This is a genomic window from Actinophytocola sp. (assembly GCF_035712165.1).
Classification (GTDB): Bacteria; Actinomycetota; Actinomycetes; order Mycobacteriales; family Pseudonocardiaceae; genus DASYTH01.
Map to the genome: position 1 here is coordinate 1 of NZ_DASTBH010000122.1, position 56,503 is coordinate 56,503.

The 56,503-nt window shown below is 71.9% G+C and carries 52 protein-coding genes (1 of these 52 cut by a window edge); 22 read left to right on the top strand and 30 right to left on the bottom strand.

The genetic code is table 11. From position 1 onward, the window contains the following. On the bottom strand, positions 1–1,493 hold a 1,493-nt coding region (locus VFO68_RS06345; protein ID WP_414635467.1), incomplete at its 3' end, for an AMP-binding protein. 90 nt (positions 1,494–1,583) lie between these two features. Here VFO68_RS06345 and VFO68_RS06350 point away from each other — a divergent pair. From VFO68_RS06350 to VFO68_RS06360, 3 genes are all read left to right on the top strand, one after another. Then, positions 1,584–4,499: a type I polyketide synthase gene (locus VFO68_RS06350; protein ID WP_325157218.1), complete on the top strand. Its 2,916-nt coding sequence runs from the start codon at positions 1,584–1,586 to the stop codon at positions 4,497–4,499. Positions 4,500–4,574: 75 nt separating this feature from the next. Beyond that, positions 4,575–6,476, top strand: coding sequence for a non-ribosomal peptide synthetase (locus tag VFO68_RS06355; protein WP_325157219.1), 1,902 nt, complete (start codon positions 4,575–4,577; stop codon positions 6,474–6,476). Next, positions 6,476–7,204, top strand: a complete 729-nt coding sequence (locus VFO68_RS06360) for a thioesterase II family protein (RefSeq protein WP_325157220.1) — start codon at positions 6,476–6,478, stop codon at positions 7,202–7,204. The genes VFO68_RS06355 and VFO68_RS06360 overlap by 1 nt, the downstream gene beginning before the upstream one ends. A gap of 5 nt (positions 7,205–7,209) precedes the next feature. Here the strand turns inward: VFO68_RS06360 and VFO68_RS06365 are convergent, their stop codons facing one another. Beyond that, entirely contained in the window at positions 7,210–7,599 is a 390-nt protein-coding gene (locus tag VFO68_RS06365) for a RidA family protein (RefSeq protein ID WP_325157221.1), read from the bottom strand. A gap of 21 nt (positions 7,600–7,620) precedes the next feature. Beyond that, complete coding sequence (locus tag VFO68_RS06370; RefSeq protein ID WP_325157222.1) at positions 7,621–8,109, bottom strand: GNAT family N-acetyltransferase; 489 nt, start codon at positions 8,107–8,109, stop codon at positions 7,621–7,623. Positions 8,110–8,156: 47 nt separating this feature from the next. On the opposite strand from VFO68_RS06370, the gene VFO68_RS06375 reads away from it, so the two are divergent. After that, positions 8,157–9,152: an alpha/beta hydrolase gene (locus VFO68_RS06375; protein WP_325157223.1), complete on the top strand. Its 996-nt coding sequence runs from the start codon at positions 8,157–8,159 to the stop codon at positions 9,150–9,152. Here the strand turns inward: VFO68_RS06375 and VFO68_RS06380 are convergent. From VFO68_RS06380 to VFO68_RS06410, 7 genes are read right to left on the bottom strand one after another with little or no spacing between them, the layout of a single operon-like run. Beyond that, the gene (locus VFO68_RS06380) at positions 9,096–11,036 is read right to left on the bottom strand and encodes a prolyl oligopeptidase family serine peptidase (protein ID WP_325157224.1); all 1,941 of its coding nucleotides are present in this window, start codon (positions 11,034–11,036) and stop codon (positions 9,096–9,098) included. The genes VFO68_RS06375 and VFO68_RS06380 overlap by 57 nt on opposite strands. A gap of 11 nt (positions 11,037–11,047) precedes the next feature. Next, a complete protein-coding gene (locus tag VFO68_RS06385) occupies positions 11,048–12,019 on the bottom strand; it encodes an enolase C-terminal domain-like protein (protein WP_325157225.1) in 972 nt (323 codons plus the stop codon). Positions 12,020–12,028: 9 nt separating this feature from the next. Beyond that, positions 12,029–13,267, bottom strand: a complete 1,239-nt coding sequence (locus tag VFO68_RS06390) for an ATP-grasp domain-containing protein (protein WP_325157226.1) — start codon at positions 13,265–13,267, stop codon at positions 12,029–12,031. A 52-nt stretch (positions 13,268–13,319) separates the two neighbouring features. Further along, positions 13,320–14,438, bottom strand: a complete 1,119-nt coding sequence (locus VFO68_RS06395; RefSeq protein WP_325157227.1) for an aminotransferase class V-fold PLP-dependent enzyme — start codon at positions 14,436–14,438, stop codon at positions 13,320–13,322. After that, positions 14,438–15,694, bottom strand: coding sequence for an ATP-grasp domain-containing protein (locus VFO68_RS06400; RefSeq protein ID WP_325157228.1), 1,257 nt, complete (start codon positions 15,692–15,694; stop codon positions 14,438–14,440). The genes VFO68_RS06395 and VFO68_RS06400 overlap by 1 nt, the downstream gene beginning before the upstream one ends. 11 nt (positions 15,695–15,705) lie before the next feature. Continuing rightward, positions 15,706–16,680, bottom strand: a complete 975-nt coding sequence (locus VFO68_RS06405) for a proline dehydrogenase family protein (protein ID WP_325157229.1) — start codon at positions 16,678–16,680, stop codon at positions 15,706–15,708. A gap of 10 nt (positions 16,681–16,690) precedes the next feature. Continuing rightward, positions 16,691–17,797, bottom strand: a complete 1,107-nt coding sequence (locus VFO68_RS06410; RefSeq protein WP_325157230.1) for a fatty acid desaturase family protein — start codon at positions 17,795–17,797, stop codon at positions 16,691–16,693. A 360-nt stretch (positions 17,798–18,157) separates the two neighbouring features. Between VFO68_RS06410 and VFO68_RS06415 the strand changes: the two genes are divergently transcribed. After that, positions 18,158–19,363: a helix-turn-helix transcriptional regulator gene (locus VFO68_RS06415; protein ID WP_325157231.1), complete on the top strand. Its 1,206-nt coding sequence runs from the start codon at positions 18,158–18,160 to the stop codon at positions 19,361–19,363. 45 nt (positions 19,364–19,408) lie between these two features. After that, positions 19,409–20,665, top strand: a complete 1,257-nt coding sequence (locus VFO68_RS06420; protein ID WP_325157232.1) for an ATP-grasp domain-containing protein — start codon at positions 19,409–19,411, stop codon at positions 20,663–20,665. Here VFO68_RS06420 and VFO68_RS06425 read toward each other — a convergent pair. Continuing rightward, positions 20,653–21,723, bottom strand: coding sequence for a peptidoglycan-binding domain-containing protein (locus VFO68_RS06425; RefSeq protein WP_325157233.1), 1,071 nt, complete (start codon positions 21,721–21,723; stop codon positions 20,653–20,655). The two genes, VFO68_RS06420 and VFO68_RS06425, sit on opposite strands and share 13 nt — an antisense overlap. A gap of 144 nt (positions 21,724–21,867) precedes the next feature. On the opposite strand from VFO68_RS06425, the gene VFO68_RS06430 reads away from it, so the two are divergent. Next, positions 21,868–22,305, top strand: a complete 438-nt coding sequence (locus VFO68_RS06430; RefSeq protein ID WP_325157234.1) for a VOC family protein — start codon at positions 21,868–21,870, stop codon at positions 22,303–22,305. Between the two features lie 31 nt (positions 22,306–22,336). Then, positions 22,337–23,041 (top strand): SDR family oxidoreductase, encoded by a 705-nt coding sequence (locus VFO68_RS06435; protein ID WP_325157235.1) that lies wholly within the window; start codon positions 22,337–22,339, stop codon positions 23,039–23,041. Here VFO68_RS06435 and VFO68_RS06440 read toward each other — a convergent pair. Both VFO68_RS06440 and VFO68_RS06445 read right to left on the bottom strand, forming a co-directional pair. Beyond that, a complete protein-coding gene (locus VFO68_RS06440; protein ID WP_325157236.1) occupies positions 23,038–23,856 on the bottom strand; it encodes an SDR family oxidoreductase in 819 nt (272 codons plus the stop codon). The two genes, VFO68_RS06435 and VFO68_RS06440, sit on opposite strands and share 4 nt — an antisense overlap. A 32-nt stretch (positions 23,857–23,888) precedes the next feature. Continuing rightward, positions 23,889–24,386 carry a MarR family transcriptional regulator gene (locus tag VFO68_RS06445; RefSeq protein WP_325157237.1) on the bottom strand — a complete coding sequence of 166 codons (498 nt, stop codon included), beginning with the start codon at positions 24,384–24,386 and terminating at the stop codon, positions 23,889–23,891. 45 nt (positions 24,387–24,431) lie between these two features. Here VFO68_RS06445 and VFO68_RS06450 point away from each other — a divergent pair, with 45 nt between their 5' ends. After that, the gene (locus VFO68_RS06450; RefSeq protein WP_325157238.1) at positions 24,432–25,337 is read left to right on the top strand and encodes an EamA family transporter; all 906 of its coding nucleotides are present in this window, start codon (positions 24,432–24,434) and stop codon (positions 25,335–25,337) included. Between the two features lie 40 nt (positions 25,338–25,377). On the opposite strand, the gene VFO68_RS06455 is transcribed toward VFO68_RS06450, so the two are convergent. The 4 genes from VFO68_RS06455 to VFO68_RS06470 form a co-directional block, all read right to left on the bottom strand. Then, complete coding sequence (locus tag VFO68_RS06455) at positions 25,378–28,392, bottom strand: AfsR/SARP family transcriptional regulator (protein ID WP_325157239.1); 3,015 nt, start codon at positions 28,390–28,392, stop codon at positions 25,378–25,380. Between the two features lie 146 nt (positions 28,393–28,538). Then, positions 28,539–29,027, bottom strand: coding sequence for a DUF1269 domain-containing protein (locus VFO68_RS06460; RefSeq protein WP_325157240.1), 489 nt, complete (start codon positions 29,025–29,027; stop codon positions 28,539–28,541). A gap of 164 nt (positions 29,028–29,191) precedes the next feature. After that, positions 29,192–29,605 carry a DUF7144 family membrane protein gene (locus tag VFO68_RS06465; RefSeq protein WP_422652901.1) on the bottom strand — a complete coding sequence of 138 codons (414 nt, stop codon included), beginning with the start codon at positions 29,603–29,605 and terminating at the stop codon, positions 29,192–29,194. Between the two features lie 120 nt (positions 29,606–29,725). Next, a complete protein-coding gene (locus VFO68_RS06470) occupies positions 29,726–31,045 on the bottom strand; it encodes a hypothetical protein (RefSeq protein ID WP_325157242.1) in 1,320 nt (439 codons plus the stop codon). Between the two features lie 269 nt (positions 31,046–31,314). On the opposite strand from VFO68_RS06470, the gene VFO68_RS06475 reads away from it, so the two are divergent. The 5 genes from VFO68_RS06475 to VFO68_RS06495 all read left to right on the top strand — a co-directional run bounded on the left by VFO68_RS06475 (position 31,315) and on the right by VFO68_RS06495 (position 34,332). After that, positions 31,315–31,743 (top strand): DUF6325 family protein, encoded by a 429-nt coding sequence (locus VFO68_RS06475; protein WP_325157243.1) that lies wholly within the window; start codon positions 31,315–31,317, stop codon positions 31,741–31,743. A gap of 12 nt (positions 31,744–31,755) precedes the next feature. Then, complete coding sequence (locus tag VFO68_RS06480) at positions 31,756–32,085, top strand: SHOCT domain-containing protein (protein ID WP_325157244.1); 330 nt, start codon at positions 31,756–31,758, stop codon at positions 32,083–32,085. A 124-nt stretch (positions 32,086–32,209) separates the two neighbouring features. After that, entirely contained in the window at positions 32,210–32,731 is a 522-nt protein-coding gene (locus VFO68_RS06485) for a DUF6069 family protein (RefSeq protein ID WP_325157245.1), read from the top strand. Positions 32,732–32,785: 54 nt separating this feature from the next. Beyond that, positions 32,786–33,943 (top strand): AI-2E family transporter, encoded by a 1,158-nt coding sequence (locus VFO68_RS06490; protein WP_325157246.1) that lies wholly within the window; start codon positions 32,786–32,788, stop codon positions 33,941–33,943. A gap of 14 nt (positions 33,944–33,957) precedes the next feature. Further along, entirely contained in the window at positions 33,958–34,332 is a 375-nt protein-coding gene (locus tag VFO68_RS06495; protein ID WP_325157247.1) for a phage holin family protein, read from the top strand. Positions 34,333–34,353: 21 nt separating this feature from the next. Here the strand turns inward: VFO68_RS06495 and VFO68_RS06500 are convergent, their stop codons facing one another. After that, on the bottom strand, positions 34,354–34,575 hold the full coding sequence (locus VFO68_RS06500; protein ID WP_325157248.1) for a hypothetical protein: 222 nt from the start codon (positions 34,573–34,575) through the stop codon (positions 34,354–34,356). 370 nt (positions 34,576–34,945) lie between these two features. Between VFO68_RS06500 and VFO68_RS06505 the strand changes: the two genes are divergently transcribed. Beyond that, positions 34,946–35,563, top strand: coding sequence for an HdeD family acid-resistance protein (locus tag VFO68_RS06505; protein ID WP_325157249.1), 618 nt, complete (start codon positions 34,946–34,948; stop codon positions 35,561–35,563). Positions 35,564–35,579: 16 nt separating this feature from the next. Then, positions 35,580–36,200 carry a hypothetical protein gene (locus VFO68_RS06510; RefSeq protein ID WP_325157250.1) on the top strand — a complete coding sequence of 207 codons (621 nt, stop codon included), beginning with the start codon at positions 35,580–35,582 and terminating at the stop codon, positions 36,198–36,200. On the opposite strand, the gene VFO68_RS06515 is transcribed toward VFO68_RS06510, so the two are convergent. From VFO68_RS06515 to VFO68_RS06535, 5 genes are all read right to left on the bottom strand, one after another. After that, positions 36,197–36,727: a DUF3455 domain-containing protein gene (locus VFO68_RS06515; protein ID WP_325157251.1), complete on the bottom strand. Its 531-nt coding sequence runs from the start codon at positions 36,725–36,727 to the stop codon at positions 36,197–36,199. The genes VFO68_RS06510 and VFO68_RS06515 overlap by 4 nt on opposite strands. A 97-nt stretch (positions 36,728–36,824) precedes the next feature. Then, on the bottom strand, positions 36,825–37,058 hold the full coding sequence (locus VFO68_RS06520) for a hypothetical protein (protein ID WP_325157252.1): 234 nt from the start codon (positions 37,056–37,058) through the stop codon (positions 36,825–36,827). A 12-nt stretch (positions 37,059–37,070) separates the two neighbouring features. Continuing rightward, complete coding sequence (locus VFO68_RS06525) at positions 37,071–37,397, bottom strand: putative quinol monooxygenase (protein WP_325157253.1); 327 nt, start codon at positions 37,395–37,397, stop codon at positions 37,071–37,073. 16 nt (positions 37,398–37,413) lie between these two features. Continuing rightward, entirely contained in the window at positions 37,414–37,890 is a 477-nt protein-coding gene (locus tag VFO68_RS06530) for a flavin reductase family protein (protein WP_325157254.1), read from the bottom strand. Between the two features lie 18 nt (positions 37,891–37,908). Further along, positions 37,909–39,165: a cyclase family protein gene (locus VFO68_RS06535; RefSeq protein WP_325157255.1), complete on the bottom strand. Its 1,257-nt coding sequence runs from the start codon at positions 39,163–39,165 to the stop codon at positions 37,909–37,911. A 97-nt stretch (positions 39,166–39,262) separates the two neighbouring features. Between VFO68_RS06535 and VFO68_RS06540 the strand changes: the two genes are divergently transcribed. From VFO68_RS06540 to VFO68_RS06550, 3 genes are all read left to right on the top strand, one after another. Then, a complete protein-coding gene (locus tag VFO68_RS06540) occupies positions 39,263–40,711 on the top strand; it encodes a phospholipase D family protein (protein ID WP_325157256.1) in 1,449 nt (482 codons plus the stop codon). A gap of 77 nt (positions 40,712–40,788) precedes the next feature. Continuing rightward, entirely contained in the window at positions 40,789–40,986 is a 198-nt protein-coding gene (locus VFO68_RS06545; protein WP_325157257.1) for a hypothetical protein, read from the top strand. A 32-nt stretch (positions 40,987–41,018) separates the two neighbouring features. After that, positions 41,019–42,830: an HEXXH motif domain-containing protein gene (locus tag VFO68_RS06550; protein ID WP_325157258.1), complete on the top strand. Its 1,812-nt coding sequence runs from the start codon at positions 41,019–41,021 to the stop codon at positions 42,828–42,830. Positions 42,831–42,856: 26 nt separating this feature from the next. Here VFO68_RS06550 and fxsT read toward each other — a convergent pair whose 3' ends face one another. From fxsT to VFO68_RS06585, 7 genes are all read right to left on the bottom strand, one after another. Further along, complete coding sequence (gene fxsT / locus VFO68_RS06555) at positions 42,857–47,185, bottom strand: FxSxx-COOH system tetratricopeptide repeat protein (protein WP_414635468.1); 4,329 nt, start codon at positions 47,183–47,185, stop codon at positions 42,857–42,859. Position 47,186: 1 nt separating this feature from the next. Then, positions 47,187–48,287 carry a MoxR family ATPase gene (locus tag VFO68_RS06560; RefSeq protein ID WP_325157259.1) on the bottom strand — a complete coding sequence of 367 codons (1,101 nt, stop codon included), beginning with the start codon at positions 48,285–48,287 and terminating at the stop codon, positions 47,187–47,189. Positions 48,288–48,309: 22 nt separating this feature from the next. After that, complete coding sequence (locus VFO68_RS06565; RefSeq protein WP_325157260.1) at positions 48,310–50,049, bottom strand: hypothetical protein; 1,740 nt, start codon at positions 50,047–50,049, stop codon at positions 48,310–48,312. 220 nt (positions 50,050–50,269) lie between these two features. Then, the gene (locus tag VFO68_RS06570; RefSeq protein WP_325157261.1) at positions 50,270–51,607 is read right to left on the bottom strand and encodes an alpha/beta hydrolase; all 1,338 of its coding nucleotides are present in this window, start codon (positions 51,605–51,607) and stop codon (positions 50,270–50,272) included. Beyond that, a complete protein-coding gene (locus VFO68_RS06575; protein WP_325157262.1) occupies positions 51,607–52,398 on the bottom strand; it encodes a hypothetical protein in 792 nt (263 codons plus the stop codon). Before VFO68_RS06575 ends, VFO68_RS06570 begins: the two co-directional genes overlap by 1 nt. Next, positions 52,395–52,919 (bottom strand): hypothetical protein, encoded by a 525-nt coding sequence (locus VFO68_RS06580; RefSeq protein WP_325157263.1) that lies wholly within the window; start codon positions 52,917–52,919, stop codon positions 52,395–52,397. The genes VFO68_RS06575 and VFO68_RS06580 overlap by 4 nt, the downstream gene beginning before the upstream one ends. 86 nt (positions 52,920–53,005) lie before the next feature. Then, a complete protein-coding gene (locus tag VFO68_RS06585) occupies positions 53,006–53,953 on the bottom strand; it encodes a LysR family transcriptional regulator (protein ID WP_325157264.1) in 948 nt (315 codons plus the stop codon). A gap of 173 nt (positions 53,954–54,126) precedes the next feature. On the opposite strand from VFO68_RS06585, the gene VFO68_RS06590 reads away from it, so the two are divergent. The 3 genes in view from VFO68_RS06590 to VFO68_RS06600 are tightly spaced (at most 1 nt apart) and all read left to right on the top strand, a layout consistent with a single transcriptional unit that may run on beyond the window. Beyond that, a complete protein-coding gene (locus VFO68_RS06590) occupies positions 54,127–54,999 on the top strand; it encodes a xanthine dehydrogenase family protein subunit M (RefSeq protein ID WP_325157265.1) in 873 nt (290 codons plus the stop codon). Position 55,000: 1 nt separating this feature from the next. Beyond that, entirely contained in the window at positions 55,001–55,507 is a 507-nt protein-coding gene (locus tag VFO68_RS06595) for a (2Fe-2S)-binding protein (protein ID WP_325157266.1), read from the top strand. Then, positions 55,504–56,503, top strand: the start of a protein-coding gene (locus tag VFO68_RS06600; protein ID WP_325157267.1) for an aerobic carbon-monoxide dehydrogenase large subunit. Its footprint extends 1,373 nt past the window's final position; only the first 1,000 of its 2,373 coding nucleotides appear in the window; it begins with the start codon at positions 55,504–55,506; its stop codon lies off the right edge, out of view. The genes VFO68_RS06595 and VFO68_RS06600 overlap by 4 nt, the downstream gene beginning before the upstream one ends.

Below are 56,503 nucleotides of genomic sequence, written 5' to 3' on the forward strand. Positions count from 1 at the left end.
GGTGGGGTTGGGTGGGCCAGGGCGAGGAGGGCCGGCTCGTTGAGTTTGCCGCGGTCGGTGACCGGGAAGGCCGGGATGCCGACGACGGCGGCCGGGCGGTGGTGTGGGAGCAGCGACTTGGCCAGGCGGTCGGGCGCGCCGGCGGGGGCGGCTGGCACGCAGAATGCGACCAGCTCGTCGGTGAGCCCGGCGGGGTCGCGTCGGGACAGCACTCGGCAGTCGGCCACCTCCGGCAGCAGCCGGCGAATCTGTGCCTCCACCTCGGCCGGTTCCACCCGGTGGCCGCGAACCTTGACCTGCCGGTCGGCCCGGCCCCGGAACCGGAGCAACCCGTCGGCGCCCCAGACTCCGATGTCGCCGGTCCGGTAGACCCGCACGGGGGCCCCGTCCAACAACACCGTGCCGAAGCGTTCGGCGGTGCGCTCCGGGTCGCCGAGGTAGCCGATGGCCAGGCCGGAGCCGGCCAGGCAGATCTCGCCCGGCTCGCCCACCGCGCACATCCGGTCGCCGGCCAGCACCAGCACCCGCGTCCCGGGCACCGGCCGGCCGAGCGGGATGCCGTCCGGCCGGGCGCAGTCGGCCGCGGTGATCCGGTGGGTGGTGGCGAACACCGTGCTCTCCACCGGCCCGTAGCCGTTGAGCAGCACGATCGTGGGATGCCGGCGCAGGAACCGGGCGACGTGGTCCGGACAGAGGCGCTCGCCGCCGATCATGACCTGGCGCAGCCCGGTGAACGCGTCCGGATCCTCGTCCACGGCCAGGTTGAACAGGCTGCTGGTGAGCCACGCGGTGTCCACGCCGTGCCGGGCCACCCCGTCGCGAAGGGCGTGCGCCGACAGGTACGGCTCGGTCACCAGCACCGACGTCCCACCGCCGAGCAGCACCGACCACAGCTCCAGGGCGAAGGCGTCCCACGGCCCGGGTGCGGCCAGCGGCATCACGCTGGTGGCGGTGAACCGGGCGAAGCCGTGTGGCCCGAACAGCCGCGCGATCGCCCGGTGCGGGGTCAGCACGGCCTTGGGCGTGCCGGTGGTGCCGGAGGTGAGGAAGACGCAGCACGGGTCGGCCGCGCGCACGGTCGCCGGGGTGAACCCGCGGGACGGCGGGAACGGACCCACGGGCCGGTCCACCACGACCGGCGGGGCCAGGACCGAGAGCAGGTCGTCGATCCGCTCCGCCGGCCAGTCCGGGTCGAGCAGCGCGTACGCCGCGCCGGTCTTGAGCACCGCGAGCAGCGCGGTGACCAGTTCGGTGCACCTGGGCAGCAGGATCGGCACCACCCGGCCGGGACCAGCGCCTGCGGCGGTGAGCCGGGCGGCCCAGGCGTCGGCGGCGCGGTCCAGTTCGGCGTAGGTCACGGTGCGCGAGCCGGAGACGAGCGCCGCAGCGCCGGGCCGGCGCCGGGCCAGCCGGGCGAGCGTCTCGTGCAGGCCTTCGTCGGGGCCGCAGTCCGGGCCCCCGACCGTCCAGCTCCGATCTGGCTGCACCCTCATCAGCTCCTTCGCATGAATGGAGGTAGACCCGAATTGCCAATCGAAGACAACGTATTGCCTCGAACTTGACTATTGGGGCACTGTGGGTTCATGGCCCGCGACCGATCACTCGACATCGCCGTGACCGGGATCTCCGCCCGGTTGCCCGGACCCGCGCAGCCCGACAAGTGGTGGACGGCGCTGACCGAAGGCCGGGTGCTGACCACCCGGTACGAGCGAGCGGACCTGCTCGCCGCCGGCGCGCCCGCCGCCCTGGTCGACGACCCCGACTACGTCCCGGTCCGGGGTCACCTGCCGGACGCCGACCGGTTCGACAACACGCTGTTCCGGGTCAGCCCGCGCGAGGCGGAGATGATGGACCCGCAGCACCGGCTGATGCTGGAGACCGCGTGGGCGGCGCTGGAGGACGCCGGCACCGGCCCGTTCGACCGGGCGCCGACCACCGCGGTGTACGCCTCGGCCAGCGGCAGCGGCTACCTGCGCGCCATGGTCGCGGGCGGCCGGCTCGACCCGCTGACCCTGGAGGACGCGCTGCACGGCACCGAGCCGGACTTCATGGCCAGCCTGATCTCCTACAAGCTCGGCCTGACCGGGCCGGCCGTCGCCGTGCAGACCGCCTGCTCCTCCTCGCTGGTCGCGGTGCACATGGCCATCCAGGCGCTGCTGTCCGGCGACTGCGACCAGGCCCTGGTGGTGGCCGCCGGGATCGGCTTCCCGCAGGCCGGACACCTGCACGTGCGCGGCGGCATCCTGTCCGCGACCGGGGTGTGCCGGCCGTTCGACGAGAGCGCCGACGGCGTGGTGGTCGGCTCCGGCGTGGCCGCCGTGGTGCTGCGCCGGTTACCCGACGCGCTGACCGGGGGCCCGCAGCCGTACGGCGTCATCCTGGGCACCGCGATCAACAACGACGGCAGCGCCAAGGCCGGCTACTACGCCCCGTCGGTCGGCGGTCAGGAGGCGGTGATCCGGGCGGCGCTGCGGGCGGCCGACGTGGACGCCCGGTCCGTCGGCTACCTCGAGGCGCACGCCACCGGCACCCGGCTGGGCGACCCGATCGAATGGGCCGCGGCCACCGCCGCGTACGGCGGGATGGGCGCCCGCGCCGGGCAGATCGCGGTCGGCGCGGTCAAGGCCAACATCGGCCACCTGGACAACGCCGCGGGCCTCGCCGGGCTGATCAAGGCGCTGCGCGTGGTCTGCGCGGGCGTGCTGCCCCCGGTCGCCGGGTTCAGCCGGATCAACCCGATGCTCGACACCGAGGGCTCCCCGCTCTACATCCCGACAACGGCCGGGCCGTGGACCGGACCGGGGCCGAGGCGGGCCGCGATCAGCTCGTTCGGCATCGGCGGCACCAACGCGCACGTGCTCGTCGAGCAGGCGCCGCGGCGCGAGCCGGTCCGCCGGACCGGCCGGCGCAGCCGGCTGGTGCTGCTGTCGGCCGCCGGGGCGGAGGCGGTGCGCAGGCGCGGGCACGACCTGGCCGGGCATCTGGCCGAGCACCGGCCCGACCTCGCCGACGTGAGCTTCACGCTGTGCGCCGGGCGGGCGCCGCTGCCCGAGCGGCTGGCCGTCGCCGGCCGGGACGCCGACGAGGTGGCCCACCGGCTGGCCGCCGGTGCCGGTGTGGTGCGCGGCCGCTGCCCGGCGCAGCGTCCCGCGCCGGTCGTGTTCCTGTTCCCCGGCCAGGGCGCCCAGTACCCGGGCATGGCCGCGCCGTTCGCCGAGGCGCTGCCGGGGTTCGCGGCCGCGCTGGACCGCTGCCTGGCGGCGTTCGACCCGGAGTTGGCGGCGCGGCTGCGCACCGCGCTGTACGACCCGGCCGCCGGCCTGGACACCACCGAGTTGGCCCAGCCGGCCCTGTTCGCCGTCGAGTACGCGGCGCAGCAGGCGCTGGCCGAGCTGGGCATCGCGCCGGTCGCCGTGCTCGGGCACAGCCTGGGGGAGATCACCGCGGCGTGCGTGGCCGGGGTCTTCGACCTGCCGGACGCGGCGCGGTTCGTGGCCGCCCGGGGCCGGGCCATGCAGGCCTGCCCGGACGGGGCGATGCTCGCGGTCGGCGCAGGCGCGGACCGGGTGGCCGAGCTGATCGCCGGTCAGCCGCTGGAGCTGGCCGCGATCAACGGGCCGGACAGCTGCGTGGTGGCGGGGCCGGTGCCGGCGGTGACCGCGTTCGCCGAGCGGCTCGGGGAGGCGACGTTCACCCGCCGGCTGCGCACGACCCGGGCGTTCCACTCGGCGCTGATCGAGCCGGCGGTCCCGGTGCTGGCCGCCGAGCTGGCCGGGATGGGCCTGCACCGCCCGGTGCTGCCGTTCGCGTCGAACCTGACCGGTCGCCTCGTGCCGCCGGAAGCCGCGCTGGAGCCGAACCTGTTCGTCGACTCGGCCCGCCGGCCGGTGCGCTTCGCCGATGCGCTGGGCGCCGTGGCGCGGCGGTTCCCCGGGGCGCTGATGCTGGAGGTGGGTCCCGGGCGGGCGCTGTCGGCGCTGGCCGAGGCGGTGCTGCTGCCCGCGGTCGCGCTGTGCCCGGCGCGGTTCGGGTCGGGCCCGGACGAGGTGCTCACGGCGCTCGGCGCGCTCTGGACCCAGGGCCAGCCGGTCGACGTGGCGGCCCTGTGCGCCGAGGGCGAGCGGATCCACCTGCCGACCTACCCGTTCGCCGGGCCCAGGTGGATCGCGCCGGAGGCGCTGTCCCGGCAGTTGAGCGTGGCGGCGCCGGCGCCGTGCGTGCCGGCGGCCGAGCCGGAACCGAACCCGGACCCGGCGGCGCTGCTGGCCGGACTGTGGGCGGAACTGCTCGGGCACGCCGAGCTGACCGGCGACTCCGACTTCTTCGAGCTGGGCGGGGACTCGCTGCTGATCACCCGGCTGGCCCGCCGGGTCAACCAGGAGCTGGGCATTCAGGTCCCGCTGCGGGCCATGCTCGCCGGGCGCACGCTCGGCCGGCAGACCGCGATCATTTCCGATCTCGTCGAGCGCGCCGCGGCTCCGTTCCGCGCCGCCGGCTGAAGGCAAACTCCATTGCCAATATTGCCAGCCTATTTAGGCTCGGGAAAACCTTCGAAGATCAGCGGAGGAGCCTTGATGACTGCTCAGGAACGCGACCAGCTCGACGAGGTGTTGGCCTTCGGCCGTGGCGGGCCGCTGCCGGATCTCGGGCAGCCGCCGGTGCACGACCTGGTGGCCGGGTTCGCCCGGGTGATCCCGGGGCACACGGCGGTGCACAGCGGCGAGCGCGCGATCGGTTACGGCGCGCTGGACGAGTGGGCCGGGCGGATCGCGGCGCGGCTGGCCGCGGCCGGCGTCGGTCGCGGCGACCGGGTGGGCCTGCTGGCCGAACCGTCGATCGCCATGGTCGCCTCGGCCCTGGGCATCCTGCGCTCCGGCGCCGCCTACGTCCCGATCGACCCGGCCGCGCCCGCGGCCCGGGTCGCCGACGTGCTGTCCGACGCCCAGGTGGTGGCCGCCGTGGTCACCGGCGCGGGCGGCGCCCGGCTGGCCGGGTTCGGGCTGCCGCTGGTCTGGGCGGAGGACTCGGCGGGCGGGTCCGGCCGGATCCTGCCGCCGGTCCCGATCACCGCCGAGGACGCCGCCTACCTGATCTACACCTCGGGCAGCACGGGCGAGCCGAAGGGCGTGGTGGTCGAGCACGGTCAACTGGCCGCGTCCACCCTGGCCCGGCGCATCGTCTACCCGGGCGCGCCGGTGTTCCTGCTGGTCTCCCCGCTGGCCTTCGACTCCTCGGTGGCCGGGCTGTGGGGCACGCTGACCGCGGGCGGCCGGCTGGTCGTGGCGACCGCCGAGGAGGTGCGCGACCCCGAGCGGCTGGTGGAGCTGATCGAGCGGCACCGGGTGACCCAGTTGCTCTGCGTGCCGTCGCTCTACCGGGTGCTGCTCGACGCCGCGGAACGTGTTGGGGTGCAACGGTTACGCTCGCTGGACATCGTGATCGTGGCCGGCGAGCCGTTGCCCCGGCAGGTGGTCGACCGGCACTTCGCGGTGCATCCCGAACCGGTCTGCCTGGTCAACGAGTACGGCCCGACCGAGACGACGGTCTGGGCCAGCTACCACCGGTTCGACCGGCCCGGCCCGGTGTCCATCGGTGTCCCGCCGCCGGGCACGCGACTCTACGTGCTGGACGAGAACCTGCGCCCGGTGCCGCCCGGCGTCCAGGGCGAGCTCTTCGTCGGCGGCGCCTGGGTGTCCCGCGGGTACTTCGGCCGGCCGGAGGCCACCGCGCGGGTGTTCCTGGACGACCCGTTCGCGGGCTCGGCCGGCGCGCGCATGTACCGCACCGGCGACCTGGTGCGCTGGAACCCCGATGGCACGCTCGACTTCCTGGGCCGGCGGGACCATCAGGTCAAGATCCGGGGGCACCGGATCGAGTTGGAGGCGGTCGAGGCGGCGCTGCGCGAGGTGCCGGGAGTCCGGGACGCGGTGGTGGTCGCGGACACCGCGCGGACCCGGCTGACCGGCTTCGTGCTCGCCGAGCCGGGCACCGACGCGGCGGCCGCCCGCGCCGCGCTGGCCGAGCGGTTGCCCGCCCCGGCGCTGCCGGCGATCCGGATCCTGGACGGCTTTCCCCTCACGGCCAACGGAAAGGTGGACCGTGGTGCGCTGCGGGCGGCCGCCGAGCAGCAGCCGGAGCCCGTCGCGCCGGAACCGGTCGCGGAGACCCCGGACAGCACCACGGCCCGGGTCGCCGCCGCGTGGGCGGACGTGCTCAAGCTGAACGACGTTCCCATCGACGCCAACTTCTTCGACCTCGGCGGCCACTCGCTGACCATGTTCCGGTTGCAGGACGCCCTGGAACGCCACACCGGAACCCGGCCGCCGGTGATCGCGTTGTTCCGGCACACCACGGTTTCCGCGCAGGCGGTGCTGATCCGCGAGGGCGTGCCGGCCGACACCGGCGCCGAGGCGCGCACGGCGGCCGCGGCCCGGCGCGCCGAGGCGGCGGCGCTGCGCAGGCGGCGGGTGGCGTGATGGACCCGGTCTGGTTGTCCTGTCCCGTTCCGCAGACCCGGCCGCGGCGCCGGCTGGTGTGCTTCCCGCACGCCGGCGGCTCGGCGGCGTTCTTTCGCGCCTGGGGCGCCGAACTCGCCGACATCGAGGTGCACGCGGTGCGCTATCCCGGACGGGGCGAGCGGATCGACGAGCCGCCGGCCACCGACCTGTGCCGGCTCGGCGCCGCGATCGCCGACGCGCTGCTGCCGCTTTCCGATGTGCCGCTGGCATTGTTCGGGCACAGCATGGGTGCGGTGGTGGCGCTGGAGACCGCCCGGTCGCTGCGGGCGCGCGGGGTGGCCGTCGCGCACCTGTTCGCGTCGGGCTCGCGGGCGGGGCAGCCGCCGGCCGACGCCGGGCCACCCGACACCGAGGACGACGCCGAGTCGGTGGCTCGGCTGATCATGCTCGGCGGCACCGACCCGGAACTGGCCGCCGACCCGGACTTCCAGGCGTTGGTGCTGCCCTACATCCGGGCGGACAGCGCGATGTTCCACGCCTATCGACCGGACCGGGCGGTGCCGCTGGACTGTCCGGTGACGACCATCGTGGGCGACGCCGACCCGGACGCGGACCTGCGGCCCTGGCCGGCGCTGACCGCGGCCGTGTACACCGAGCACGAGGTGCCGGGCGACCACTTCTACCTGGTGGAGCGGCCGCCGTTCGCGCTGCTCCGGGTGCAGCTCGCGGCGCCGATGGTGCGATGAACCGCTCACGCCACGATGGCCAGCGCGTCGATCTCCATCAGCAGGTCCGGCCGGAACAGCGCGACCACCGCGACCACCGTGCTCGCCGGCGGCCGGGTGGTGTCGACGAACTCGTCACGGACCGACAGAACCGTTGGCACGTGGGCGATGTCGGTCAGGTAGTAGGTGAGCTTGACGACGTCGCCGAAGCCCGCCCCGGCCGCGGCCAGGCAGCGGCGCATGTTCTCGAAGACCTGCCGGGCCTGCGCGGCCGGGTCGCCGGCGCCGACCAGCCGGCCGTCCGCGTCGAAGGCCATCTGCCCGGACACGGCGAGCAGCCGGCCCGGACCGGTCACCACGTGGGTGTAGCCGTCGCTGGGAAAGACGCCGTCCGGGGCCGAAATGTGGGTGTTCATCGCCACATTCTGGCCGTGGCCTCAAAACTCGCAGTACATAACCAACAGATCGACCCGGCCCAGCGTCGGGTGCTCGAAGGCGCCGGGAACCCTTCCCACGACCCGGAACCCGAGTCGCTCGTAGACCCGCACGGCGGACTCGTTCGACGCGGCGACGGCGTTGAACTGCATGCCGGCGTAGCCGCGCTCCCGGGCCCAGTCCAACACGTGCCGGCACAGCGCGGTGCCCACGCCCGTGCCGCGCGCGTCGGCGGACACCATGAAGCTCGCGGTCGAGACGTGCGAGCCCGGCCCGGGCCGGTTGGTCTGCATCTGCGCGGTGCCGACGATCCGGTCCGCGTCGTCGAGCGCCACCACGGTGCGCCCGGGCGGCGTGAGCACCCAGACGGCGTGCGCCTGTTCGGAGTTCATGTCCGGGTCGTAGGTGAAGGTGTCCCTGGCTTGAATCACGTCCCGGACGATCGGCCACACCTGGGCCCAGTCCGACTCGACGAACTCCCGAATCCGCATCGCCCCACGCTAGCGCCGGCGCGCGCACCGTCCCGGAAGGACACCCCATGATCCCGCCGTTTGACCCCGAACTGGCCGGACCGCTGCGCACGATCCTGCGCGACCTGCCGATGCCGCTGACCGCCGCGCTCATCGCCCAGCGCCGGGCCGCCACGGCCGCGAACAGCCTGTCGGACGAGGAGATCCGGCGCGGCGGGGCGTTCGAGGTGACCGAACGCCTGGTTCCGGGTCCGGCCGGTGCGCCCGACGTTCCGGTGCTGATCTGCCGGCCGGCGGCCGTCCCCGGCCCGCATCCGGTGATCTACAACACGCACGGCGGCGGCATGGTGGCCGGCAACACCCGCACCCGGGAGTTGATCGGCGAGCTCGACCGGGCCCAGGAACTGGGTCTGGCGGTGGTGGCGGTGGACTACCGGCTGGCGCCGGAGCATCCGGACCCGGCGCCGGTACTGGACTGCTACGCCGGGCTGACCTGGCTCGCCGCCAACGCCGCCGGACTCGGCCTGGACCCGGGCCGGATCATCGTGAGCGGCAACAGCGCGGGCGGCGCGCTGGCCGCCGCGCTGGCCCTGCTGGCCCGGGACCGCCGCGGGCCGCGGCTGCTGGGGCAGTTGCTGCAGTTCCCGATGCTCGACGACCGGTGCGACTCGCCGTCCGGGACCACGCTGGACGGCGTGGGGCTGTGGGACCGCACCTCCAACCTCACCGGCTGGACCGCGCTGCTGGGCGAGCGGCGCGGAACCGGCGCCGTCTCCTGCTACGCGGCGCCGGCCCGGGCGAGCGACCTGTCCGGTCTGCCCCCGGCCTTCCTGGAGGTGGGTTCGGTGGAGGCGTTGCGGGACGAGGGAGTCGACTACGCCTCGCGGATCTGGCTGGCCGGCGGGGAATGCGAGCTGCACGTGTGGTCCGGCGCGTTCCACAGCTTCGACGAGTGGGTGCCGGACGCGGTGATCTCGCGGGCGGCGCACCAGGCGCGGATCGCCTGGCTACGCCGCCTGCTGGCGCGTGAAAACCGAGGTGTAGAGGGCCAGTTCGGCGCGTAGGCACTCGATGATCGTCTCCGCCTTGCGGAAACCGTGCTGCTCGCCGGCGAAGGCCAGGTAGGTGTGCGGCACGTCCCGGTCGCGCAACGCCGACAGCAGCAGTTGGGCCTGGGCCGGCGGGCAGATCTCGTCCTCGAGTCCTTGCAGCAGCACGAAGGGCGTCCGGATCCGGTGCGCGTGCGCGAGCGGCGAGACGTGCTGGTACCGGGCCCGGGCCGCCGGCCACGGCCCGATCAGGCTGTCCAGGTAGCGGGACTCGAAGTCGTGCGTGCCCCGGATGCGCCACCGCACCGGATCCAGCACCGGGTAGTAGATCGCGGCCGCCCGGTACAGCTCCGGGTGCGCGGCGAGGGAGGCCGCCGAGGTCCAGCCGCCCGCGCTGCCGCCCCGGATCCCGATCCGGTCCGGGTCCGCCACCCCGCGCGCGGCCAGCGCCCGCGCCGCCGTGGCACAGTCGCGCACGTCCACCACACCCCAGTTGCCGCGCAACCGGTCCCGGTAGTCCCGGCCGTATCCGGTGGAGCCGCCGTACTGCACGTCCACCACCCCGATGCCCCGGCTGGTGAAGAAGGCGATCTCCAGGTTGGCCACCTGCTGGCTGCGGCTGGTCGGCCCGCCGTGCACGTGCACCAGGAACGGCGGCAGCTCGCCCGGCGGCGCGGTGAAGTCCGGGTTGTGCGGCGGGTAGACGAACGCGTGCACGGTTTCCCCGGCCGGGCCGGTAAAACTCGCCGGGCCGCCGGACGGAAGGTAGGCGGCGTGGGCCAGTTCGGCCGGCCGCAGCACCTCGATCCCGGAGTGGTCCGGGTCGGCGAGCACCACGGTGCGCCGATGCCGCGGACCGGCGGCGGTGGCCGCGACCCGCCGGCCGTCGGTGGCCAGCGCGGCCCATTCCGTGTACGGATCGCCGATGTCACGCAGCGAGCCGTCCTTCTCCAGCACCGCGAGCCGGCGCGCACCGGTGCCGTGCACGACGAACAGCCGCCCGTCGCCGGCCGGCAGGAACCAGCGCGCGCCGATTCGCCACAGTGCCTCGCCGAACTCCTCGGCGCGCGGGCACAGGTTGCGTTCCCGGCCGTTCAGGCCGATCTCGTGGATGTTCCACCAGCCGTCCGGGTCGCTGAGCACGTAGAGCGTGTCGGCCCGGTCCGGCGCCCATTCGACCTGCCCGACCGCCAGGCCGGGGCCGCCGGTGACCCGCCGGGCGGATCCGAGGGTGCCGTCGGCCAGCACCGGCGCGCACATCAGTTCCGTGCCGTCCCACGGCATCCCCGGGTGGTCCCAGCCGATCCAGGCGACCCGGCCGCCGTCCGGGGCGAGCCGGGGTCCGGTCATGAAGTGGTGGCTGTGCGCGAGCACCCGCACCGCGCCCGTTGCCCGCGCCGCCCGCCCGTCCAGCGGCAGCGCGACCAGGTCGCGGTGCACGTCGTCCGGGTCCGGCCCGGTGATCGACTCGCGCAGGCACCACACCTCGGCGCCGACGACGGTGAAGTCGGCGTACCGGGCGCCTGCGGGCAGTTCCGGGCGCGGGCTGATCGGCGTCGGCGCCTGGTCCGGCCGGGCCAGGTAGACCCGTTGGTCGTCCCAGTTGGTGAACACGAACCCGTCGGCCGGGCCGGAACCCAGTGCCAGCCAGGGCCGCCCGCCGTACTCGATCACCCGGGTGCGCACGTTCCACTCCGGACCCAGCACGTCGGCGAGCGTGCCGTCGGTCCGGCGCCGCACCAGCGCGCCGCGACCGCCCTGCGCCGGGCGGCTCTCCACCCACCACACCTCGTCGCCGACGAACCCGACGTACTCGATCAGCGCCTCGCCGGCCGCCACGTCGGCGGCGGTGATCGGCGAGGCCCAACGGCCGTAGGGCGCGCTGCGCGGTCGGTCCATGATGCCGCCCTCTAGAAGGTGATGGTGGGGATGCCGGGCCTGCTGCTGTCCAGCCGGTAGGCCGGCACGGCCGGATGGTCCGGGCTGACCCAGAAGTGCCCGTCGAGGTCGGTCCAGTCGGCCCGGCCGGACAGCTGTGCCGCATAGGCGATGGCCCGGGGCGGTTCCAGGTAGCAGCCGAGCATCCGGGTGGCGCCGCGCGCGGTGAGATGGTCCAGCGCCCGGCGGGCCGGCAGCAGCCCGCCGAGCTTCATCACCTTCACGTTGGCGCCGCCGGCGGTCTCGGCGGCCCGCTCGACGTCGGCCTGGCTGCCGATGCCCTCGTCCAGCACCATCGCGGTGGCCGGCAGCGCGGCCCGGATTCCGCGCAGCAGAGCCGGATCGGCCACCGGGTCCTCCAGCACGGCGGGGGCGACGGCGATCACGAGCGGGCGCAGGGCGAGCCAGTCGGCGCGGGTCCAGCCACGGTTGACGTCCAAGATCACCGGACCGCGCACCCCGACCAGGTCGCGCAGCACGGCCGCGTCGTCCGGGCCGCCGAGCTTGACCTTCACCGGCCCGGCGGCGGGCAACGGCGCGCCGATCGGCACCGTGGTGACCAGGCCGACGATGCCGGGCTCGGGCAGCCCGAGCAGCCGCCACACCGGCAGCCCACGCAGCCGCGCGGCCCGGTCCAGGAACGCCATCTCGACCAGCATCCGGGCCGGGGCGGACACCGCCGCCGTGCGCAGCCGGGCGTCCAGCCGGCCCGGGTCGGTGCTGTCCGGGTCGGCGGCCAGCGTTTCGGCCAGACCGTTGGCTTGCGCGGCGATGGCCGGACCGTCCTGGTCGTAGCCGGCGTCGGCGGAGATCTCGCCAGCGCCCACCACGGAGTCTCTTGTGGACAGTTCGAGGGTGACCAGATCCACGGCGCTGGTGGTCATATGGGACACCGGGAACGGGCGGACCAGTGGTCGCGTGTGGACGGTGGTGACGACGCGCACGGGACCTCCTCAGGCCATCGCGAAGGTGACCGCGCCGGCCAGCTCGCGGGCGATGGCGGCGGCCTGCCGCGGGGTGCCGGCGCCGACGACGATCTCACCGAGCCGGTCCTGCGAGTCGCGCACCGGCCCGATCTCCATGCCCGGCTCGGCCGCGCACCGGGCGTGCAGCACGGCCGGGTGCGCGGCCACCTCGTCCCATCCCCGGACCGCGACGAGCCGGCCGGGCGGCGCGGTCAGGAAGCGGACCGCCGCACCCCGGGTCGGGACCAGCCGGCTCTCGTCGATCCGCCGGCCGAGCACGTCGTCGTAGACCAGCCCGAACAGCTCCAGTCCGGGAATCGCGTGCTGGAGCAGCACATGGATCCAGTCGCCGCCGTTGCGCACATGCACCTCGCCGAGCACCACGCCGGCCGTGGTGCGCCACGCCTCGACGTGGAACAGGCCGTAGCGCAGACCGAGGGCCTTGAGCGCGGCCGAGGTCTCGGCGGCCAGTTCGGCGCGCGCCGGATCCGGGATCGGCGCCGGAAGCACGTGGCCGGCTTCTACGAACAGCGGATCCAGCAGTTCCTTGGCGGTCACGGCGAGCACTCGCGGCTCGCCGCCGAGGAACACGCCCTCGACGCTGAACTCGATGCCGGTGACGAACTCCTCGACCAGGAACGGACCCGGCCCGGGCAGTGCCGCGACGGCCGCGGCCAGTTCGCCCGGGGCGCTCACCCTGCACACGCCCGCGCTGCCCATGGCGTCGCGCGGCTTGACCACCCACGGTCCGGTGGTCCGGGCGAGGAAGCCGGCCGCCTCGGCAAGGTCGTGGCACAACCTGCAGGCGGGCTGGCGGAACCCGGCTTCGCCCAGCGCGGCCCGGCACAGGTCCTTGTTGCGCACGGTGCGCACCGCCTCCGGCGGGTTGCCCGGCGCGCCGACGGCGGCGGCCACCTCGGCGGTGGCCACCTGGGCGTACTCGCGCACGCCGAGCACCACGTCGAACCGCTGCCCGGCGGCGGCCCGGCGCCGGGCCCAGGCGGCGGACTCGGCCGGGCGCTCGAAGTCGACCGGCCAGGACGCGTCGGCCAGCCAGCCGACCGCCGGGGTGGCCGCGAGCGTTGCGGTCTGGTTGGTCTGGTGGGTGACCAGGCCGCGGGCGCGACCCTGGGCCAGCGCCTGCACGGCCACGTCCACGCCGAGCGGGATCGCGCCCGCGCCGCCCACCAGGACCAGCGTCGGGTCGGCCGACCGGGCATCTCTCATGGCAACACATTGCCTTTCCATTGCCATGCTGGCAACCTGGCTCCAGCGCGGCTCATCGGGTCGTCCAGCGCAGCGCCCGGCCGAACGTCTCGATGTCGGCGAGCGTGTTGTAGTGGTGCACCGAGGTCCGGACGAACCGGTCGACGCCGGCCAGCGACAGCGGGGTATGGGCGCCGAGGCCGACCCAGCCGGTGACACCGCACTCGGCCAGCCCGTCGCGGATCAGTTCCGGGCTCGCGTCCCGGTGCGTGAAGGCCACGATCCCGGCCCGCCGCGCCCCGGGTGCGAGCAGCCGCGCGCCCGGCTGTTGGCAAACGGTTTCCAACAGCGCTCCGAACACCTCGGCCGGCGCCCCGTCCGGCCGGGCCAGGGCGTGCTCGGCGGCGGCCAGCAGGCCGAGCACGACCGCGTTGTTGCGCTCGGCGGTCTCGAACCGGGCCGCGGTCTCGGTGGTGAGCCGGTGCGAGTGCAGCGAGTCGGCCCGCGCGACGTGCAGGTCGTGGAACGGCACCTCGATCCGGTCCCACAGGTGCGGCCGGACGTAGGCGAACCCGCTGCCCCGGGGGCCGCGCAGGAACTTGCGTCCGGCGGCGGTCAACGCGTGGCAGCCGATCGCGGTCACGTCCACCGGAAGCTGCCCGACGGTCTGGCAGGCGTCCACCACGTACACCGCCTCCGAGCCGGCCAGCAGCGCGCCGACCTCCTCGACCGGCTGCACCACCCCGAGCCCGGAAGGCATGTGCACCACCGAAACCAGCGCCACCCGCTCATCCAGCCGGGACCGCATCCAGTCCAGGTCGAGGTCGCCGCCGGGCCGGGTCGGCACCACCTCCAGCCGGCCACCGCACCGCTGCGCCAGCCGCTGCAGGGCGATCAGGTTGCCGGCGTACTCGTAGGGCGTGAGCCAGAACCGGCTGCCGGCCGGCACCCGCAGGTGGCACACGATCCGGCACCAGGCATCGGTGGCGCTGCCGAACAGCGCGATGTCCTCGGCCCGCGCCCCGATCACCCGGCCGAGCCGCTCGTAGACCCGCCGCTCGAGGTCGGCCGCGTGGGCCGCCTCCGCCTCGTACGGTCCCAACTCGACCTCGGCCGCCAGGTAGCCGGCCATCGCCCGGTGCACGCCCGGCGCCGGGATCGCCGCCCCGGCGGTGTTCAGATGAACTCGCATCAGCGCAACCGGTACACCCGGTCCTTGAGGCCCTGGATGGCCGCGTAGTCGGCGTGCATGGCCGCCCGGCCGCCGGTCATGAAGATCCGCAGCGGGCTGCCGAGCAGGTCGGCGGTCGGCCGCATCCGCCTGCCCGGCGCCAGTTTCACGTTGAGCAGGTGCACGGTCGGCAACGCCGAGATGGTGTCCACCACCGCCTGGTCCACGCCCGCGATCTCACCGTCGAGCGTGGTCGCGGTGTTGTGCACGATCGCGTCCTGCCGCCGGGTGTAGATCCGGCCGGCATAGCGTTGGGTGAACTCCGCCGGTCGCGCGTAGGCCAGCGCGATCAGGTCGGCCTGGTTGGCGCCCAGACACACGTCGTGGAAGCCCGGGTTCATGTTTCCGTTGAGCCGCGCGCCGATCTCCACCAGCGCCGGGCCGTCCGGTGTCATCATCACCTCGGCGTGCGCGGGGCCGTGCGCGATGTTCAGCGCCGCCAGCACCCCGTCCACGTAGCCGATCAGGTCCGGCACCGGGAACGCGCTCGGATCCTGCAGCACGTCCTTGTCGTAGATGTTGCGGCCGGTCGGCAGCATGGTCTTCTCGTACTGCCAGACCCCGCACACGTACCGCCGGCCGGCCACGCTCACCGTGTCCACGATGTACTCGGTGCCGGACAGGTAGGACTGCACCAGTGCCTCGGTGTTGGCCAGGTCGAAGATGTCCCGCGCGGCAAGCACCCGCGCGGCCGCGGCGGCCACCTCGCCCGCGTCCCGGCAGATGTAGACGTTGTCCGTCGAGGCGGAGCTCAGCGGCTTGACCACGACCGGATACCGCCCGTGCCGCACCGCCCAGTCCACGATCGCGGCGGGTTCGGCGCTCTTGAACTGCGCGGCGCAGTGCAGCCCGGCCGCGCGCACCGTCTCGATCATCCGGTACTTGTCCCGCCGCGCCGCCGAGAGCGCCGACCCGTTGCTGGCCAGGCCGAGCCGCTCGGAGAGCAGGTCGGCCAGCGGGACCCCGGGCTCCTGCCCGGCCAGCACCGCGACCGGCGCGTAGTCCCGCAGGGTCGCCACCATGTCGTCCACGTCCCGGCACACCAGATTGTCCACATAGGACTCAAGGTTCGGCAGGAGCATGGTCGGCATCAGCTCCGGGGTGCTCTGAACGTGCACCACCCGCACGCCGAGCCGGGCGAAGGCGGCGGGCAGGAAGTTCCCGGTCGAGTAGCCGTCCACGATGACGGCCACGGGACCGGTTCGCCGTGTTGTCACAGGGTTCCTCCTCAGTACTCGCCACCGAACCGGATCCGGCCCGGCTCGGCGAGGTCGGCGAGCGCGGTGAACACGTTGCGCGGGTACTCCGAGAGCCGGTGCAGGAAGTGCAGCCACCAGTTCGCGCCGTAGACGGCGGCCACCCGGCAGGGCACGCCGCGCTCCCGGTACCGGCGCAGCAGGGCCGGTTGCTGGCCGTGCAGCATCTCGATCTCGGCCAGCCGCCCGGTGATCCCGCGCCGGTCCAGCAAACTCAGCAGGGCGGCGTCGTGCGTGCCGCAGGCCAGCAGCACGCCCCGGTCGAGCAGGGTTTCGGCCAGGGCGGCATAGCGTTCGTTGAGCGCCGGACCGCGCGGCATGGCCACCGCGCCCGCCTCCCGGTACACCCCCTTGACCAACCGGATCCGGCGGCCCGGCCGGGCGACGGCAACCAGGTCGGTGTCGGTGCGGTACAGGTGCGCCTGCATGGTCAGCCCGAGGTTGTCGTGCCGGGGCGCCAGTTCGGCGAACACACCGATGATCGCCTCGACCAGGTCGCTGCGTTCCATGCTGAGCACGACCGGCAGGTCCCGTTCCGCGGCCGCGCGCAGGATCCGTTCGGTGTTGGCGATCGCGAGCTCGCGGGAGACGAGCAGCCCGACGTTGGACAGGTCGAAGCCGAGCTGCACCGGCCGGTCCGCCTCGGCGATCACCGCCAGGTACTCCCGGCAGATGCCCTCGATCTCGGCCGGGTCGGTGACCTCCTCGCCGACGTACTCCACACCGAGCCGGTAACCCTTGGCGGACAACGTGGACAGCCGCGGCCACAGCTCCGGCCGGTCGGCGGCCACGATGTAGCGGCTGGCCGGCGCGGCGAGCAGCCGGCGCAGCCCGGCGGAGCGCAGGAAGCCCGCCCGCAGGCCCGGATCGGCGGCCAGCGCCTTGAGCGCCGCGGCCGCGGTGGTCAGCTCGGCGGCCGGAACGTCGACGGGTGACAGCGTGGACATCCGACTCTCCTCAGGTGCCCAGCTGCCGGCGGGAGATCGCGGCCAGCTCGGCGAAGCTGCGGTCCACCGCGCGCGGGTCGCCGCCCGCCCGCCGCCAGTCGCGGTACTTGGCCGCGTAGCTGATCAGGGTCTCCTTGTGCCGGCCGCCCCGGGACCGGGTGACGATGCCCGCCCACAACCCGTCCCAGCTGGCGTAGGCCTCGTCCCCGAGCAGCACCCGGTGGGCCTTGCGCATGTTCCAGAACGGCACGCCGGTGTTGAGGTGGTGCACCAGGTGGAAGTTGTCGTTGTGCCGGCCGAGCAGGAACCGCTCGATCGCCCAGCCGTGCCGGTTGCGGGTCATCAGGATCTGCCGGTTCTCGCTCTCCGGCAACGGATAGTGCTCGGCGAGCTCGGAGAGCCAGCCCACCGCGATCGCCGTCGTGAACAGCGGCACGAGCCAGAACAGCACGAACTCCAGCAGGAAGCCGCCGAGCGCGAGCGGGGTGAGGATGCCGGTCCAGACCCCCAGCAGCAGCCAGCGTTCCGCGCGCAGGCTGATCGGCATCGACACGGCGACCTGGTCCTGACGGAACAGCAACCGGTCCTCGACCACGTAACGCACGTACCGGGCCGACCGCAGGCCGAACACCGCCAGCAGAATGTTGCGCAGGAAGAACGCGCGGCTGGACACGGCCGGGTCGTAGATGCCGCACTCGCGGTGGAAGCCGTAGTCCGGATCCTTCGCCTCGTCACCCAGGAACCGGTGGTGGAAACCGATATGGGAGCTGCGGTACGGGTTGTACATGTGGAACACGAGGTGTCCGGAGAACACCGTGCCGAGCACGACGTTGAGCAGACCGTTGCGGGCCAGGACCTTGTGCGAGGCCTCGTGCAGGAGGTTGACCAGCGCACGCTGCGTCGAGCCGATCAGGATCAGGGCGAGCGGGTAGAACCAGTAGGAGACGCCGACACACAGGAAGACCGCGACCGCGACCACGGCATAGTCGAAGAGCAGGCCGAGGATCGCGTGATGGTTGTCCAGCTTGCACAACGCGCGCAGCTCACGGCGGATCCGGGGCGAGAGCCGGCCGAAGTCGAGCCGCGGCTGGGCAGCGTCGGATGACAGCACGGTCATAGGGGAGTTCCTCCAGTTGGGGTCGCACGCAGGCGGAAGGCCCCGGCGGGCTTGCCTCGCGTGGGCGCGCTGAAGCGGACCGTCAGGCGGTCTGGGGGTGGGTGGGAACCGGTGCTACGGCCAGTCGATGTCCAGCGACAGCGGCTCGGCTGCGTGGTGACTCATCTGTCGCCTCCGTTCTTCGATTCGAGTAAACGGGCGGGCGACGGCGTTGACAAGGGTTGACCACAAAGTTGTCGCCAGTGCCAAGGAAGACTCAATCAGTTGACAAGCGGACTTAACTTAGTCACACTGATTCCGGATAAAGTCGGACGTCACAGGGGCAATGGCAAGGTTGTCCGCCGTTGCCATGGAGGCAAGATGGAACAGCCGCTGTTCGGTCGACGGCTGCGCGCGCTCCGGCAGGAGCGCGGCCTGTCCCAGGGCGCGCTGGCCGCCGATGTCATCTCCACCGGATACCTGTCCCGCCTGGAGTCGGGCGCCCGGCAGCCGACCCCGCGGGTGGTGAAGTACCTGGCCAAGCGGCTCGACGTGCCGGTCTCGGCGTTCGAGACGGCCGGCGCCCCGTCGCTGGCCCGCGCGCTGGCCGCGGTCGCCTCGGCCGGCGCAGGCGACGGCGCCGAGACGCTGGTCGAGGCGCTGCGCACGGACGACGGCCGGGTGCCGGAGCTGCGCTGGCAGGCGCTGTGGCTGCTGGCCCGGATGCGCGGCGAGCAGGGCGCGCACGCCGAGCAGCTCACGCTGCTCACCGAGTTGGCCGAGCTGACCGACGAGCTGGCCGCGCCCGACCTGCGGGCCCGGGTGTGCACCCAGCTGGCCCGCTGTGTGCGCGTCCTCGGCGACGTCGCCCGGGCGCGGGAGTACGCCGCGCAGGCGGTGGAGCTGTCCGGGCAGGCCGCCGTGGCCGACCGGGCCGCGGCGTTGCACGCGCTGGTCTCGGCGGAGGCGGAGGCCGGCCGGGTGGCCGAGGCGCGGTCGCACGCCGACGAGCTGTGCGCGCTGGCCCGCGACGCCGGCGCGCCCGCGCACACCGAGGCGCTGTGGGCGCTGGCCACCGTGTGCATCCGGCAGGGCGCGTTCGGGGACGCGCGGCAGGCCCTCGAGCTGGCGCTGGACCGGTTGGACAGCCACCAGGATCTGGCCCTGTGGATGCGGTTGCGGCTGGCCGCGGCCTCGCTGTACCTGCAGAGCACCCCGCCGCTGGTGGAGCCGGCCGCCGCCCGGCTGGCCGAGGTCGAGCCGGTGCTCGCGCTGGTCGGCACCGAGCTGAACCGGCAGGAGGCCACGGCGCTGCGGGCGCACCTGGCGTTCGCCGAGGGCCGGTTCGACGACGCCCGAAAGCTGTGCGCGGCGGTGGAACCGGAGCGGTTGTCGTTCCGGGACCGGATCCGGCTGGAGGCGCTCGGCAGCCAGTTGATGATCATGGAAGGCAAGGCCGAGGCCGGCTTCCAGCGGCTGCACCAGCTTGCGCAGGCCGCCTCGGACGCGCGCAACGTCGAGCTGGCCGCCGAGATTTGGCGCGGCCTGGCCGAAACACTCGCCGGGCAGGGCGGAAAGGCCGGCTGAACCAGCACCTTGCCAAGGTTGCCAACGTCATGTCAACCTAGTGCCATGAGTCGACCCGTCGCCGTGCTCGTGGACGCCTACACCTCGGGCAACTACCTGCCGCCCGCCTTCGACGCGCTGGGCGTGGACGTGGTGCACGTGCAGTCCACCCCGGAACTGATGAGCTCGATGCTCGCTCCCGACCTGCGGGCCTACCGGGCCAACCTGGTGTGCCTGGACCCGGCCCGCACAGCGGCGGAACTGGCCGCGTTCGAGCCGATCGCGGTGCTCGCCGGTCAGGAACCCGGCGTGCCGCTGGCCGACGAGCTGGCCGAACGGCTCGGCCTGCCCGGCAACGCGGCCGCGGGGTCGGCGGCCCGGCGCGACAAGTACGAGATGATCGAGGCGCTGCGGGCGGCCGGGGTGCGCTGCGCCGACCAGTTCGTGAGCGACGACGCCGAGGAGATCGTGGCCTGGGCCCAGCGCCGCGCCGAGTACCCGGTGGTGGTCAAGCCGCTGTGCTCCGCGGCCACCGACGGGGTGCAGATCTGCGCCGACGCCGGGCAGGTGCGCAAGGCCGCCGAGGCGGTGCTCGGGTCCACCGACATCTACCTGCGCGCCAACGACCGGGTGCTGGCGCAGTCCTACCTGTCCGGTCCCGAGTACGTGGTGGACATGGTGTCGGTGCGGGGTTCCCGGTACACCTGCGGTGTGTGGCGATACCACAAGCGGCTTCTCGGCACGCACAACATCTACGACCGCGAGGCGGTGCTGCGGGCCGGCGATCCCACGGTGGCCGAACTGATCGCCTACACCGACGAGGCGCTGCGCGCGGTCGGCATCGAGTACGGGCCCAGCCACGCCGAGGTGATCATGACGGCGGACGGTCCGACCCTGGTCGAGGTCGGCGCGCGGCTGGCCGGCAACATGCACCCGCGCTTTCACGACGAGTGCGTCGGCGCCAACCAGGCCGACCTCACCGCGCTGGCCTACAGCCGGCCGGCGGAGTTCCTGGCCGGCTACGCCGGGGACCGGTACACCAAGCGGTGCGAGGCCTGCGTCTACACCGCGCCCACCGACCAGGACGGCATCGTCGAGCGCGTCGACGAGGCGGTCGTCGCCGAGATCGAGGCGCTGCCCTCGGTGTTCGGCGTGCACGTCAAGATCAAGCCGGGCGGCCGGATCCGCCCCACCGTCGACCTCTACACCAGCACCCTGCGCGTGTTCCTGCGCAACAACTCCGAAGTGGCGCTCCTGCGCGACTACCGCCGCGTCCAGGAGCTCAAGGACCGGGTGTACCAGGTGAGCGGTTACTCGGAATAGACCCGCGCCAGCGTCTCCCAGGTCTTCTCGCCGCATACGCCGTCGTCGGTGAGGGCGTGCTCGCGTTGGAAGGCCTGCACGGCGATCTCCGTGGCGATGCCGAAGTCGCCGTCGATCGCGCCGTGGTAGTGGCCGAGGTGGGTCAGGCCACGCTGCAGGTAGCTGACGTGCTCACCGTTGTCGCCGCGCCGGATCGAGCCGTGGATGCCGCCGTGCTCGCGCCACTGGTCCTCGACGTTGCGGCCGGTCTCGAACGCGTCGGCCTCCTCGGGCAGCCGGCGGTAGGGCTCGTACTGGCCGCTGCTGTAGACGTTCTGGGTCTCGGCGGCGCCGCTGCCGTAGAAGCTCTCGTAGCCGGCGATCGCCTCGTCGGTGGCGCCGTCCGCGGTGGACTGCGTGATCGCCGTGGCGACGGCGTACTCCGCGACATAGCGCGGAATTCCCATGGACGCCACCAGCGAGTCGGCGTCCTGGCCGAGCCCGGCCTGGGCGCGCGCCTCGCGGAAGGTCAGCTCGGCGTGCCGGCTCTCGTGGTAGATCGTGTTGGCCACCTCGCCGAGCTGCTGCTCGTTGAGGGTCTCGATGTGGGACTCCTCGAACTGGTCCGGGTTGACCGCGATGTGCCACTGGCCGGAGGAGCGGAACTCGGCGAGCGTGTTCGAGCCGGACAGTCCGGCGTCGAAGTCGTAGGACGGTTGCGGCACACCGAGTTCGGTCAACTCCCCGATGGCGGCCGACATCAGCCGGTCCAGCCGGTCGCGCGGCGCCATCGAGCTGTGCATGGTGCCGTAGGCGCTGTCCACGTAGTCGTCGACGTGCTCGTCGGCGCGCAGCCCGGTCTGCGAACCGGACAGGCTTTCCAGGCTGCGCCAGGTGTCCGGCCCGACCGCGCCGTCGTTGCGCAGCCCGGCGTCGTCCTGGTACTTGGTGACCGCGACGTGGGTGCGCCAGCCGAAGTCACCGTCGATGGCGCCGCCGTAGTACCCGTGCTGGTGCAGAAGCTCTTGCAGGCGTTGGACCTCAGGTCCGTGCGCGCCCTGCCGAAGTGTGCTTGCCATGACAGAAACTGTCCACCGGGGGCGCCACCTGTGGGAACGCCCGAACGGGCAGTCGGCGGTGCGAAGACCGCCGAACTCAGTGCTGCTGGGGGTGCGCCAGACTGGGCGGTGATCCCCGGACCCCACCAACGAAACGAGGCTCCCATGGCCGACGTCCCCGTTACCGGGCTGCATCACCTGAGACTCACCGTGACCGACCTGGCCCGGTCGAAGGCGTTCTACACCGAGGTGCTCGGGTTCACCGTGGTCGCGGAGTCGCCGGGGGACCCGGCCGACCCGGCCGTGCGCAGCGATCCCGACCAGCTCTACGGCGGGTGCGTGCTCGCGGGGTACGACATCCTGCTCGGGTTGCGCCCGGTCGCCGATCCGGCCGACCGGTTCGACTCCGCGCGGGTCGGGCTCGACCATCTCAGCTTCACCGTCGAGTCGCGGGAGGTGCTGGACGCGGCGGCTCGGCGGCTCGCCGAGCGCGATGTGGTGCACGGACAGGCGCGTGAGCTGGCCGCGTTCGGCATCGTGATCCTGTCCTTCGACGACCCGGACGGGATCCACTTGGAGCTCACCGCGCCGCTGCCCGGGTGACCTGCGGGGCCACGCTCTACCGTGTGGTGCCATGACGGATCGACCACTGGCCCTGGTGACCGGGGCGTCGCGGGGGATCGGCGCGGCCATCGCGCGGCGGCTCGCCGGGGAACACGACCTGCTGCTCGGCGGCCGCGACGAGGCGGCGCTGCGGGAGCTCGCCGACGAGCTGCCGGCGGCCCGGGCGTGGCCGGTCGAGCTGACCGACCCGGACGCGCTGCGGACCGCCGCCGCGGAGGTGTCCCGGCTGGACGTGCTGGTGCACTCGGCCGGCGTGGCACGGCTCGGGTCGCTGGCCGGCGCCACGGCGCAGGACTGGCAGGAGTCCTTCGCGGTCAACGTGATCGCGGTGGCGGAGCTGACCAGGCTGCTGCTGCCGGCGCTGCGGATCGCGCGCGGGCACGTCGTGCTGATCAACTCCGGAGCCGGGCTGCGGGCCAACGCGGGGTGGGGCGTCTACGCGGCCAGCAAGTTCGCCCTGCACGCCTACGGTGACGTGCTGCGGGCCGAGGAGGAGCCGCACGGCCTGCGGGTGACCTCGGTGCATCCCGGCCGCACCAGCACCGACATGCAGGCCGCGGTGCGCGAGTTCGAGGGCGGCGCGTACGAGCCGGAGCGCTACCTGCGGCCGGAGTCGGTGGCCGAGGTGGTGCACACGGCGGTGACCGCCACCCCGGACGCGCACCCGCACGAGATCATCATCCGGCAGCGCGACTCGGGTTCCTGGACCCGTTAGTCACCCGACAGCAGCCGGCTCTGGTAGCGGCGCATGCCACGCAGCCAGCGGTCGTAGTCGGATGCCTTCTGCCGGAACATGTCCAGCACGTCCGCGTGCGGCAGGATCAGGAACCGCTCGTCGGCAAGGGCGTCGAGCACGACGTCGGCGACCGCTTCCGGTTCGAGCACGTCGCCGGCCGAGGTGACCGCGCGCTTGGCGGCGTCGCCGAGCGGGTCGTCGCCCTGGTCCACCGAGTGCAGCAGCTTGGTGTTCACGCCCATCGGGCACAGGCAGCTGACCCGGACGCCCTGGTCCCCGTAGGTGATCGAGAGCCATTCGGCGAACGCGACGGCCGCGTGCTTGGTCACCGCGTAGACCGGGGAGCCGATCTGGGTGAGCAGTCCGGCGGCCGACGCGGTCGCCACGAAGTAGCCCTCGCCGCGGGAGACCCAGCCGGGCAGCAGCAGTTGGGCGGCGCGCACATGCGCCCGCAGGTTCACGTCGATCGCCCGGTCCCACAGGTCCTCGGTGGCGGAAAGCCCGCCCCGGCCGGTGATTCCGGCGTTGGCGAAGTACAGGTCGACCGGTCCGAAGGCGGTCTCCGCCACCGTGATCAGGTCCCGGATGCAGTCCGTGTCGGACACGTCGCCGCCGGCCCCGGCCGCGCGGCCGGGGTGCTTGTCGTTGATCGCCGCCGCCACCTGTTCGGCGCCGGCCGCGTCCAGGTCGGCGACGAGCACCCGGGCGTCCGCGTCGGCCAGCCGGGCGGCCAACGCGCCGCCGATCCCGCCACCGCCGCCGGTCACGATCGCCACCTTGCCCGCAACCTTCATCGGGCCTGTATAGCCGAACCCGCCGGTAACTTTCAATCGGCGGAGTCGCCGAGGGACTCCAGCAGGGTGCGCAGGATCTTCACCAGGGTGGCGTGCTGGGCGGCGGAAAGCGGGGCCAGCACCCGGTTCTCGGTCGCGAGGTGGTGCGGCAGGACCTCGTCGATGAGGTCCCGTCCGGCGCGGGTGAGCGCGACGTGCACGCTGCGGCCGTCGGACTCGCTGCGCGTGCGGGTCACCAGGCCGCGTGCCTCGAGCCGGTCCAGGCGCTGGGTGACCGCGCCCGAGGTGACCATGGCCGAGCGGGTCAGTTCGGCCGGGGTGAGCCGGTGCGGCGGCGCGCTGCGGCGCAACGTGGCAAGCACGTCGAAGGAGGACCGGTCCAGGCCGTGTTCGGCGAACGTCCGGCTCAGCTCGGCGTGCACCAGTTGGCTGAGCCGGGACAGCCGCCCGATCACGGCCATCGGAGCGACGTCCAGATCGGGCCGCTGGGCCGCCCACTGGGCGAGCACGTGGTCGACGTGATCCGTCATGCGCAGAGCCTAGCCAATGCTTTAGCACTAAGCTATATTGTCTTAGTGCTAAACAATCGGATCGGCGTCGTGCTGGTTACCGCGCTGGCGCCCAGTGTCTGGGGAACCACCTATGTCGTGACCACCGAGCTGCTGCCGCCCGGCCGGCCGCTGCTCGCCGCCGTGCTCCGGGCCCTGCCGGCCGGGCTGCTGCTCGTCGCGCTCACCCGCCGGCTGCCCACCGGCGACTGGTGGTGGCGGGCACTGGTGCTCGGCACGCTCAACATCGGCGCGTTCCTCGCGCTGCTGTTCATCGCCGCCTACCGGCTGCCCGGCGGGGTCGCCGCCACGGTCGGGGCGATCCAGCCGCTGGTCGCCGCCGGCCTGTCCGCGGGGCTGCTCGGCGAACGGCTCTCGGCGCGCACCGCCGTCGCCGGGCTGGCCGGCGTCGCCGGGGTGAGCCTGCTCGTGCTGCGCGCGAATGCCGCCCTGGACACCATCGGGGTGCTCGCGGCGCTCGGCGGGACGGTCGTCATGGCCACCGGCGTGGTGCTCAGCAAGCGGTGGCGCTCCTCCGCGCCGGTGCTGGCCACCACCGGCTGGCAGCTCGTCGCCGGCGGCCTGGTGCTCGTGCCGCTGCTGTTCCTGGTCGAGGGCCTGCCGCCGGCCGGCCTGAGCCCGGCGAACCTCACCGGCTACGCCTACCTCGGCCTGATCGGCGCCGCGGTCGCCTATGCGCTGTGGTTCCGCGGCATCCGGCTGCTGCCGGCCACCCAGGTCTCGTTCCTCGGGCTGCTCAGCCCGGTGGTCGCCACCGTCATCGGCTGGCTCGTCCTGCACCAGCCGTTGACCCCGGCCCAGCTCGCCGGCGCCCTGCTCGTGCTGGGCGCGCTGATCGCGGCAATCCCCCGCACCACCCGGCAGCCGGTCCCGGCACCGGTCCGCAAGCCGGTCTGCCCGGCGGCGTGTTGAGTTCGTGTGCCGGCTGTGTGGCGGGAGTCCGTACGGTGTCCTAGCCGGTCGCGACAGCGTTGGACGTCGGCGTGCCGGGCGATCGAGGGGGTCGCCCGGCACGGCCCGGTTCGGCCAGCCGCAGCAGCATCCACTGCAGCGTGGCGGTGCTGGCGTCCCTCGGGTCGTGCAGGTCGGCGGCTTCGGCGGCGGAACGGGCGGCCGCCGGCTCGTCGCCGGTCGCCGCGTAGGCGGCGGCCAGCAGCCGCAGGGTGATCGCGGTCGCCGGCCGGCCGCCCATCTCCCGGTAGGCGGCCAGGCAGGCGCGCAGCTCGGGAATCGCGGCGGCGGGCCGGCCGGCGCCGATCCGGCCGGCCGCGAGCGCCCGGGTGCAGGACAGCACCCGGGGCCGCTCGTCGAGCTCGGTGGCGATGGACAGCGCCTCGCCGAACGCCTCGAGCGCCTCGGTCCGCCGGCCGGCCCCGGCCCGGATCGCGCCCAGCGCGCGCAGCGACCGGGCCAGCGCCGAGCGGGCCGTCGTGGGCCGCAGCAGCGTCACCGACTCCTCGGCCAGCCGCGCCGCGCGGTCCAGCCGGCCGGTGATCGCGTAGCTCCAGGACAGGCTGTCCATCGTGACGGCGATGGTGCACGGCTCCCCGGCGCGCCGGGCCAGGGCGAGCGCCTCGGTGTCGATCCGGACCGACTCCGCCGACCGGCCGAGCCGCTGCAGCGCCGCCGACCGGGTCCGCCGCACGGTCAGGGTGGCCAGGTCGTCGGCGTCGAACAGGGCCTCGGCGGTGCCGGCCAGGGTCAGCGCCTCGGCCGAGCGGCCCAGCCCGATCATGCAGTTGGCCAGGTTGAGCAGCGCCCAGGCGCGGGACTGCCGGTCGCCGCGCTCGGCCGCCCGCCGGTAGCCGGTGACCGCGCTGGCGTAGCGGCCGCGCACGTGATCGAGCAGCGCCAGCACCGCCTCCGCGCGGGCCGCGATGGCCGCGTCGCCGGCCGCCGTCAAGCTGCCCGCACACGACTCCAGGTCGGCGTAGTGCCCGTGCAGCCACAGGTACCGGCCGAACCGCTCGAACAGCCGCATCGCCGTGCGGTGCTGCCCGACCCGGCACAGCTCGCCGAGCCCGGCCACCAGGCTGCGGCGCTCGGCGGCGAACCAGGCCGCCGGGTCGGCCAGCACCCGGGCCACGGCGCGGGACGTCAGGCCGGCCGCCGCCGGCGCCACCCCGGTGAGCTCCGGCCCGGGCATGACCCTCGGCAGCCGGTGCGCGGCCAGGTCGGTCAGCGCGTAGGTGGCGTTGACCAGCCGGCTGCCGGCCAGCACCCGCTCGGTCCGGTCGTCCTGGGCCAGGGCCAGCTCCCGGGCGAAGGCCAGGACCAGGTCGTGCACCTGGTAGCGCGGCTCGCCGCCGGCATCCATCCCGGCCGGCTCCAGCAGGCTGGACTCGATCAGCTCCTCGATGCCGTCATCAGAATCGAGACCGTCGCGCAGCACCGAGATCGCCAGCGCCGGCAGGTCGGGCACGTTGGCCAGCCCGATCAGCCGCAGCGTGGTCCGGGCCGCCGGACGCAGCGCCTGGTAGCTCAGGTTCAGGCTGGAGCGCACCCGCAGGTCGGACACGGCCAGCTCGTCCAGCCGGTGCAGCTCGTCCTCCAGCCGGTCGGCCAGCACGCCCGGGCGCAGGTCCGGCCGCAGGGCCAGCCGGGTGCCGGCGATCCGCACCGCGAGCGGCAGGTTGCCGCAGGCCGAGGCGATCCGCGCGGCGGCGGCCGGCTCGGCACCGGCCCGGCCCCCGGCGAGGCGGCGCAGCAGCAGGCCGGCGTCGGTGTCGGTGAGCGGGCGCACCGGCACGGCGCGGGCGCCGGCCAGCCCGGACAGCCGGCGGCGGCTGGTCACCAGCACCGCCACGCCCGGCGTGCCGGGCAGCAGCGGGCGCACCTGCGCCGGGTCGGCGGCGTCGTCCAGCAGCACCAGGATCCGCCGGTCGGCCACCCGGCTGCGGAACGCCGCCGCCCGGGCGTGCGGGTCGGCCGGAATGGCCGAGGCGGGAGTACCCAGCGCGGTGAGCCACTCGGCCAGCACCGCGGCCGGGTCACGCGGGCGCCGGGCGCCGGCCAGCTGCGCGTACAGCTGCCCGTCCGGGAACTCGGCGCGCAGCCGGTGCGCCACCCGCACCGCCAGGGCGCTCTTGCCGACGCCGGGCGGGCCGGACAGCACCACCGGCGGCCCGGCGCGCAGCGCGGCGGTCACGGCCGCGATCTCGCGCCGGCGGCCGCAGAAGTCGGCCAGGTCGGCCGGCAGCGCCCGGACCAGTGCCACCGGTCCGGCGGCCGCGGCCTCCGGCTCGCCGCCGAGTAGCTCGGCGTGCAGCCTGCGCAGCCCGGGCCCGGGCTCCAGACCGGTCTCCTCGACCAGCACCGCGCGGGTGTCGCGGTAGACCGCGAGCGCGTCCGCCGGCCGGCCGCAGCGCCGCAGCGCGGTCATCAGCGCCCCGGCGAGCCGTTCGCTGAGCGGCTGCGAGACCACCGCGCCGCGCAGCTCGCCGAGCACCTCGGCGTGCCGGCCGGCGGCCAGCTCGGCCGTCATCAGGTCCTCGAACAGGGCCAGCCGCTCGACCTCCAGCCGGGCGATGTCCGGCTCCAGCGCGGGCAGCGACAGGTCGGCGAGCGGCCGGTCCCGCCACTGGTCCAGCGCGCGTCGCAGGTGCGCGGCGGCGGTGCGGGGGTCGCCGGCGCGCCGGCCGCTGTCCGCCTCGGCCCGGAACACCAGCAGGTCGACGTCGCCGCCGCTCACGCACAGCCGGTAGCCGCTGCCGTTGGACTCGATCGGCACCGGAGCGATCCGTTCCCGCAGCCGGGACACGTAGGTGTGCAGGTTCGAGGTGTGGGACCGGGGCGGCGCGCCCTGCCAGAGCGAGTCGACCAGCCGCTCGGCCGGCACGAACTCGCCGGCGCCGAACAGCAGCATGGCCAGCAGCGAGCGCTGCCGGACGCTGCGCACCGGCAACCACCGCGCCCCGTCGCCGGCGACCTGCAGGGGGCCGAGCACGCGGAACCGCACGCGCGGCATCGTAGGGGCCGGCACCGACGGTTCCGGTGCCGGGTGCGGACAAAAACCGACGGCGGACGCTGTGCGCGTCCGCCGTCGTCGCTTGCGCGGATGTGGTCCGAATCGACGAGAGGTCGTCAGAGCACCCCCACGAGATCCCGGGCCGGTCAGTCGGAGGAGATCATCTCGCGCAGTTCGGCCTCTTGCTCGGAGGTCAGGTTCGACTGGATGAGCTCGGGGCTGTAGCGCTCGAACTCCGGCTTGACCTTGTCCACCACCGCACCGCTGGTCAGCAGGAACAGCGCCGAGGTGCCCTCGGTGATCTGGCTGCGGGCCGCCCGGATGAAGTCGTCGTCGATCCCGACGTCGGCGAGCGATCCGCCGATGGCGCCGGCCGCCGCACCCACGGCCGCACCCAGGAACGGGACGAAGAAGATCAGGCCGAACAGCATGCCCCAGAACATGCCGCCCAGGGCGCCGGCTCCGGTGAGGCTGCGCAGCTGCCTGGTCTTGGGCTTCTTCGCGCCGGGCGCCCAGGACACGGTCGCGGCGTCGTGGATGATGATCAGCTCCTGCTTGGCCAGCCGTTCGAGAGCGCTGACGGCCTCATCGGCCGCCGTGGGGCTGTCGAACTTCCAGACCGTCAATGTCGCCATGTGTTCCTCCGTCGATCGGTGTTCGGATGGGCGGAGCCTCTCGCCGGCGGTTACCGAACTGCTTCACACGCGCCGGGTGAGGTTCGCTCCGGTTGTGGGCCGCTCACCCCGCGGGGGTGAGCGGCGCCGAAATCTGCGGATCCGGGTCCCCGAACAGGGGCTGGTCAGGACCGAAGGGCGTCCGGGCGGGTCAGCGCCCAGATCACCCAGACGTCCAGCGCGATGATCAGCAGCGACCAGACCGGGTAGTAAGGAATGAAGAAGAAGTTCGCGATGCCGCTCAGCACGGCGAGCACCATCGCCACGATGCCGGCCCAGGTGGCCCGGGTGAAAAGGCCGTAACCGGCGATTGCGAGGCCGATACCGAGAACGAGGTGGATCCAGCCCCACACGGTCACGTCGAACTCGAACGTGTAGTTCGCGGTCCTCACGTAGAACGTGTCGTCGAAGATCGCTACCAGGCCGGCGATGGCCTGGAACACACCGATCATCAACATGATCGTCGCAGCAAAGGTCATGGCGCCGATCGCCCAACCGGACACCGGCCGTTCTTGCGCCTCGGACTCAAACTGGACCATAGCTGTCCTTCTCTCTTGCCATACGTGGCTTCTGGCGGCGTGCGCCAGAATTTCATCGAAATTAGAACCGTTGCGCCGTCATGAGCGTCACCCGTCAGGGGTGATCAAACGAGCCGTGGGTCAGCTGGTGTCCGGGCTCGCCGGCTGGTCGAGAAGCTGGATCACGGCGAGCAGGGCCACCAGCACCAGGGCGATCATCAGCACCGCGAACCCGTTCGGGCGGTCCAGGAAGATGAAGATCAGCACGGCGACGCCCAATGCCGCGCCGCGCAGCAGCGTGCGGTTGCGGTGCACCCAGCCACCGACCCGCCCGGTGCGCAGCCCGGCCCGCAGGCCGCGCTCCCGCAGCCAGGTCGCCGACCGCCGGCCCGCCGCGCGGATCCGCACCGCGGTGACCGACGGACCGGTCAGGAACGCGCCGAGCGCGATCACCAGGCCGAGCACCACCAGGCTGCGCAGTCCCTCGCGCAGGAACCGGACCACGATGTCGTAGGCGGCCGCGGTGGGTGCGGCCGACCGTGCCGGCACGCTGTTGATCAACACGCTGCGCACCACGGCCAGGTTGGCCGCCAGGAACACCATGCTGAGCGCGAAGCCCAGACCGGTGATCATCAGCGCCCGCCGGTGGTTGCGGGCCAGGTAGATCCCGAGCGCGAGCAGCGCCAGAGTGACCCAGGGCAGCCAGTTCGCCAGCGAGTCCAGCGCCGCGTACGCGTTGCGCGCCCGCACCAGTTCCCGCGCGCCGGTGATGCTGATCGTGGGGTGCACGTCGGGCAGCCGGTCCACCAGGGTCAGCCCCGCGTCCCGAAGCTGCTGCTTGGCCACCTCGATGAACGGCGCCAGATCCAGCTGGATGTCCTCGCCCTGGATGGAGATGGCCGAGGCCTCACCGGAGAGCACCTTCTCGGCCTGGTCGTGCGCGACCCGGATGGTGCTGCGCCAGGCCTCGGCGAACTGCGGACTGGAGACCAGTTCGGAGACCTTGGTGCGGATGAAGTTCTCCACCGCCGCGACCATCGGGCCGATCAGCCCGCGCAACCGGTCGGTGACCACCGCCGGCACACCCTGGTCCTGCAGGGCATCGACCGCCTCGTTGGCGATCCCGCGGACGTCGACGTAGCTGAACACGGTGAGCACCACCCGGTCGGTGATCGCCGTCTGCACGCTGGGATCGTCGATCAGCGGGCTCATGGTCGCCACGAACCGGTCGGTGTCGGACACCTGGTTGTGCACCCACACGGTGGTCAGCGCGACCGGCGCGAGCAGGCAGCCGAGCACGATCAGGACGGTGGCCACAATGGACTTGAACCGGTGCCTACCGTGTTGGCGTTGCTGGCGAATCTCCGCGATCTCGCCGCGCAGCCGTTCCAGCTCGGCACGTTCGTCCGCGCTGAGCGCTCCGGCGGGCGGTTCGGCTACCGGACCGGGCGGGTCGGTCACATGGGCCTCCCAACGAGGTTCCCCAACGGGCGGTGTTCGCCGCAAGGAAGCATCCGCACCCCGGGCCCGGTGTCGCCTCACCTATCCGAGATGAGTCCCGGCGCCGCTGCCGGGCCGTTGCGGCCCCGCCGGCCGGTCGCCCGGCGCGGCCGGTGCCGGAGCCCGAACCGGGCCGGGCCCAACATCACCCGCTGCGGAGGAACCCAACAGGGACCGGCAATGACAGGTTGACCAGGACAGTTCAGTCCCGCTCGAAGGCAGGTCTCGCGATGCCCCGCGGTCCACTCGAATACATCATTCTCGAGTTCCCTGGAAACCGGTTCAGCGGCGAGATCGTGCCGGCGCTGCACGAACTGGTCAGCACCGGCGTGATCCGGATCGTCGACCTGGTGTTCATCAAGAAGAACGCCGACGGCAGGACCGAGACGCTCGAACTGTCCGCGCTCGACCCGGACGAGGCGGCGGTGTTCAACGCACTCGACGGCGAGATCAACGGCCTGCTCAGCGACCACGACATCAAGCTGGCCGCCGAACAGCTCCAGCCGGACTGCTCGGCCGCGATGCTGGTGTGGGAGAACAGTTGGGCCGCCAGGTTCATCGGCGCCGTGCAGAAGGCGAACGGCCGGCTGGTCGCGCATGAGCGGATCCCGGTCGAGGTGTTCGACGAGGCCGTCGAAGCCGCCCGGGCCGAACTCTGAGGAGGAAGCAGGATGCTGGTTCGACGAGTAGCCATGGCGCGCCGCGGCCCCGGCCTGATCCGCACCGCGGCGGCCACCGCCGTGGTCGCCGGCACGGCCAGCGCGGTCAGCGGCCGGGTGCGGCATCGCCAGGAGGCGCGGGAGGCCGAGCAGTACGCCGCCGAGCAGTACCAGCAGCAGCAGGCTTACGCGCAGCAGCAGGCCTATGCCCCGGCACCGCCGGCCGGCGGCATCACCGACGACCAGATCAACCGTCTGGAACGGCTGGCCGAGTTGCAGAAGGCAGGCGTGCTCTCGCCCCAGGAGTTCGAGACGCAGAAGGCCGAGATCCTCGGTCGCTAGGCGTGTCCATGCTGGTCGTACCGGTTGTGCTGATCATCCTGATGGTCATCCCCTTGCTGCTGGACAAACTGGAACGACGGGTCGTTCCGCCCCGTCGCGACGCCGAACCCGTGGGTGAGACGACATGAACGCTCCGCATCCGCCGCCGGCCGCTCCGCCGCCCGCCGGCCCCCGACTCGACCCGACCAAGCTGTGGTCCGGCGGCGCCGCGACGGCGGTGGTGGCCGCCCTCGTGTCGGTCGTCGGCATCCTCGTCGTGCGCGGTGTGCTGGACATCGCGGTGCTCGCCCCGCAGGGCGACGGTGTCTGGGGCAATGCCACCACCTGGGGCTACGCGCTGGCCGCCGCGGTCGGCGCGCTGGTGGCCACCGGCATGCTCCAACTGCTCGCCGCGACCACGCCGCGGTACAGCACGTTCTTCGTGTGGATCATGCTGCTGATCACCGCGATCGCCTTCGTGCTGCCACTGACCCTGGAGACCGAGACGTCCAGTGCGGTGGCCACCTCGGTGATCAACCTGGTGATCGGTCTGACGATCACGATCATCCTGCCCGGGGTGGCGCGCAGCGCCCGGAACCGGCCGGTGCGGAACTACCCACCCCCGGTGCCCGGACCGCAGCAGGGTTGGCCACCGGAACGGGTGTGATCTCGTCCGCGACGGGTGAGTGCTCCGTTCGGACGTACGGCCTACGGTCCGGCCATGACCAGTGAGCCAGTTCCGGCCGAGCCGGTAGACCGGCCCGGTGGCGCCGTCCCGCGGGGACTGATCGTGCTGCTCGGCCTGTCGGCGGCGGTGATCGTCGCCGCCGGGATCTGGGCGGCGGGCTGGCTGATCGGTCCGGTGTTCCTGGCCCTGACCATCGTCATCGCCGTCAGCCCACTGCAGTCCTGGTTGCTGCGCAAGGGGATTCCGCGCTGGGCGGCCACCGGGGCGCTGATCGTCGTCATCTACGCGATGTTGCTCAGCCTGTTCCTGGTGATGGTCGTCTCGGTGGCCCGGCTGGCCGACGTGCTGCCCGAGTACGCCGATCGCGCCAGGGAACTGGTCAACGACGCCGTGGCCGCGATGGCCAGGTTCGGCGTGGAGCCCGACGACGTGGCGACCGTGGCCAACTCGATGGATCCCGGCAAGCTGGTCGGCCTGGTCAGTTCGATCCTGTCCGCGATGGGCACCATCGTGTCCAGCATCATCTTCCTGTTCTCCCTGCTGCTGTTCCTCAGCTTCGAGTCGAACTCCGCCGGACGGCGACTGAAGATCATCGCCGAGGACCGCCCGCGGGTCGCGGTCGCACTGGGTGAGTTCGCCAGGGGCACCCGCAGCTACCTGATCGTCTCGACGGTCTTCGGCCTCGTGGTCGCCGTGCTCGACACGATCGGCCTGGCGCTGCTGGGAATTCCGCTTCCCGTGCTGTGGGGACTGCTGGCCTTCATCACCAACTACATCCCCAACGTCGGGTTCATCATCGGCCTGCTGCCGCCGGCGCTGCTCGGCCTGCTGGAGGGCGGTTGGGGCAAGATGCTGGCCGTCGTCGTCGTCTACGGCGGGCTCAACTTCGTTGTGCAGTCCCTGATCCAACCCCGGTTCGTGGGCAACGCCGTGGGTCTGTCGTCCACCGTCTCCTTCCTGGCGCTGCTGTTCTGGGCCTGGCTGATCGGGCCGCTGGGCGCCATTCTGGCCATTCCGCTCACCCTGCTGGCCAAGGCGCTGCTGGTGGACGTCGACCCGGAGGCCAGATGGGCCGACGCGCTGCTGGGTGTGCAGCGGCCGCCCGCCCGGCCGAAGAAGACCAAACTGCCCAGACAGCGCCGGCATCCGACGCTGCGGAAGAAGGCACCGGCGACAACGGAATCCGGGTGACAGGAGGAAAAGCGATGCTGGTTCGGCTGTTGCTGCGGTGGTTGCTGCTGGCCGTCGCGATCGGTCTGGTGGCCGCGCTGCTGCCCGGGATGGAGATCAACGGAGGCTTCGGGTCGCTGCTGTGGATCGCGCTGCTGTTCGCGGTGGTGAACGTGACGATCGGAACGCTGCTGCGGATTCTCACCCTTCCGCTGCTGCTGATCACCCTGGGTCTGCTCACCATCGTGATCAACGCCGGCATGCTCTGGCTGACCGACCGCTGGTCGGACTCCCTTACGGTGGACAACTTCTGGTGGGATCTGCTGGCCGCGGTGTTGATCACAGTGGTGAGCGCGATCCTGCATTTCCTGTTCCGCGAACCGCTCTCCCCGAAGGAGCGCGCCGCGTGATCGTCACCTGTGCGGGGTGAGTCACTCCCGCGCGGTGGGCAGCTCGTGCACGGAAACGATGTGCAGCCCCAGGTTTTCCAGGAACGTCAGGATGCCGTGTAGGTGGGACTGGTCGGTGACCTCGCCGTATATGATCGTCTCCGGCGGGGCGGGCACGATCCGCATCTCGGAGAACTCCGTCATGGCGTGCTGCGCGCGCTCCGACAATCGCCCGCTCACACGGAACTCGTACTGCTGTGTCACCGGCGCGCACCTCCCTCGGCAAAGGTCCGGAACGCCGGACGGGTCAGACCCATCCGTCGCGCCTGGTTCGCCGGCCGTTCCACCGCTGTGTCAGGTCCCTCATCGCGTTTCCCGTCCGTCCGGTCGTTGTCGGTCGGCTTCCGCAACAGTGGTCCGTGCGCCCCGTGCCGTGAATCGCCCGTGCGTGATGAGATGCGCACAGCCGCAGTACGGCGAGTCGTCAGAAAGAAACCAACCGCTGCGGCGGCGGTGGCGCGGGGTGCTTCCGGCCGGGCGCCTGATCCGCATCTCACCCCGCGCAGGGGAGGTACCACCGGTGCGTTGCGGGGATGTTTCAAACCAGCCCCGCTCAACTTCGAAGGAGTGCCTGATGACCCACTCCGGTTCGAGTGCCGCCGCCACCGGCGCCGCGGCCGAGACTCTGGCGTCCGTCGGCCAGTCCAAAGGCTGGCGGATCGCCTTCGGCACGCTCACCCTCGCGATCGGCCTGATCGTGCTGTTCTGGCCGGAGCCCACGATCGCCGTGCTGGCCGTGCTGTTCGGCATCCAGTTGTTCATCGCGGGCGTGTTCTGGCTGGTGTCCGCGTTCGCCGTGGACGAGGCCAGCGGCGGCGGCCGGGTGCTGCTCGCGCTGTTCGGGTTGCTGACGATCCTGGTGGGCGTGCTGTGCCTGCGCTCGCCGTTCCAGACCGTCGCGATCCTCACCCTGCTGCTGGGCCTGACCTGGCTGATCGGTGGCCTGATCGAGGTGTTCCACGGGTTCACCGGGGCCGGTGGGTGGGCGATCCTGTCCGGCGTGGTCAGCGTCGCCCTCGGCATCATCGTGCTGGTGTACCCGGAGACGACCATCCGGGCGCTGACCTGGCTGGTCGGTCTGGTGCTGACGATCTACGGCGTGGTGGCGGTGCTCGTCGCGCTGGCCGGCGGCAAGAGCGGCCAGGAATCCGGCGCGGTGCAGACCCGGCCCGGCCCGGCCGTGACGTCCTGACCGGCGGGGAGCCCCGGTGCGCGGCCCTGGGCCGTCCTCGGTGGCCTACCTGCTGCTCGGCGTGGGCGCCGGCGTGGTGGAGGTGGCCCGCTGGGTGAGCCGGCCGGTGCTGGCGACCGCCGGCTCGGTGACCCGGGCGCTGGCGCCGCCGGACTGGGTCACCTCGGTGCTGGAGGAGCGCGGCCGGCAGGCCCGCGCCGAGCTGGAGCAGGCCGCCGACACCGTGCTGCGCTGGGTGCTGGTCCGGGTGGTGGACACCCTGGTGGACACCATCGACCTGACCGCGCTGGTGGCTGACAACGTCGACCTCGACGCGGTCGCCGCCGGGCTGGACGTGGACGCGGTGATCGCCCGGGCGAACCTGGACCAGGTGATCGCCCGGCTGGACCTGGAGAAGATCGTCCAGGAGGTGCTCGACTCGGTCGACATCGGATCGATCGTCCGGGAGTCCAGCGAGACGGTCGCCTCCGAAGCCCTCTCCGGCGTGCGCAACCAGGCCATGCACGCCGACGACGCGGTGTCCCGCCTGATCGACCGCCTCCTGCGCCGCGGCCGCGACCTAGCGGCCCCGGCGAGTCCCCCCTTGGGACCCGGCGAGTCCCCATCTCCGGACGGGCGAGTCCCCAACTCGCACTAGCCGGCCACCCAGAAGGCGTAGTCGGCGGTGTACGGCACGGACACCGTGGCGGCCTCGGTGCAGGGACCGGCGGGTGCCAGGCCGCCGGTGGTGTTCAGCCGCTGGATGTAGGTCACCCCGGCCAGCAGTCCGGGGCCGCGGTTGGCGGTGGCGCGCAACAGCAGTTGCGGGATCGCGCCGTCGACCGGGGAACTGGCCTGCGCGGCGGCGGTCACCGAACTGCCGTCCCGGGTCGAGGTCCACACCGGGCCGCGGGTGTGCAGCACGGTCGCCTGGCCGCGGTGCCGGAGAATGGCGTCCGGCTGCAGGAACGTCCACGCCCCGGCGGTGCACTGGTAGGTCTGCACGCCCCGGGCCGGCATGACGGCGAGCGGTCTGTTGCCGGCGGGCACCCTGATCACCTCGGGCACCCGGCCGGCGCCCCCGCCGCCCGGCGAACCGGTGGCCGGAACCGCGGCCGCCCCGACCCCGACCGCCGCCAGCGCCGCGACGGCCAGTCCCACAGTAAAGCGACGAACCCGACTCATGGTCTCGTTCACTTCCCCTCGATCGGTGTGCCGGCAGCGTGCCGGCACACCCCAGACACGGCTGGGAACCCGATCGAGGTTGGCCCATGCGGCCGAATCAGTTATGTGAATCGCGCATGGCCCGGCGAATCTGTTCCAGCTTGTCGCGGCCGGCCCGGTCGCGTTCGGCCAACTGCTCGTCCAGCGAGGTGGCCGCCGGTTCGGCCAACTCGGTCTCGCCGGCCGAGGTGGCGAACCGGCCTTCGATCTTGTCCCGCACGTAGTCGAAGCTCGGCACGCCGGCCTCGTCGTAGTCGCCGGAAACCGCCGGGTTCTCGGGTTGTTCGGTCATCGCGGGCTCCGTTCAGTCCGGCACGGCCATCTCACCCAGGGTCGACCAGTCGTCCTGGGGGAGGGTGAAGTTGACGATCCGCGGCGTTTCCGCGAGATGCGCCGGCAACGTTTTCTGGGCGGCCCGGAAATGGTCGGACTGGACGTGCGCCGCGCCGGCCTCGTCGTCGCGGAACGCCTCCACCAGAACGTACTCGGTCGGGTCGTCGACGCTGCGCGACCAGTCGAACCACAGACAGCCCGGCTCGGCCCGGGTGGCCGAGGTGAACTCCGCGGCGATCTGCGGCCAGCGGTCGGCATCCTCGGGCCGCACCCGGAACTTCGCGGTGATGAAGATCATCCGTTACCCCTTCGCATCAGGCTTCGTTGCCGGCGTCCAGATCCCTGACCTCCTGGTAGCCGAGCTGGCCCCGGCCGCCGTCCGGACCGACGGTATCCGGTGCGAGCAGCAGCCCGACATGGTCGCCGGTGTCGTGCCGGGACAGCACCCGCCCGCAGAACCACTGCGGGCAGTCCGCGAGCACCGGCACGCCGCCCGGTCCGGCCCGCCAGTCGCACTGGTCGAACTTGTCCACCTCGAAGCCGGTCCGGGTGCCGAACAGCACGGCCAGGTCCCGGTTGGCCTTGGTTGGCACGTGCACGGCGAGCACGTCGGCCCGCTTGGCCACCAGGTAGGTGTGGTTGTTCTTGGACAGCCAGACCATGAACCGCGGCGGGTCGATGCTGCACTGCGACGCGAAGCCGATCAGGCAGCCGGCCCGGCGCGTGCCGTCGGTCGCGGTCACGATGAACATCGGATAGTCCAGCTCGCCTACGAGCGCGTCGAAACCCACGGCAACGAGTCTGCGCGATCAGCGGCCGCGCGGCACCGCGAGCGCGGCAGGCGGCGTGTTGCCGGCGGTGGACCCGGTGTGGAACTGCGGCGTGACCAGGTAGACGAACTCGAAGGCCTCGTCGCGCGCCAGGTCCTCGGAGCGCACCGCCTCGCCGATCCGCACGCCGTTCTGGGTGATCAGCACCTGGTGCACCGGGAACAGGTTGCCGCCGGTGACCGCGGGGTCGAGCACCTCCAGCCCCCAGGTGTCGCTGGCCGCGACGGCCACCCGGCGGGACGCCAGGTACCGGGCCTCGCGCAGGAAGATGCCCGGTTCGGCGGCCAGGTACCGGGCGTTGGCCGGATCGGCCGGGTCGTCGAAGGCGGCCCGGTTGAGCAGATGCGTCCAGCCGGTGCGGAACACCACCACGTCGCCGGGGCCGGGCTCGCGGCGCACGCCCTGCCGGCGCAGCGCGGCCCGCATGTCCTCCAGCGTGATCCGGTAGTTGTCGCGCAGCACCCACTCGTTGTTCACCGGCGAGCGGAACAGGTCGCCGCGCGCCCCGGTGGCGAGCTTGAGTCCGACGATGTCGTAGAGGACGCCGCGGGTGACGATCGGCCCGAGGTTCTCGTTGCCGAGCCGGGCCAGGCCGCGCGGGGTGGCGATGTCCGGGCCGCGGAAACCGTTGTAGTAGACCTCGCCGACGCCGATGTGACCGAGGTTGTCCAGCTGGGTGGCGATCTGGTACGTGCCGCTGTGCGGGAACCGCTCCTCGTGGAAGGACAACGTGTTCGGGCCGAGCGGGGTGGCGGTCTGCAGGATGCCGGCCTCCGGGTGGGTGCGCGGGTCGTACTCGGCGACCGGCACGAACTCGCCGCGCGGCTGGTAGCCGACCACCAGCAGGCGCTGCTTGAGCACCCGGGGCGGGGTGCTGGGGAACGCCGGGAAGTTGTCGGCGAGCAACTCGCCCAGGTTGTAGGTCTTGACCGCGTTGCCGCGCTCCAGCAGGCGCAGCGCCCGCCGGGTGGTCTCCGGGGTGACCTCGTTCCAGGTGCCGCGCTGGTCGCCGCGCCCGTAGCGGCGGGCGGTGCGCTCGGCCCAGCCGGCCACCTCGTCGGCGGTGAACATCGCGTCACTGAAGTCGCCGGGCCCGCCGGCGGTCGCCGGGTCGGCGCCGGCGACCCCGGTGCCGGCGGTGGCGGCCACCGCGCCGGCCGCGGCCGCGGCGGTCATGCCGAGCACGTCCCGGCGGCTGTGCAGGCCCAGGTGTGTGCGCAGGAGGTCGGACCGCATGCGAAACCCCTTTCTCGCCCTCAACACATTGGCACCGAATGGTTTCCGAGCGTAACGGCAACGTGCGCGCCGGGGCGATGTGCTGTGGGATGGGGGAATGTCGATTCGGTCGTTGCTGGACAAGGTGGACGAGCGCATCGGCGACGGCCTGGAGCATGTGCTGTGCACCCATCACTCCCGCAGGCTGCGCCGGCTCGGTTGGGGAGACGCGCTCGCGCCCGGCGACGACGGGTGGTTCGCCGCCCGGCCCGAGGTCCGGCCGGGCAACCGGATCGAGGTGCTGATCGACGGCGAGCAGGCCCTGCCGGCGGTCCGGGCCGCGATCGAGGGCGCGCGGTCGTCGGTGCACATCGCCAACTGGCACGCGAGCCCCGACTTCCGGCTCACCCGTGAGCCCGGCGCGCCGACGTTGCGCGAACTGCTGCGCGACGCGGCCCGCCGGGTGCCGGTCCGGGTGCTGCTGTGGGCCGGCCCGCCGTTACCGGTGTTCGAGCCGACCCGGGGCCGGGCCCGGGCCGCGCGGGAAGAGTTCCTCCGGGACAGCGAGGTGCGGTGCGTGCTGGACTCCCGGGAGCGCACCCTGCACTGCCACCACGAGAAGCTGGTGATCGTCGACGGCCGCTCGGCGTTCGTCGGCGGGCTGGACTTCACCGCGCTGGAAGGCGACCGGCACGACAGCTCCGAGCATCCGCCGGACCGTCCGCTCGGCTGGCACGACCTGATGGTCCGGGCGGAGGGCCCGGTGGTCGCCGATGTGGCCGGCCACTTCCGGCAGCGGTGGAACGAGGTGGCCGGGGAGCGGCTGCCCGAACCGGAGGTGCCCGAACCGGCCGGCGCCAGCACCGCCCAGCTCGTCCGCACGGTCCCGGAGAAGACCTACGACTTCGCGCCCCGCGGCGACTTCTCGTTGCTGGCGGCCCACGTTCGGGCGCTGCGCGCGGCCCGCCGGCTGATCTACCTGGAGAACCAGTTCTTCTGGTCGCCGGAGATCGCCGAGATCCTGATCGACAAGCTGCGCAACCCGCCGGACGACCGGTTCCGCGTGGTGCTCGTCCTGCCCCGCAAACCCAGCAACGGCTCCGACACCACGCGCGGCCAGCTCAGCCGGCTGGTCGAGGCCGACGCCGGGGCCGGCCGGCTGCTGGCCACCACCCTCACCGCGCACGACGGCGACCGGTCCTGCGCGGTCTACGTGCACGCCAAGGCCGGCATCATCGACGACGAGTGGCTCACCGTTGGTTCGGCCAACCTCAACGAGCACTCCCTGTTCAACGACACCGAGGTCAACCTCTGCACCGACGACGCCGCCCTGGCCCGAGCCACCCGGCTGCGCCTGTGGTCCGAACACCTGCAACGCCCGGTCGCCGAGATCGACACCGACCCGGCGCACGTCGTCGACCACATCTGGCGCCCCATCGCCGAGGAACAGGCCGACCTCGAGAGCGCCGGCAAACCCCGCACCCACCGCCTCACCCTGCTCCCCGGCGTCTCCCGCCGCACCGGCCGGCTCAAGGGCCCGTTGCGCGGCCTACTAGTAGACGGCTGAGCGCGGCAGCCCCTTCCTGATTTCCCGGCCGTAAGACATGATTGAGATCTGGGCCACCGCACCTCGGAGGGGAACCGATGGTCACCAGCACCACCTCCACAGAAACCTGCATACAATCCCAACTCCCCGATCTCAGCACCGTCACCTTCCACCAATTACGAAAACTGGACAGCGACGCCCTCCGCCCCTCACTCCGCCGTGTCGTAGATCACACCAACCGCCTGCGAAAAGTGCCAAAATCCACCAATGCGACGGGCGGCGACCGGATCGATTGACTCGAACGGGTTGCGCAATGCGTAAGAGGCCCGTGAACCCGGCTGATCAGGTCGGGTTTCACCGCCTACCCTGGGACGAATTCGACGAGCTCGCCCAGGGGCGGACCGGCGTCGGCACGGTGCTTCGGCTGCGTGAGGCGGAACGGAGCCGGCGTCTGCTGCTGCTCTGGGGGCTGGTAGAGGGGACCAGTAAGAATCCGGAATCCGCCGGTCCACTGCCCTCATTCGATGAGGCGTGGGAGTTGCTTTGCCGTGCGGAGGCGCGTTCACCGGCCGTCTTCAACGAGCTACTGTCGCATCCCTATACCGGGAGTTGGCTGGGCTACACGACCCGGCTCCTGATCAGTGGAACGGACGGCGTGTTTCCGCTATGGGTGCACTTGGGCCACCTGCATGCTCTCGCGGTTACAGTGGCGATCCGGTCCGGTATCGATTTCCAGATGGCCGTTCCGATGTGGTCGGGAAGGGTGATCCTGCCCGCGCTCGGTTCCGTTCAATTGACCGGTAGCCGCCAATGGTCCACGGCCGACGTTCGCGGCGATAACGGTTGCGTGGATGTCAGTGGTGGCGCGGACCGGGTGCGCTTGCCGGATCCGCCGGACCTGGCAGCGCGAAGCTGGTGGCCGGTCCGCACCGTTGTCGCCCGGGAGGGATCGCACCGGCTCGTGGTGCGACTCGACGACGTCGACCCATACCGGGGCCTCTACGAGCCGATTCCCGCGCAGCGGCTGTCCACTGTGGAGTTCGATGCGTGGCGGCGGCTCCTCGAGGATGCCTGGCGGCTGGTCGTTGATCGCCTCCCGGATCTCGCCGACGCGCTGCCCGCGGGCCTGGACGCCATCGTGCCCAAGCCGAACGTGCCGTTCCGCAACCCCAGCGCGTCCACCGGAGAGGCCTTCGGGAGCGCGATCGTCGCCCGCCCAGGGGATGCCATCGAGCTGGCGGCCACGCTCATCCACGAGTTCCGGCACATCGTGCTCGGTGGCGTGTTGCACCTGATCGACCTCGATGACGACGACCCGCGGGAGTATCACTATGTGCCGTGGCGGGATGATCCGCGCCCGCTCGGGCGCGTGATCCAGGGCCTGTACGCCTTCGCCGGGGTCACCGCGTTCTGGCGATCCCTCACCAGTGTCGAGGACCGGCCGCTGGCCCGGCGGGCCGCGTTCGAGTTCGCCTACTGGCGCGGGCAGACCTGGCGGGTCCTGACCGAGATTCGCAACCACCCGAGCCTGACCCTGGCGGGCCGCAGATTTCTCGAAGGCATCGCATTCCAACTAGGCCCGTGGCGACGTGAGCCGGTAGCCGAGGACGTGGTCCGGCTCGCCGATGCGATCGCCGCGGACCACTATGCCGGCTGGCGAATTCGGCACCTGCGGCCCTCGGCCCGCATTGTCGGGGAACTGGCCCGGGCCTGGCTGGCCGGACACCCGCGTCCTGCCGGATTCGTACTCCCTCACGATCCGGAGCCGACTCCGGTGCCGGACGGAGCGTGGACACACGCGCGTACGGACCTGATCCGGCTCACCGTCACCGACCCGAACCGGCTCAAACTGTCCCCGGAGCTACCGCAGGCGTCGTCGGCCGATCGTGCCCTTGCCAGCGGCAGGCTGGCCGAGGCTGCACGCGGATACCAGGCCGAACTGACGGCGGACCCGGACCTGCCTTCGGCATGGGTGGGTCTCGGTCTCGCGCTGCACGCGCAGGGAACCAGCCTCGCGGCGCGTGCCCTGCTCCATCACCCAGAACTGGTCCGCTGTGTGCACCGTGCTCTGCGGGCCGAGGCCGGGCAGGTTCCGAGCCCCCGCGCCCTCGCCGCGTGGATCGGGCAGTTCGCCGGCTGACCTGGGGGCGGGACAGAAATTTGCCGCTACATCAACATGGGATCGATGTCGCAGTTGGCGCGGGCAGCTTCGGCCGCCGCGATGGTGGCCGGATGCCTGTCGCCGAGAACTTTGCGATAGGTGGCGGTGGCTTCCTTTGCACGTGCCTGGGCGTCCTTGGTCCGGCCAACGGCGCGCAGGTCGATGCTCAGGTTGAGCAGTGCCGCGATCGTCGTGGGGTGGTCGTTGCCGAGCACGCGACCGGCCCGATCGACGCTTTCCTCATCGAGGACGCCCGCCGCCTCGGCCTCGCCAAGATCGATGAGGTCACTGGCCAGATTGATCGCCGCGACCACCGCATAGGGGTGGTCCGGACCCACCCTCGCGCGAAGCTGTTCCAGTGCGCGCTCGTCCAGTTCCCGTGCGCCGGCGGTGTCACCGAGCAACCGCAACGCCACGGCCAGGTCCACCATCGCCCCGAGAGTGTGCGGGTGATGCTCGCCCAGGATGCGGCGGTACCGCTCGAAGGTCTCCTCGCCCAGTTTTCGCGCCGCACGAAGGTCGCCCGAATGCCGAAGGTCGATCGAGTGCGCGAGCGCGGCCGCCATCGTGGTGGGGTGATCGTCGCCGTACCGAATCTGAAACTGGCGTAGCGCGGGTCCGGACAGGGGTAGTGCACGCGGGTGGTCGCCGTCCTTGCGGATGGCCACGGCAAGCAGGAACGAGGTGGTCCAGGTATCGATATGGTCCTCGCCGTACCGCTGCCACATGATGTCGACGAGCTTCTGCTGCTCGGCCCTGGCCCACAGGTACTCGCCGGCCTCGCGCCGGTCCACGATCGTCGCGCCGTACACGCTCAGGGTTCGTGGGTGGTGTAGGCCGAGAACCTCGATCCTTCTCCGGTGCGTGTCCGCGTCCCACTGGGCCGCGGCCCGGTAGTCACCGGACAACCGCAGGCTCAGCGCGTGCTGGTAGGCGGCGTTGAGCGTTTCCGGATCGTCAGGCCCGAACAGCTTGCGGGCCTTCTCGTGGATTTCCTCGGTCAGCTTCCGGGACGCGGCGAAGTCGCCCTGGGCCCGCAGATCGATGGCCACGAGACCCTGAGCGCTCAGAGTCTCTTCGCTGGTCTCGCCGGATGCCTCGATGCGCAGTTTGAGGGTGCGTTTGTTCAGGTCGGCGGCTTCGGCGTACCGGCCAACCCCCCAGAGGTACAGGCCCAGCCGGGAGGCGACGTCCATCGTCTGCGGGTGCGACTGGCCGAGCTTGGCGGTGAACCCCTCCAGAGCGCGCTGGGCGAGCGTGGTCGCTTCCTCGTGGTCGCCCCACTGGAAGAGATACCGCATGAGGTTGATGACCAGTTGACGGGCCCAGCTGTCGTCGCAGTCGATGACGTCGGCGGCGTAGGCATGCGGCAGCAGTTCCCGGTAGCGCGGCCAATGCCGGCTTGACTCCGGATCGTTCGGGTCCAGGTTGGCAAGAAGCTGGTGTGCTCCGTGCCGCATCTGTGCCTGCAGCTGGGGTGAGGTGACCCGGTTGCGCAACACCAGCTGGACGAGTCGGTGCAGCTGAATGGTGTTGTTGCCGTGGTCGATCTTTGCCAGTCCATACCGGTTGATGTCCCGGATTGCGCGGGCGAGCTGCATCGGGTCCCGGAGCGCGACATCCAGTTCGGGGGAGATGGCGATGCCCCGCACGCCGGTGAACAGGTCGCGCGTGATCGGGTCAGGTGAGAAGAAGGCACACAGATGCAGAATGTGGTGGGCGGCCGTGTTGCGCCGGAGCAGCTCATCGAACGATACGTTCCAGGCCGCCGCAACCGAAAGCTCGTAGTCCTGCGGCGCGGAGGTGTCCAGAATCTCGGCGACCTTCTCGTCGAACAGTCGCAGGTATTCCTGCACCTGCATGCCGGTCTCGGCGCGCCAGGCGGCGGCCTGCTCGATCGCGAGTGGCAGGTCGCCCAGTTTCTCTGCCAATAGGTCGGCTTCGCTGTCGCTGATTTCCGGCCCACGCCGGCGCAGCAACTCGATGCTTTCCTCGCGGCGGAATACCGACACTTCGAGCGGGCGGGCGATGCCGGCCCAGTCGGGATTACGGGATGTGATGAGGATCTCGCCCGGACCGTTGCTGGGAAAGAATGGCCGGACTGTCTCCGGGCTTTCGGCCGCATCGAAGACCAGGAGCCATCTTCGGAACGGCTGACCCACCCGGAGTGCTTCCCGGACCGCGGGAACGGCCGTGCTGGCTTCGGCATGGCCCGATAGTCGCAATTGCCTGGCCAGTTCGGTGAGCCCGGCCCTGATCTGAGTCGGCTCCGCGGCCGGAATCCACCAGATGACATCGTAATCCCGCAGGTGGCGATAGATGTACTCGACCGCCATCTGTGTCTTTCCGATTCCGCCCATTCCGTGCAATGCGGCAGGCAACACGGCGGTAGTGCCGCCAGCCGTCAATCTTTGGCTCAAATTGTCGAGCAGGTCCGCTCTTCCGGTAAAATTTGGGTTACGCGGGGGGACGTTCCCCCAGATGGGTGGGACCTCGTCCGCGTGCCGCTCGCGCGACCTTCCAACACCCAATGCGGAAGCCGGGGGACCGGCATAAGGGTCGGGTGTCTCCGACGTGCTCGGCAGGGGCTCCAACGGCGGTCGGGAGTCCTCGGGGACCACCGTCGGTTCGCTTGGCGCGCTCGTCTGATTCACAGGCGACATTGTGGCAGGGGAGTCAATAGTCGGCCCGTCAAGCCGGCGGGCGCGCGGGAGATATGGCCCGGTCAGGGCGCGCAGGACGATTTGCTCGTGCTGAACTTCCTTGAGCGTCGTTGTGGCGATGTCCGGATCCGGCGCGTTGTCCGGCTCCGCGATGGCGTCCCGCAGACGAGTCAGGCCGTGATGCCGGCCGGCGAAGCAGGCCGCAGCCACGCGAACGGCTGCGGCGGTGTCGGAGCGACGGCAGCCAGCGAGGAGTTTTTCTCTTATCGGGTTGGGAATATCGAACGAGAGCGCATCCCAGGTGGACATTTTACTGTGGGTGTTCACCGGGTGGAGCAGGCCGCTGGTGAAAACCTCCGCGATATGTTCTGGGCCGGCTTCCGGAATCAGCTGTGCTTGGAGGTGCCGGGCGACGGTCAGGCTGACCGGAACGGCGGCGAGGAGGGTGGCGAGCCGAAATGCCGGTGCAGACGCCGATCCGCGGAATTCGTCAACCTGTTGCACCAGCGATATCTCGGAAAGGGGTTCGTCCGCGGCACTGCTGACCGTCGGTACATCTTGCGCAAGCAGTACTGGGCCAACGCGTTGATGATTGGTGTTCATCAGTAGTCCGGCCCACCACCGCAGCCAGCGGGGCCGCAGTTCCAGGACGGGGACGGGAATGCCTGTGTGATCAATATCCGGGGCATCGCCGTCAAGCCAGGTATCCAACCGTTCCCAGGTCCATCGCTTGTTCGGTTGCAGTTTCCTGGTCGCTCTCAGCCGGGCGGAATACACCGGAAGACCGACCCGCTGCCACAGGCGTTGCGGAAGCAGGTTGAGCACGGCGACCGGCATGACCTGTCCGCAGGCGGTCAGCAGTGGTCCGGCAAGCCCCTGGCGCCAGCAGGGGGCGACACCGTCGGTCACCACCATGACGATTCGGCGGCCGGAAGGATCCAGCAGTTCGGAAGGGCTCCTGACCGCTGCGCCGGCGGTGGCGCCGCGAAGCGTCGGTGGGACGGCCGGACCGGATTCGGGCGCGGTGGTGTCGAGCAGCCGGACCCGGATCGTTCGAAACGCGCCCACCTGTTCCAGCAAGGCGATGAAAGCCGCGAGCCGGTGGCGCCACAACGCCATCGAGGGGCCGTCATCGACAACCAGGGTCAGGTCGAGGAACCGTTCGGTCTCGGGTCTGATCTCCGGCCACCACAGCCCGTCCTCGGCCGCGCGTTCGGCGGTGGCCACCTCGTCCAGAACCACGGCGTCTGGCCGCCAGGACCGCACCGTGCTTTTGAGCGGCCGTAGCGCCCGAATCACCCCAAGAGCGTCGGGCACCGTGGTGTTACCCGACAGGTTGGCCGGGCTGGGTAGCCGAAACAGGGGTGATGTCGCGGGTTGGCCGTCGGGGACGGGTTGTTCCGGCGCGGGGTCGGTCCCCGTCGCGGGTCCAGCCTCGGGCGGCGGAGCCGCTGAATCGGGCCGTTCGCCGGCCCCAACCGGCTCCGGCTGGGGCGTTGGCGGGTCCGCGGGCATCCGGTGCGTGGCCTGAGCCGGGCCGGGCTCCGGGCCTGGTCCGGTGACGGCTGTGAGCCACAGCGCATCGGCGAGTTCCCACGGATGCAGATCCGTGGCTGCTAGGCGGTCGGCACTCTCGCGGTCCGGGTCCGGCCGGTCTGACGTCGTGCCCACGTCACCGCACCGGGTCGTGATCGAGCCTGCGCCACAGGGCGTTGATGAGATGCGGCCAGGTCGGGTCGCTCTCGCTGTAGGCGCCCGAGGTGGCGAGGTACACCGCGTCGAGCAGGCGATCGGCGGGCAGGCCGCCGCTGGTCGCGCTCCGCTCCACGAACTCGGCCACCAGGCGGTCCCGGTGTTCGCCGCGCTCGTCGAGCACATGGTTGGCAACCATGGCCGCGAGCATGTTGGCGTCCGGATCGCGCATTTCAAGGCGCAGGCACCGGCGGAGGAACGCCTCAGGAAATTCCCGCTCGCCATTGCTGGTAATGACGATCAGTGGAAATTCGCGACAACGCACCCGGCCATCGCGGATGACGGCCGTTCGTCCGGGATCGGAGGTGAATACCTCCACTTCTCGACTCCGGCTACGAATTCTTTCCAGCTCGTCAATGACGAACTCGCCGTCCTCCAGCGCACCGAGGAGATCATTCGGTAGGTCTGCCTCGCTCTTGTCCAGCTCATCGATGAGAAGCACCCGGGGCAGCTTGGTGGGCAGCAACGCGGTGCCCAGTGGGCCGAGCCGGATGAATTCCCCGACGGACTGTTCCGTTGCCGGCGGACCGGTGTTGCCGGCCAGGCGGGCGGCGGTCGCCTGCGCCCGGCCGATGGCGTCGTACCCGTACTGGCCGTTCTTCAGCGTGGTGTGGCTGGTGATGGGCCAACGCAGCACCCGCCCCAGCCGTAACTCCCTGGCGATCTGCCAGGCCAGGCTGGACTTGCGGGTGCCGGGACGTCCGGTGACCAGCAGCGGCCTGCGCAGATACAGCGCCGCGTTCACCATGTTCACTTCGTGGGTGTCGACGTCGCGCTCGGTCAGATGGCACTCCACACCGAGCCGGCGGTCCTCGTCGCCGTCGTCCTCGGGTGGTGTGTCGGTGTCCGGCAATGGCCCGCCCCGGAACTTCCGCCAGGGCGGTGGGGGCGGCAGCAGTTCGGCCAGGGCAATGTCGTGTATGGGTCGCCCCGTGCCGCGGTAGATCCACCAGTCCGGCGTGACAACGGGGGGAGCGCGCCACTCCAGTCGGTCCCCGTCGGTGCGATCATTTGCGCTCATCACGATTCCCCTCCGGCAGCTGCTACATTGCTGACCGGCCGAAGACGACCAGGCGGGTAGGATCGTCCCACAACAGTACCAGATTCTTGGTGATGTCGACGTTTGTGTCTTCGGACAATTGCATGAATGATCGTCGGCGAGACATCTGCGTCCTTGTTGGTAAGTCGGCCAATCCGTCCTCTTCGAGGAGCAACTCGACAACTTTCCGCAAATCCGCGCCGGACGCCTCGGCATGCCAGATCACGACCGGCAGACCTGAATGCAGAGCTGCGGTCAGCTCGTCAAACCCGCCTTCGCTCAGCGGTTCCGGGCCGGGAGCCGCGCTGAGCACGGCGGAGACCCATTCCGGATCACTCAGGACCGCATCGATTCGATGCGGAAAGTCGGTGTCCGCAGGACGGCAATAGTGCACCCGGGCGGCGGAAGGATCCTGTTGCAATGATTGCCAACGATCCCGCCAGGCCCGGTGCAAACGCCGCGAGCTCATGCGCTCGAGTGACCGGAGCACGATGGGATAGTCCAGGCAAAGGGGGCGGGGGCTGCCAGAGTCGTGGTGCTTGCGCCAGAGATGGACCTGCAGATGCAGCAGCGACCGCGGCAGCACGATCTCCAACGCTACCGAGGCGTTCTGGTCAGCCCACGCTTCCTCGGCTTCGACCACCACCCGATCGACGTCATATTCGACCCGGTCCTCGGTGGTGACGCCACCCTCGCTGCGGGTCGGCGGCCAGGTGCCCGGATCGTCCTGGCGCCAGTACGACAGGTGGTAACGCGTGGAGTCGAGCCGATCCGGCTCCAGCGCGATCATCAGATGCAGCCGGGGAGCCGGCGGAATCGGAACGGCGTTGTTTCGCCGGGTTTGCAGCGCTTCCACCAACCGCAGCTGGACGGCCTGGGTGTCGATCCATTCGGTGAGCCGGGCCCTGGCGACCGGATCGAGCTGCTCGCACAGCAGCACCAGGAAGTACAGAGCGGGGGGAACTCCGTCAGGCTGGGCGTTGACGTCGGTGAGATCGCGGAAGATTTCCCAGGCATCGTTCGAGGTCGGGATCGGTATCGTGGGACCGGCCGCCTTGCGCACGACCGTTGGCACATGCCGCACCGGTATTCCGGTGAGTAGGCCGCGCAGATGTTCCAGGACCGCGGCCGGCCACAGGTCCAGCACCTCGTCTCCGGACCGGGGCTGCGGGAGCCGCGACGCGCGGACGGCTACCCCCGGGCCCATCGGTTGCACGTCCGGCAGCCGCAGCCAGGCTTCGGCCTTCAGGTTCTTGACCTCTACCGGGATTCGCCGGTACGCCGCCGGAAACGCCGCCGGGTCCTGGAGGATGACTTCGCGGTAGAACGAGTCCGACGCGATGTAGGCGACCACGCCGGCGGACCCGCGAAGAGCGGACTTCGCGGCAGCCGCATCCACGATGCGCGCCGCGAAGTTGATCGCGGGACTGTCCGCTCCGTGCCTGGTTGTTCGTACGTCACCGGCATGCAACGCAACCCGGAGCTGGATGGCCGTCTTCACCGAGTGCAGATCGTTGAACCGGTGCAGCCCGGCCACCAACCGGTTGGGCAGCCGGTCGACCAATCTGATCTTGGGTACCGACGGCGGGATCAGGATGAGGACTCCGTCACCGCGGTCGTGCCGCTCGCACGATCGCCACGGGATCGCGGATTCGGCGAATGCCTTGCTCAGCACCTGATACATGCCCTTGTGCATCTCTGCGTGGTCGGCGGCGGTTCGTGCCGGATCGGTGAAGTTACTCATGTCAACGAGCAGGATCGTCCTGTGTCGTGCCGACGCCGCCTCCGGCACAAGCCACCTCCCCAACACACCGGCGGCCGGGTCAGTCGGCCATGCCGCCGTTTGATTATGTGGCGGCGCTGCCGGACAGCACAGCACCACCGGTATCGTCAGGTAAAAGGGTGACTGGTTTCCGGCGCCTACTGTGTTGCTTTTGACACGGATATGCCCAGAATCGACACGATTACCGGCGCTCGACGGTGTACTGGCGGGTTTCCACGGAGACGCCGCCGATGAAGATCCCGGCGCTGTCGCGGAAGCGTCGCACCGACGGGTCGGTGCTGGAGTCGAGTTGGCGGGCGGCGTCGACGTAGCTCCCGCCGATCGCGTGGTTGCCGCCGACGGTGCCGGACTGGTTGTCGAACTTTACCGTGGTGCGGTTGTCGCTGGCGGGGTTCTCGGCCGCGTCCAGGTGCGGCACGATGTCGCCGCTGTTCTCCAGGGAGAGCATCTGCACGCCGTCGGGGACGGGAATGCGGCCGACGGGCGAGCCGGCGGTCACCACGTGCGTCACGTTGAACTGGCCCGCGGCGGTGAAGTCGTTGGCCGCGCGCGCCGCGACGATGCCGCCCTGGCTGTGGCCGACCAGCATCACCGGGTCGTTCGGTCCGATCCCGGCCCGACGCATGGCGTCCTCGAGACCCTTCTGCAGCACGGTTTCGTTGCCGGCCATGGCATCGATGTTGGTGCCGAAGTCGTTGGCGCTGCCGCCGTCCTGGCCGGGCAGGTTCCACACCCGGGTGCCGGGGATGTCCACGATGTAGGAGACCCGGCCGTCCGGCCCGACCACCTTGCGCACGTCGATGTTGGGATCGGTGTTGTTGCGGTGGTCCAGGCCCTGCATGATGTCGCCCAGCCCGTGCGGCGGGGTGCCGGCCGAGCCGTCGATCCCGTTGTCGGTGACCCGCGGCTCGCCGTCGGGGTACGCGGCGGCGGTGAGATCCATCAGCGTGGCCAGGTCGACCGGCAGGCCGAGCGAGCTGATCATGCCGGGGGACATGCCGATCAGCTGGTCCACCAGGCCCGGGTGCTCGACCAGGTAACGCTGCCAGTCACCGTCGTAGTTGAGGTACACGTCGGTGGCGATCGCCCCGCCCGCGCCCAGCGCGGTGAGCAGCGCGGCCGTCGGACTGGAGGTGACCGCCGCGCCCTCCATCCACCGGACCGCGTCCAGCGCCCGGGTGTTGAGCTGGTCCATCGTGTGATAGGCCTCGGCGCTGGCCCGCAGCGCCATCCCGCGCAGCCCGATCGCCGCTGACGTGGCGGTCAGGCCGGACGGCCCGTCCAGCGCGCCGAGCATGGCCGCCTCGAACCGGGCCACCCCGGCCGGGTTGAGCACGGTCGAGGCCACCACGTTCGGGTCGACCAGGTAGCGATGGCAGGACATGGCCGTGCCCAGCGTCTCGGCGGCCACGTCATCGGTCAGGTCGCCCATCGCGGCGAGGTCCTCGAGCTTGGCCTCGGTGCCGCCGGCGCCTCCGCCGACCCGCAGGTTGGTCACACCCGGTCCGGGAGTCGTCATCAGCTCTCGCCCTCCGTGACAGCCTCCGCGACGAAGGGAGCCACCCACACGCCGAGATCGGCGCGGCCGACCGGTTCCAGCAGCACCCGGCGGCCGGTGTCCGGCCGCATGCCCAGCCAGCCGTCGCCGGCGTGCAGCCAGGCGACCCGCGCGCTGCGCACGTCCTGCCGCACCCGGGCGGTGACCTGGCAGACCAGGCCGCCGTTGGTCCGGCTGGCCACCTCGGTGGCCAGCCGCGCCTCGGCCGGGGCCAGGCCCAGCCCGGCGAGCACCTCGGCCGGCGCGTCCGGGTCGGCGCCGCGCAGCAGCTCGGCGATCCCCAGCTCGTGCAGCGCGGCCACCGGCACCCGGCCGGCCGGCAGCCGGTCCCGCGTCTCGCCGAGCGCGGCGGGAATCTCCGCCTCGGCCTCCGGGGGTACCGCCCGGACCAGCTCCCCGCCCAGGTCGGACGCGGCGAACAGGGACAGCTCCACCGCGCCGTCGCCGAGCTCGAACAGCGACGCGCCCAGCCGGCCGGCGATCGCGTGCAGGCTGTGCAGGCCGGCCCCGCCGATCGTGGCGGTGGTGTCGAGCATGACCTGGGGCCCGGCCAGGATCTTCAGATTCATCGCCACCGAGCGGTGCACCTCGCCGTCCCCGTCGAGCACCCCGCGCTTGACCAGGTCCGCGGGTTCGGCCGGGGGCAGGTCCCGCGGGTCGGGCTGCCAGCCGGGCGGCATGGACAGCCCGAGCCGGTCCACCAGGTAGGCGTACTCGGCCGCGGTCAGGCGCAGCCGGTGCGGGGCGGTCATCGCAGCACCCCCTGGCCCTGCATGAACCGCCCGACGTCGAGCCAGGCCTTGTCGCCGGACATCGGCAGGTTGCCGGGCTGATGCGGCCAGTTCCGCCACGGCGGGGTGGGCGGCTGTGGCGGGTCCCCGCCGCCGATGCCGATGAAGTCGCCGACCGCGCCGGCCATGTCGCTGACCGCGTTGCGGAAGGTCTCCACGGCCCGGTTGAACCGGTCGATCGCGCTGTTGAACCAGCCGACCACGGCCTCCTCGATCCGCTTGATCAGCGCCAGCAGCTCGCGGACCTGCTGGGCGTGCTGGCGCAGCGCCGCGGCCGCCTCGTCCAGCCGGCCGGCCACCGCATCGAGGTTGCGGCGGTCGCCGCCGACGGTCTCCCGGCAGCGGTCGGCGGCCACCGAGCGCCACTGCATGGCCTCGGCGCGGGTGACCATCTCGCTGCCCCGGTCGCGCACCTGGCCGGCCCGTTGCTCGATCTGACCGGCGATCCGGTCCAGCTCGTCGGGATCCCCGTACAGCGACATCGAACCCCCTAATAAGGGTGAGCGGGAGGGCGCAAGATTATCGGCCTACAGACGTCGCGGCGATGCCGTTCGTTCCCGCGCGGGACCTAGCTCCACAAAGTTACGTACACCGGCGGCCGGAATGCCGCCGGTTGGACGCCGGCGCCCGGGTTGCGCATGGCGCGCAGCGCCGGGGCGGTGTCGAGGAAGTGCAGGAACGCGTCGGTGGCCGGGGAGCGGCGCTCGGCCGGCAGGGCGGTGGCGTACCAGGTGGTCTCGACCGGGGTGGCCGGGGTGTCCACCACCCGCAGCTCGCCGCGCCGGACCTGCTCGGCCACCAGGTGTTCCGGGGCGGGGGCGAGCCCGGCGCCCTGCGCGGCGGCGGCCCAGGCCGCGGTCTGGTTGGGGTAGACCCGTAATCGGTTCTCGGCCACCCGCAGCCGGTGCAGCAGCGCGCCGCTGTCGCCACGCGGGTCGGCGGCGTACTGGTCGACCAGCCACGGCCACGCCTCGGGCGGTCCGGCCGGCCGGGTGGTGCGCGAGGTCACCAGCACCAGCCGGGTGCGGAACACGGCCACGCTCTGCAGTTCGTTGCGCCGGAGCCCGGCCAGGTTGGGGCCGATCGCCACGTCGGCGAACCGGTTCTCCACCAGCGCCGCCATCTCGTCGCTGGCCGCGACCCCGGCCGAGGTGTCGATCTGCCGGCCGCACAGCCGGGTGAACGTGTCGATCAGCAACGGGGCCACGAACTCCGCCACGGTGCTGCTGCCGACCAGTCTGAGCTGCTCGGGTGCGCCCTGCCCGGTGCGCACCGCGGCCTCGGCGTCCAGGCCGAGCGAGACCATCTGGGTGGCCACCGGAAGCAGCCGCTTGCCGGCCGGGGTCAGCCGCATCCCGGTTCCGGCCCGCTCGATCAGCGGGTCGTTGAGGTGGTGCCGCAGCGCCGAGAGCGCCTGCGAGACGGCCGGCTCGCTCACCGCGAGGGCCCGGGCCGCCGCCTTGACCGAGCCCAGCTTGGCCACCATCACGAACGTGGTCAGCTGCGTGAGCGTCATGCCGGCATTGTGAACCAGGCGCTTATCGTGACCACCCGCGTCGATAAGTGGTCGGTTAAGGGCCTGTTGCCCGGCCGGCCGTGGCCGCGCACGATGCCGGGGCAGGGCGCGGTGCGGTGACCTAGGGCCGCCCGGTGTGCGGCGCGCCGCCCGGGCCGGGCAGGGAGCGCGCGATGCAGGTACCAGCACCGTTCCAGTACGAGAAGGCGACCAGCGTGGAGCACGCGCTCGCGCTGCTGGCCCGGTACGGGCCCGAGTCCAGGGTGGTGGCCGGCGGGCACAGCCTGCTGCCGATGATGAAGCTGCGGCTGGCGCAACCCGAGGCGCTGATCGACATCAACGACCTGACCGAGTTGGCCTCGATCAGCGTCGACGGCGACACGCTCAGCATCGGGGCGATGGTCCGGCACACCGACCTGCTGCACTCGGCGGTGGCCGGCGAGCACTTCCCGATCCTGCGCGACGCGGAGCGGATGATCGCCGATCCGGTGGTGCGCAACCGTGGCACGGTCGGCGGTTCGCTGTGCCAGGCGGACCCGTCCGAGGACCTGTCCGCGGCGTTCGCGGCGCTGCGGGCCGACCTGGTGGTGCAGTCGCCGCACGGGCGGCGCACGATCGGCGCCCGCGAGTTCTTCGTCGGGCCCTACGAGACCGCGCTCGCCGACGGCGAGCTGCTGGTGGAGATCCGGGTGCCGATCCGTTCGCACGCCAGCGCCTACCAGAAGGTCGAGCGCCGGGCCGGGGACTGGGCGGTGGCCGCGGCCGGCGCGGTGCTGAACCTGGTCGGCGACACGGTCACCGAGGCCGGCATCGGCCTGGCGGCGGTCGGCGCGGCCGGGTTCGTGGCCCCCGAGGCGGAGGACTTCCTGCGCGGCGAGGCGGCCACCGAGGAGCGGCTGGCCGAGGCCGGACGGATCGCCGCCGAGCACTGCAACCCGAGCGCCGACCAGCGTGGCCCGGTGGACTACAAGCGGCATCTGGCCGGGGAGTTGACCACGAGGGCGTTGCGCCGGGCGGCGGCGCGGGCCCGCGGACAGGAGGCCTGACATGCAGATCACGGTGAAGGTCAACGGGCAGGAGTACACCCACGACGTGGAGCCGCGGCTGCTGCTGGTGCACTACCTGCGCGACACGTTGCGGCTCACCGGCACGCACTGGGGTTGCGACACCTCCAACTGCGGGGTGTGCGTGGTCCATCTGGACGGCGTCCCGGTCAAGTCGTGCACGGTGCTCGCGGTGATGGCCGACGGCCACGAGGTGACCACCGTGGAGGGCCTGGCCAACGGCGCCGAGCTGGATCCGGTGCAGCAGGGGTTCGCCGCCTGCCACGGGTTGCAGTGCGGGTTCTGCACCCCCGGGATGATGATGACCGCCCGCTGGCTGCTCGACCAGCGACCCGATCCGTCCGAAGAGGACATTCGCGAGGCGATCTCCGGACAGCTGTGCCGCTGCACCGGCTACGAGAACATCGTGCGCTCGATCCGTTGGGCGGCCGAGCATTCCGCGCCGGCCGAGGCGGCCCCGGTCGAGACGCAGCAGGAGGTGACGGCATGACTGCGGTTGAAGAGACGCCGATGGGCTTCGGGCGGATGCGGCGCAAGGAGGACGCCCGGTTCGTCCGGGGCCGCGGCACCTATGTCGACGACGTGGTGCTGCCCGGGATGCTGCACGCCGCGATCCTGCGCAGCCCGTTCGCGCACGCCCGGATCGTCTCGATCGACACCTCGGCCGCCGAGGCGCACCCGAAGGTCCGAGCGGTGATCACCGGCGAGACGCTGGCCGGTCTGGGACTCGCCTGGATGCCCACCATCTCCTACGACACGCAGGCCGTGCTGGCCACCGACAAGGTGCGCTTCCAGGGCCAGGAGGTCGCCTTCGTGGTGGCCGAGGACCACTACGCGGCGAGGGACGCGCTGGCGCTGATCGACGTCGAGTACGACCCGCTGCCGGCGGTGATCGACGCGCGCAAGGCGCTGGACCCGGGCGCCCCGGTGATCCGGGACGACAAGGAGAACACCACCGACAACCACATCTTCGACTGGGAGGCCGGCGACCCGGCCCGCACCGACGACGCCTTCGCCCGGGCGGACGTGGTGGTGGCGCAGGACGTGCTGTACCCGAGGGTGCATCCGGCTCCGCTGGAGACCTGCGGCACGGTGGCGGACATGGACCCGGTCACCGGCAAGCTGACCGTGTGGTCGACCACGCAGGCGCCGCACGCGCACCGGACCCTGTACGCGATGGTGGCCGGCATCCCGGAGCACAAGATCAGGATCATCTCGCCGGACATCGGCGGCGGGTTCGGCAACAAGGTCGGGATCTATCCCGGCTACGTCTGCGCGGTGGTCGGCTCGATCGTCACCGGCAAGCCGGTGAAGTGGATGGAGGACCGCTCGGAGAACCTGATGACCACGTCCTTCGCCCGGGACTACCACATGCAGGGCGAGATCGCGGCCACGGCCGAGGGCAAGATCCTTGCCTTACGGGTCAAGGTGATCGCCGACCACGGCGCGTTCAACGGCACCGCCCAGCCGACCGGGTTCCCGGCCG

Excerpts from the sequence above, each read along its gene's own strand:
- VFO68_RS06580 (WP_325157263.1), bottom strand. The coding sequence starts at position 52,919 with ATGTCGCTGTACGGGGATCCCGACGAGCTGGACCGGATCGCCGGTCAG.
- VFO68_RS06395 (WP_325157227.1), bottom strand. The coding sequence starts at position 14,438 with ATGCGAGTTCATCTGAACACCGCCGGGGCGGCGATCCCGGCGCCGGGC.
- VFO68_RS06505 (WP_325157249.1), top strand. The coding sequence starts at position 34,946 with ATGACCCACTCCGGTTCGAGTGCCGCCGCCACCGGCGCCGCGGCCGAG.
- VFO68_RS06560 (WP_325157259.1), bottom strand. The coding sequence starts at position 48,287 with ATGAGCGCAAATGATCGCACCGACGGGGACCGACTGGAGTGGCGCGCT.
- VFO68_RS06445 (WP_325157237.1), bottom strand. The coding sequence starts at position 24,386 with ATGACGGATCACGTCGACCACGTGCTCGCCCAGTGGGCGGCCCAGCGG.
- VFO68_RS06430 (WP_325157234.1), top strand. The coding sequence starts at position 21,868 with ATGGCCGACGTCCCCGTTACCGGGCTGCATCACCTGAGACTCACCGTG.
- VFO68_RS06420 (WP_325157232.1), top strand. The coding sequence starts at position 19,409 with ATGAGTCGACCCGTCGCCGTGCTCGTGGACGCCTACACCTCGGGCAAC.
- VFO68_RS06380 (WP_325157224.1), bottom strand. The coding sequence starts at position 11,036 with ATGGACCGACCGCGCAGCGCGCCCTACGGCCGTTGGGCCTCGCCGATC.
- VFO68_RS06490 (WP_325157246.1), top strand. The coding sequence starts at position 32,786 with ATGACCAGTGAGCCAGTTCCGGCCGAGCCGGTAGACCGGCCCGGTGGC.
- VFO68_RS06480 (WP_325157244.1), top strand. The coding sequence starts at position 31,756 with ATGCTGGTTCGACGAGTAGCCATGGCGCGCCGCGGCCCCGGCCTGATC.
- VFO68_RS06485 (WP_325157245.1), top strand. The coding sequence starts at position 32,210 with ATGAACGCTCCGCATCCGCCGCCGGCCGCTCCGCCGCCCGCCGGCCCC.
- VFO68_RS06465 (WP_422652901.1), bottom strand. The coding sequence starts at position 29,605 with ATGGTCCAGTTTGAGTCCGAGGCGCAAGAACGGCCGGTGTCCGGTTGG.
- VFO68_RS06590 (WP_325157265.1), top strand. The coding sequence starts at position 54,127 with ATGCAGGTACCAGCACCGTTCCAGTACGAGAAGGCGACCAGCGTGGAG.
- VFO68_RS06565 (WP_325157260.1), bottom strand. The coding sequence starts at position 50,049 with ATGAGTAACTTCACCGATCCGGCACGAACCGCCGCCGACCACGCAGAG.
- VFO68_RS06440 (WP_325157236.1), bottom strand. The coding sequence starts at position 23,856 with ATGAAGGTTGCGGGCAAGGTGGCGATCGTGACCGGCGGCGGTGGCGGG.
- VFO68_RS06360 (WP_325157220.1), top strand. The coding sequence starts at position 6,476 with ATGGACCCGGTCTGGTTGTCCTGTCCCGTTCCGCAGACCCGGCCGCGG.
- VFO68_RS06455 (WP_325157239.1), bottom strand. The coding sequence starts at position 28,392 with ATGCCGCGCGTGCGGTTCCGCGTGCTCGGCCCCCTGCAGGTCGCCGGC.
- VFO68_RS06365 (WP_325157221.1), bottom strand. The coding sequence starts at position 7,599 with ATGAACACCCACATTTCGGCCCCGGACGGCGTCTTTCCCAGCGACGGC.
- VFO68_RS06405 (WP_325157229.1), bottom strand. The coding sequence starts at position 16,680 with ATGTCCACGCTGTCACCCGTCGACGTTCCGGCCGCCGAGCTGACCACC.
- VFO68_RS06520 (WP_325157252.1), bottom strand. The coding sequence starts at position 37,058 with ATGACCGAACAACCCGAGAACCCGGCGGTTTCCGGCGACTACGACGAG.
- VFO68_RS06350 (WP_325157218.1), top strand. The coding sequence starts at position 1,584 with ATGGCCCGCGACCGATCACTCGACATCGCCGTGACCGGGATCTCCGCC.
- VFO68_RS06575 (WP_325157262.1), bottom strand. The coding sequence starts at position 52,398 with ATGACCGCCCCGCACCGGCTGCGCCTGACCGCGGCCGAGTACGCCTAC.
- VFO68_RS06515 (WP_325157251.1), bottom strand. The coding sequence starts at position 36,727 with ATGAGTCGGGTTCGTCGCTTTACTGTGGGACTGGCCGTCGCGGCGCTG.
- VFO68_RS06540 (WP_325157256.1), top strand. The coding sequence starts at position 39,263 with ATGTCGATTCGGTCGTTGCTGGACAAGGTGGACGAGCGCATCGGCGAC.
- VFO68_RS06570 (WP_325157261.1), bottom strand. The coding sequence starts at position 51,607 with ATGACGACTCCCGGACCGGGTGTGACCAACCTGCGGGTCGGCGGAGGC.
- VFO68_RS06415 (WP_325157231.1), top strand. The coding sequence starts at position 18,158 with ATGGAACAGCCGCTGTTCGGTCGACGGCTGCGCGCGCTCCGGCAGGAG.
- VFO68_RS06545 (WP_325157257.1), top strand. The coding sequence starts at position 40,789 with ATGGTCACCAGCACCACCTCCACAGAAACCTGCATACAATCCCAACTC.
- VFO68_RS06370 (WP_325157222.1), bottom strand. The coding sequence starts at position 8,109 with ATGCGGATTCGGGAGTTCGTCGAGTCGGACTGGGCCCAGGTGTGGCCG.
- VFO68_RS06585 (WP_325157264.1), bottom strand. The coding sequence starts at position 53,953 with ATGACGCTCACGCAGCTGACCACGTTCGTGATGGTGGCCAAGCTGGGC.
- VFO68_RS06375 (WP_325157223.1), top strand. The coding sequence starts at position 8,157 with ATGATCCCGCCGTTTGACCCCGAACTGGCCGGACCGCTGCGCACGATC.
- VFO68_RS06495 (WP_325157247.1), top strand. The coding sequence starts at position 33,958 with ATGCTGGTTCGGCTGTTGCTGCGGTGGTTGCTGCTGGCCGTCGCGATC.
- VFO68_RS06410 (WP_325157230.1), bottom strand. The coding sequence starts at position 17,797 with ATGACCGTGCTGTCATCCGACGCTGCCCAGCCGCGGCTCGACTTCGGC.
- VFO68_RS06390 (WP_325157226.1), bottom strand. The coding sequence starts at position 13,267 with ATGAGAGATGCCCGGTCGGCCGACCCGACGCTGGTCCTGGTGGGCGGC.
- VFO68_RS06435 (WP_325157235.1), top strand. The coding sequence starts at position 22,337 with ATGACGGATCGACCACTGGCCCTGGTGACCGGGGCGTCGCGGGGGATC.
- VFO68_RS06595 (WP_325157266.1), top strand. The coding sequence starts at position 55,001 with ATGCAGATCACGGTGAAGGTCAACGGGCAGGAGTACACCCACGACGTG.
- VFO68_RS06525 (WP_325157253.1), bottom strand. The coding sequence starts at position 37,397 with ATGATCTTCATCACCGCGAAGTTCCGGGTGCGGCCCGAGGATGCCGAC.
- VFO68_RS06425 (WP_325157233.1), bottom strand. The coding sequence starts at position 21,723 with ATGGCAAGCACACTTCGGCAGGGCGCGCACGGACCTGAGGTCCAACGC.
- VFO68_RS06475 (WP_325157243.1), top strand. The coding sequence starts at position 31,315 with ATGCCCCGCGGTCCACTCGAATACATCATTCTCGAGTTCCCTGGAAAC.
- VFO68_RS06460 (WP_325157240.1), bottom strand. The coding sequence starts at position 29,027 with ATGGCGACATTGACGGTCTGGAAGTTCGACAGCCCCACGGCGGCCGAT.
- VFO68_RS06355 (WP_325157219.1), top strand. The coding sequence starts at position 4,575 with ATGACTGCTCAGGAACGCGACCAGCTCGACGAGGTGTTGGCCTTCGGC.
- VFO68_RS06535 (WP_325157255.1), bottom strand. The coding sequence starts at position 39,165 with ATGCGGTCCGACCTCCTGCGCACACACCTGGGCCTGCACAGCCGCCGG.